52 protein-coding genes and 1 pseudogene (2 of these 53 only partly in view) are annotated in these 56,372 nt (G+C 62.5%); 29 read left to right on the top strand and 24 right to left on the bottom strand.

Annotated elements, in window-relative coordinates:
- Window positions 1-245 carry the 5' portion of a DUF6163 family protein gene (locus QTJ18_RS10420; protein WP_252751485.1) on the bottom strand. The gene continues 196 nt to the left of window position 1, outside the view, so only the first 245 of its 441 coding nucleotides appear in the window; it begins with the start codon at window positions 243-245; its stop codon lies off the left edge, out of view.
- A gap of 299 nt (window positions 246-544) precedes the next feature.
- Here QTJ18_RS10420 and hemB point away from each other — a divergent pair, with 299 nt between their 5' ends.
- The 4 genes and pseudogenes from hemB to QTJ18_RS10400 form a co-directional block, all read left to right on the top strand.
- A complete protein-coding gene (gene hemB / locus QTJ18_RS10415) occupies window positions 545-1,558 on the top strand; it encodes a porphobilinogen synthase (RefSeq protein WP_252751486.1) in 1,014 nt (337 codons plus the stop codon).
- A 118-nt stretch (window positions 1,559-1,676) separates the two neighbouring features.
- Window positions 1,677-2,135 (top strand): RDD family protein, encoded by a 459-nt coding sequence (locus QTJ18_RS10410; RefSeq protein ID WP_252751487.1) that lies wholly within the window; start codon window positions 1,677-1,679, stop codon window positions 2,133-2,135.
- A 142-nt stretch (window positions 2,136-2,277) separates the two neighbouring features.
- The gene (locus QTJ18_RS10405; RefSeq protein ID WP_252751488.1) at window positions 2,278-3,039 is read left to right on the top strand and encodes an arginyltransferase; all 762 of its coding nucleotides are present in this window, start codon (window positions 2,278-2,280) and stop codon (window positions 3,037-3,039) included.
- A 65-nt stretch (window positions 3,040-3,104) separates the two neighbouring features.
- A pseudogene (locus QTJ18_RS10400) lies at window positions 3,105-3,200 on the top strand (AbrB/MazE/SpoVT family DNA-binding domain-containing protein); the annotation flags it as partial.
- 100 nt (window positions 3,201-3,300) lie between these two features.
- Here QTJ18_RS10400 and parC read toward each other — a convergent pair.
- A complete protein-coding gene (gene parC, locus QTJ18_RS10395) occupies window positions 3,301-5,568 on the bottom strand; it encodes a DNA topoisomerase IV subunit A (protein WP_252751489.1) in 2,268 nt (755 codons plus the stop codon).
- 202 nt (window positions 5,569-5,770) lie between these two features.
- Here parC and QTJ18_RS10390 point away from each other — a divergent pair, with 202 nt between their 5' ends.
- Window positions 5,771-6,961 (top strand): hypothetical protein, encoded by a 1,191-nt coding sequence (locus QTJ18_RS10390; RefSeq protein WP_252751490.1) that lies wholly within the window; start codon window positions 5,771-5,773, stop codon window positions 6,959-6,961.
- 105 nt (window positions 6,962-7,066) lie between these two features.
- Here the strand turns inward: QTJ18_RS10390 and QTJ18_RS10385 are convergent, their stop codons facing one another.
- The 3 genes from QTJ18_RS10385 to QTJ18_RS10375 form a co-directional block, all read right to left on the bottom strand.
- Window positions 7,067-7,393: a DUF1236 domain-containing protein gene (locus QTJ18_RS10385; RefSeq protein WP_252751491.1), complete on the bottom strand. Its 327-nt coding sequence runs from the start codon at window positions 7,391-7,393 to the stop codon at window positions 7,067-7,069.
- 130 nt (window positions 7,394-7,523) lie between these two features.
- Window positions 7,524-9,314, bottom strand: coding sequence for an aspartate--tRNA ligase (gene aspS, locus QTJ18_RS10380; RefSeq protein ID WP_252751492.1), 1,791 nt, complete (start codon window positions 9,312-9,314; stop codon window positions 7,524-7,526).
- A 109-nt stretch (window positions 9,315-9,423) separates the two neighbouring features.
- A complete protein-coding gene (locus QTJ18_RS10375) occupies window positions 9,424-9,999 on the bottom strand; it encodes an isoprenylcysteine carboxyl methyltransferase family protein (RefSeq protein WP_252751493.1) in 576 nt (191 codons plus the stop codon).
- 411 nt (window positions 10,000-10,410) lie between these two features.
- Between QTJ18_RS10375 and QTJ18_RS10370 the strand changes: the two genes are divergently transcribed.
- The 5 genes from QTJ18_RS10370 (at window position 10,411) to QTJ18_RS10350 (ending at window position 17,449) form a co-directional block, all read left to right on the top strand.
- Window positions 10,411-11,658: an MFS transporter gene (locus tag QTJ18_RS10370; protein WP_252751494.1), complete on the top strand. Its 1,248-nt coding sequence runs from the start codon at window positions 10,411-10,413 to the stop codon at window positions 11,656-11,658.
- 222 nt (window positions 11,659-11,880) lie between these two features.
- Window positions 11,881-13,302: a multicopper oxidase family protein gene (locus QTJ18_RS10365; RefSeq protein WP_252751495.1), complete on the top strand. Its 1,422-nt coding sequence runs from the start codon at window positions 11,881-11,883 to the stop codon at window positions 13,300-13,302.
- A 126-nt stretch (window positions 13,303-13,428) separates the two neighbouring features.
- Entirely contained in the window at window positions 13,429-14,574 is a 1,146-nt protein-coding gene (gene rnd, locus QTJ18_RS10360) for a ribonuclease D (protein ID WP_252751896.1), read from the top strand.
- A 90-nt stretch (window positions 14,575-14,664) separates the two neighbouring features.
- Entirely contained in the window at window positions 14,665-16,020 is a 1,356-nt protein-coding gene (locus QTJ18_RS10355) for an esterase-like activity of phytase family protein (protein ID WP_252751496.1), read from the top strand.
- Window positions 16,021-16,369: 349 nt separating this feature from the next.
- On the top strand, window positions 16,370-17,449 hold the full coding sequence (locus tag QTJ18_RS10350) for an adenylate/guanylate cyclase domain-containing protein (protein ID WP_252751497.1): 1,080 nt from the start codon (window positions 16,370-16,372) through the stop codon (window positions 17,447-17,449).
- A 4-nt stretch (window positions 17,450-17,453) separates the two neighbouring features.
- On the opposite strand, the gene ppx is transcribed toward QTJ18_RS10350, so the two are convergent.
- The 4 genes from ppx to QTJ18_RS10330 all read right to left on the bottom strand — a co-directional run bounded on the left by ppx (window position 17,454) and on the right by QTJ18_RS10330 (window position 23,137).
- Entirely contained in the window at window positions 17,454-18,974 is a 1,521-nt protein-coding gene (gene ppx, locus QTJ18_RS10345; protein ID WP_252751498.1) for an exopolyphosphatase, read from the bottom strand.
- Between the two features lie 6 nt (window positions 18,975-18,980).
- Window positions 18,981-21,152, bottom strand: coding sequence for an RNA degradosome polyphosphate kinase (locus QTJ18_RS10340; RefSeq protein ID WP_354669060.1), 2,172 nt, complete (start codon window positions 21,150-21,152; stop codon window positions 18,981-18,983).
- Between the two features lie 126 nt (window positions 21,153-21,278).
- Window positions 21,279-21,989 carry a DnaA regulatory inactivator HdaA gene (gene hdaA / locus QTJ18_RS10335; protein ID WP_252751500.1) on the bottom strand — a complete coding sequence of 237 codons (711 nt, stop codon included), beginning with the start codon at window positions 21,987-21,989 and terminating at the stop codon, window positions 21,279-21,281.
- On the bottom strand, window positions 21,986-23,137 hold the full coding sequence (locus QTJ18_RS10330; RefSeq protein WP_252751501.1) for an AI-2E family transporter: 1,152 nt from the start codon (window positions 23,135-23,137) through the stop codon (window positions 21,986-21,988). Before QTJ18_RS10330 ends, hdaA begins: the two co-directional genes overlap by 4 nt.
- A gap of 205 nt (window positions 23,138-23,342) precedes the next feature.
- Here QTJ18_RS10330 and purM point away from each other — a divergent pair, with 205 nt between their 5' ends.
- Both purM and purN read left to right on the top strand, forming a co-directional pair.
- On the top strand, window positions 23,343-24,416 hold the full coding sequence (gene purM, locus QTJ18_RS10325) for a phosphoribosylformylglycinamidine cyclo-ligase (RefSeq protein ID WP_252751502.1): 1,074 nt from the start codon (window positions 23,343-23,345) through the stop codon (window positions 24,414-24,416).
- Complete coding sequence (purN, locus tag QTJ18_RS10320) at window positions 24,413-25,069, top strand: phosphoribosylglycinamide formyltransferase (protein ID WP_252751503.1); 657 nt, start codon at window positions 24,413-24,415, stop codon at window positions 25,067-25,069. The genes purM and purN overlap by 4 nt, the downstream gene beginning before the upstream one ends.
- A 37-nt stretch (window positions 25,070-25,106) precedes the next feature.
- Here the strand turns inward: purN and QTJ18_RS10315 are convergent, their stop codons facing one another.
- The 6 genes from QTJ18_RS10315 to QTJ18_RS10290 form a co-directional block, all read right to left on the bottom strand.
- A complete protein-coding gene (locus QTJ18_RS10315) occupies window positions 25,107-25,535 on the bottom strand; it encodes a YeeE/YedE family protein (protein WP_252751504.1) in 429 nt (142 codons plus the stop codon).
- Window positions 25,535-25,942, bottom strand: coding sequence for a YeeE/YedE family protein (locus QTJ18_RS10310; protein WP_252751505.1), 408 nt, complete (start codon window positions 25,940-25,942; stop codon window positions 25,535-25,537). The genes QTJ18_RS10315 and QTJ18_RS10310 overlap by 1 nt, the downstream gene beginning before the upstream one ends.
- The gene (locus QTJ18_RS10305; protein ID WP_252751506.1) at window positions 25,939-26,283 is read right to left on the bottom strand and encodes an ArsR/SmtB family transcription factor; all 345 of its coding nucleotides are present in this window, start codon (window positions 26,281-26,283) and stop codon (window positions 25,939-25,941) included. Before QTJ18_RS10305 ends, QTJ18_RS10310 begins: the two co-directional genes overlap by 4 nt.
- Before the next feature lie 185 nt (window positions 26,284-26,468).
- Window positions 26,469-27,290, bottom strand: a complete 822-nt coding sequence (locus QTJ18_RS10300; RefSeq protein WP_252751507.1) for an alpha/beta fold hydrolase — start codon at window positions 27,288-27,290, stop codon at window positions 26,469-26,471.
- Between the two features lie 60 nt (window positions 27,291-27,350).
- Complete coding sequence (locus QTJ18_RS10295; RefSeq protein WP_252751508.1) at window positions 27,351-27,944, bottom strand: NUDIX domain-containing protein; 594 nt, start codon at window positions 27,942-27,944, stop codon at window positions 27,351-27,353.
- A complete protein-coding gene (locus tag QTJ18_RS10290; protein WP_252751509.1) occupies window positions 27,941-30,088 on the bottom strand; it encodes a molybdopterin-containing oxidoreductase family protein in 2,148 nt (715 codons plus the stop codon). Before QTJ18_RS10290 ends, QTJ18_RS10295 begins: the two co-directional genes overlap by 4 nt.
- An 86-nt stretch (window positions 30,089-30,174) precedes the next feature.
- On the opposite strand from QTJ18_RS10290, the gene QTJ18_RS10285 reads away from it, so the two are divergent.
- From QTJ18_RS10285 to QTJ18_RS10275, 3 genes are all read left to right on the top strand, one after another.
- Window positions 30,175-31,038, top strand: a complete 864-nt coding sequence (locus QTJ18_RS10285) for a 23S rRNA (adenine(2030)-N(6))-methyltransferase RlmJ (RefSeq protein ID WP_252751510.1) — start codon at window positions 30,175-30,177, stop codon at window positions 31,036-31,038.
- Between the two features lie 135 nt (window positions 31,039-31,173).
- The gene (locus tag QTJ18_RS10280; RefSeq protein WP_252751511.1) at window positions 31,174-31,854 is read left to right on the top strand and encodes a ribonuclease T2 family protein; all 681 of its coding nucleotides are present in this window, start codon (window positions 31,174-31,176) and stop codon (window positions 31,852-31,854) included.
- 17 nt (window positions 31,855-31,871) lie between these two features.
- A complete protein-coding gene (locus QTJ18_RS10275; RefSeq protein ID WP_252751512.1) occupies window positions 31,872-32,468 on the top strand; it encodes a glutathione S-transferase in 597 nt (198 codons plus the stop codon).
- 195 nt (window positions 32,469-32,663) lie between these two features.
- On the opposite strand, the gene QTJ18_RS10270 is transcribed toward QTJ18_RS10275, so the two are convergent.
- Window positions 32,664-33,305, bottom strand: coding sequence for an outer membrane protein (locus QTJ18_RS10270; protein WP_252751513.1), 642 nt, complete (start codon window positions 33,303-33,305; stop codon window positions 32,664-32,666).
- 383 nt (window positions 33,306-33,688) lie between these two features.
- Between QTJ18_RS10270 and QTJ18_RS10265 the strand changes: the two genes are divergently transcribed.
- The 5 genes from QTJ18_RS10265 (at window position 33,689) to QTJ18_RS10245 (ending at window position 37,898) form a co-directional block, all read left to right on the top strand.
- Window positions 33,689-34,462 (top strand): SDR family oxidoreductase, encoded by a 774-nt coding sequence (locus QTJ18_RS10265; RefSeq protein WP_252751514.1) that lies wholly within the window; start codon window positions 33,689-33,691, stop codon window positions 34,460-34,462.
- Window positions 34,459-36,495, top strand: a complete 2,037-nt coding sequence (gene uvrC / locus QTJ18_RS10260) for an excinuclease ABC subunit UvrC (protein ID WP_252751515.1) — start codon at window positions 34,459-34,461, stop codon at window positions 36,493-36,495. The genes QTJ18_RS10265 and uvrC overlap by 4 nt, the downstream gene beginning before the upstream one ends.
- Before the next feature lie 92 nt (window positions 36,496-36,587).
- A complete protein-coding gene (gene pgsA / locus QTJ18_RS10255; RefSeq protein ID WP_252751516.1) occupies window positions 36,588-37,175 on the top strand; it encodes a CDP-diacylglycerol--glycerol-3-phosphate 3-phosphatidyltransferase in 588 nt (195 codons plus the stop codon).
- Window positions 37,172-37,429 (top strand): molybdopterin converting factor subunit 1, encoded by a 258-nt coding sequence (moaD, locus tag QTJ18_RS10250; protein ID WP_252751517.1) that lies wholly within the window; start codon window positions 37,172-37,174, stop codon window positions 37,427-37,429. Before pgsA ends, moaD begins: the two co-directional genes overlap by 4 nt.
- Window position 37,430: 1 nt before the next feature.
- Complete coding sequence (locus QTJ18_RS10245; protein ID WP_252751518.1) at window positions 37,431-37,898, top strand: molybdenum cofactor biosynthesis protein MoaE; 468 nt, start codon at window positions 37,431-37,433, stop codon at window positions 37,896-37,898.
- Window positions 37,899-37,947: 49 nt separating this feature from the next.
- On the opposite strand, the gene QTJ18_RS10240 is transcribed toward QTJ18_RS10245, so the two are convergent.
- The 3 genes from QTJ18_RS10240 to QTJ18_RS10230 form a co-directional block, all read right to left on the bottom strand.
- Window positions 37,948-38,766 carry a sulfotransferase family protein gene (locus QTJ18_RS10240; RefSeq protein ID WP_252751519.1) on the bottom strand — a complete coding sequence of 273 codons (819 nt, stop codon included), beginning with the start codon at window positions 38,764-38,766 and terminating at the stop codon, window positions 37,948-37,950.
- Between the two features lie 59 nt (window positions 38,767-38,825).
- On the bottom strand, window positions 38,826-39,671 hold the full coding sequence (locus tag QTJ18_RS10235) for a class I SAM-dependent methyltransferase (RefSeq protein ID WP_252751520.1): 846 nt from the start codon (window positions 39,669-39,671) through the stop codon (window positions 38,826-38,828).
- A 247-nt stretch (window positions 39,672-39,918) separates the two neighbouring features.
- On the bottom strand, window positions 39,919-40,815 hold the full coding sequence (locus QTJ18_RS10230; RefSeq protein WP_252751521.1) for a branched-chain amino acid ABC transporter permease: 897 nt from the start codon (window positions 40,813-40,815) through the stop codon (window positions 39,919-39,921).
- A gap of 59 nt (window positions 40,816-40,874) precedes the next feature.
- On the opposite strand from QTJ18_RS10230, the gene QTJ18_RS10225 reads away from it, so the two are divergent.
- The 3 genes from QTJ18_RS10225 (at window position 40,875) to QTJ18_RS10215 (ending at window position 42,928) form a co-directional block, all read left to right on the top strand.
- A complete protein-coding gene (locus QTJ18_RS10225) occupies window positions 40,875-41,453 on the top strand; it encodes a CGNR zinc finger domain-containing protein (RefSeq protein ID WP_252751522.1) in 579 nt (192 codons plus the stop codon).
- A 3-nt stretch (window positions 41,454-41,456) separates the two neighbouring features.
- Window positions 41,457-41,957 carry a hypothetical protein gene (locus QTJ18_RS10220; protein WP_252751523.1) on the top strand — a complete coding sequence of 167 codons (501 nt, stop codon included), beginning with the start codon at window positions 41,457-41,459 and terminating at the stop codon, window positions 41,955-41,957.
- Between the two features lie 62 nt (window positions 41,958-42,019).
- Window positions 42,020-42,928, top strand: coding sequence for a dihydrodipicolinate synthase family protein (locus QTJ18_RS10215; protein ID WP_489667174.1), 909 nt, complete (start codon window positions 42,020-42,022; stop codon window positions 42,926-42,928).
- Between the two features lie 135 nt (window positions 42,929-43,063).
- Here QTJ18_RS10215 and ndk read toward each other — a convergent pair whose 3' ends face one another.
- Both ndk and QTJ18_RS10205 read right to left on the bottom strand, forming a co-directional pair.
- Window positions 43,064-43,486 carry a nucleoside-diphosphate kinase gene (gene ndk / locus QTJ18_RS10210; protein WP_105375079.1) on the bottom strand — a complete coding sequence of 141 codons (423 nt, stop codon included), beginning with the start codon at window positions 43,484-43,486 and terminating at the stop codon, window positions 43,064-43,066.
- A gap of 117 nt (window positions 43,487-43,603) precedes the next feature.
- Window positions 43,604-44,287, bottom strand: a complete 684-nt coding sequence (locus tag QTJ18_RS10205) for a glutathione S-transferase family protein (RefSeq protein WP_252751525.1) — start codon at window positions 44,285-44,287, stop codon at window positions 43,604-43,606.
- Window positions 44,288-44,518: 231 nt separating this feature from the next.
- Here QTJ18_RS10205 and abc-f point away from each other — a divergent pair, with 231 nt between their 5' ends.
- The 3 genes from abc-f to QTJ18_RS10190 all read left to right on the top strand — a co-directional run bounded on the left by abc-f (window position 44,519) and on the right by QTJ18_RS10190 (window position 50,580).
- A complete protein-coding gene (gene abc-f / locus QTJ18_RS10200) occupies window positions 44,519-46,405 on the top strand; it encodes a ribosomal protection-like ABC-F family protein (RefSeq protein WP_252751526.1) in 1,887 nt (628 codons plus the stop codon).
- 140 nt (window positions 46,406-46,545) lie between these two features.
- Complete coding sequence (locus QTJ18_RS10195; RefSeq protein WP_252751527.1) at window positions 46,546-48,282, top strand: hypothetical protein; 1,737 nt, start codon at window positions 46,546-46,548, stop codon at window positions 48,280-48,282.
- A gap of 231 nt (window positions 48,283-48,513) precedes the next feature.
- Window positions 48,514-50,580 carry a prolyl oligopeptidase family serine peptidase gene (locus QTJ18_RS10190; RefSeq protein ID WP_252751528.1) on the top strand — a complete coding sequence of 689 codons (2,067 nt, stop codon included), beginning with the start codon at window positions 48,514-48,516 and terminating at the stop codon, window positions 50,578-50,580.
- A gap of 66 nt (window positions 50,581-50,646) precedes the next feature.
- Here QTJ18_RS10190 and QTJ18_RS10185 read toward each other — a convergent pair whose 3' ends face one another.
- From QTJ18_RS10185 to QTJ18_RS10175, 3 genes are all read right to left on the bottom strand, one after another.
- Window positions 50,647-51,252 carry a nitroreductase family protein gene (locus QTJ18_RS10185; RefSeq protein ID WP_252751529.1) on the bottom strand — a complete coding sequence of 202 codons (606 nt, stop codon included), beginning with the start codon at window positions 51,250-51,252 and terminating at the stop codon, window positions 50,647-50,649.
- A 176-nt stretch (window positions 51,253-51,428) separates the two neighbouring features.
- On the bottom strand, window positions 51,429-51,878 hold the full coding sequence (locus QTJ18_RS10180; protein WP_252751530.1) for a DNA polymerase III subunit chi: 450 nt from the start codon (window positions 51,876-51,878) through the stop codon (window positions 51,429-51,431).
- 8 nt (window positions 51,879-51,886) lie between these two features.
- Window positions 51,887-53,377 (bottom strand): leucyl aminopeptidase, encoded by a 1,491-nt coding sequence (locus QTJ18_RS10175; RefSeq protein ID WP_252751531.1) that lies wholly within the window; start codon window positions 53,375-53,377, stop codon window positions 51,887-51,889.
- Window positions 53,378-53,992: 615 nt separating this feature from the next.
- On the opposite strand from QTJ18_RS10175, the gene QTJ18_RS10170 reads away from it, so the two are divergent.
- From QTJ18_RS10170 to lptG, 3 genes are all read left to right on the top strand, one after another.
- Entirely contained in the window at window positions 53,993-54,787 is a 795-nt protein-coding gene (locus QTJ18_RS10170; RefSeq protein WP_252751532.1) for a phosphatase PAP2 family protein, read from the top strand.
- 113 nt (window positions 54,788-54,900) lie between these two features.
- Window positions 54,901-56,082: an LPS export ABC transporter permease LptF gene (gene lptF / locus QTJ18_RS10165; RefSeq protein ID WP_252751533.1), complete on the top strand. Its 1,182-nt coding sequence runs from the start codon at window positions 54,901-54,903 to the stop codon at window positions 56,080-56,082.
- On the top strand, window positions 56,079-56,372 hold the start of the coding sequence (gene lptG / locus QTJ18_RS10160) for an LPS export ABC transporter permease LptG (RefSeq protein ID WP_252751534.1). 795 nt of this gene lie beyond the right edge of the window; only the first 294 of its 1,089 coding nucleotides appear in the window; it begins with the start codon at window positions 56,079-56,081; its stop codon lies off the right edge, out of view. The genes lptF and lptG overlap by 4 nt, the downstream gene beginning before the upstream one ends.

Below are 56,372 nucleotides of genomic sequence, written 5' to 3'. Positions count from 1 at the left end.
CAGGAAGTGGCCATCCACAGGCCGAGCGACACTACCGGATAGGCGACGGCGAGCGCCGAGGCAGCCGCCCGCCATGGCAGGCTCAGAAGATCGAAGCGGGCGCGGCCGTCAAACGTGTAGCCGACCAGCATGGCCCAATATTGCAGGCCGAACCAGAAGCACAGAATGGCAATGCCGCGAAGGAAGATCACGAACAGGATCTCGATCAGGCTGCGCTTCGGCGATACGGGTGAATCAGGCTCCATGGCGGCAAGGATAACCCCGTTTGGTCAGGACTGCCAGCATGCAGCAGCGCGGCGCGTCGCATTTCGGCTCGGGCCATGCTAGGCAGGTTCCGGAAAAGTGTCTTATACCAAATGTCGATGATAGGAACCTGCGTCAAAGCAATAAACGAAGCGGGCCAAGCGTTGGCAGGCCAATGCAAGTCTGCTTAGGTTCCCCTGACATTCACCCCAAGGCACCGCCGCGGCGGGCCTGCATCTTGCAAGCAGACGCTGTGCGCACTTCAATTCGAACCCCGCGCCAATCCCATAATGAGACTGCCATGAAAGACAAGACACATCTCGTCGACGAAATCACCGGCCATCGCCGCATGCGCCGCAACCGCAAGGCCGACTGGACACGCCGTCTGGTGCAGGAAAACCGGCTGACGGTGGACGATCTGATCTGGCCGATCTTCATTGTCCCCGGTACCAATATCGTGGATCCCATCGCCGCCATGCCGGGAGTGAACCGCATGAGCGTCGACAAGGCGGTGGAGGCGGTGCGCGCCGCCGCCGATCTCGGCATTCCGGCGATCGCTCCCTTTCCGGATGTGGAAATGGACAAGCGCGATGCCAGCGGCTCGGAAATCCTGGAGCGCAACAATCTCATCAACCTCTTCACGACCGCCGCTAAGAAGGCGGTGCCGGAGATCGGCATCATTACCGATGTGGCCCTCGACCCCTTCACCAGCCACGGACATGACGGCATCCTGCGCGACGGGGTGATCGTCAATGACGAGACGGTGGACCAGGTTGCCCGCGCCGCGGTGATGCAGGCCGATGCGGGGGCGGATATCATCGCGCCCTCGGACATGATGGATGGCCGCATTGGCGCCATTCGCCGTGCGCTCGATGCCGGCGGCCACCAGGATGTGGGCATCATGTCCTATGCCACCAAATTCGCCTCCGGCTTTTACGGTCCCTATCGCGAGGCGATCAATACCGGCGGGCTGCTCAAGGGCGACAAGAACAGCTATTATATCAATCCGGCCAATGCGACCGAGGCGCTGCGCGATGCGGCGATGGACGTGGAGGAAGGCGCCGACATGCTGATGGTGAAACCCGGCATCGCCTATCTCGACATCTGCTGGCGGATGAAGGAGGCTTTCGGTCTCCCAACCTTCGCCTACCAGGTCTCCGGTGAATACACGCAGATCAAGGCGGCGGCGATGAATGGCTGGATCGATGGCGAGCGGATCATGATGGAGACGCTCACCTGTTTCAAGCGCGCCGGCTGCGACGGGATCCTCACCTATTTCGCCATGGATGTCGCGCGCAAACTGAAAGGCGCTTAAGAAGAGAGGAAGGGGCAGCGGGTGGCGGCCGGATCGATTGCCGGTGGCGCAGTCACCTTCTTGTGAAGCCCCCTTCAGCTCACCATATGAATGGACGGTTCAAAAGGAGACCTGAGAGATGTCGTTCGACACCAATCCCGCCGTTGCCGCCCCGCAGGACTGGCGCGCCTATCGCGGCGTGCTGTCCCGCCGCGTCTTTGCCTTCGTCATCGATTATTTGCTGGTCCTCATCCTGTGCATTCCGGCGGCGGTGGTGGTGTTCTTCCTCGGCGTCCTCACGCTCGGCCTCGGCTGGTTCCTCTATCCCGCCCTCTTCGTCATCGTGGCGCTGATCTATTTCGGCATGACGGTCGGCGGACGCGCCCAGGCAAGCCCCGGCATGCGCGCCGCCGGCATCATGATGATGCGGGTCGATGGCCGTCGCCTGGATTTCCTGACCGCCGTCGTGCACATGGTGCTGTTCTGGATCCTCAACTCCATTCTGACGCCGCTGATTCTGCTGGCGGGCCTGTTCCTCGATCGCTCGCGCCTCGTTCACGACATGTTGCTCGGCACGGTGATGGTGCGGGCGGATTGACCGGGGATCCGATGGATCGTCGCTTTCAGGCGCTTTGCCGGCGGAGCGCCTGTTGACCTTTCCCAAACTTGCGCCATGCTATTGAGATGGCAGGCGAGATTGCTTCGCCGCCTCGTCCAGCACCAGGGGTCGATTTGCGCGAATGAATACTCAGGCGACGCCCTCACCGCAGTTCTATCTGACGGCGCCGGCAACATGCCCGTATCTTGCCGGCGAAATGGAGCGCAAGGTCTTTACGCATCTGGTCGGGCCGCGTGCGGCTGAGATGAACGATCTCCTGACGCAAGGGGGCTTCCGACGCTCGCAAAACATCGCCTATCGTCCCGCCTGCGAGGGGTGCCGGGCCTGCGTCTCGGTGCGCATCCTCGCCAATGAGCTTGTGCTCAGCCGCAATATGCGCCGAGTTCTGGCCGAAAATGCCGATCTCGTCGGCACCGCCGGCCCGCCGCAGCCGACCACCGAACAATTCATGCTCTTCCGGCGCTATCTCGATTCCCGCCATCAGCGGGGCGGCATGTCTGACATGTCGGCGCTGGATTACGCCATCATGGTGGAAGACACGCATGTCAGCACGCGGCTGATCGAATATCGCAAACGCGTGCCCGGCGCCGGCATCGGCGACCAGCCCAAGGGCGAACTCATCGGCGTGGCTCTGACCGATCTGATGAGCGACGGCATGTCGATGGTCTATTCCTTCTACAACCCGACCATGGAGCGCCGGTCGCTCGGCACATTCATGATTATCGATCACGTGCTGCGCACACGCCAGCTCGGCTTGCCGCATGTCTATCTCGGCTACTGGGTCAAGGGATCCGCCAAGATGCATTACAAGACGCGGTTCCAGCCGCAGGAGCATCTGACCCCGCGCGGCTGGGAACTCTATGCCGAGGATGGCGCGGAATAAGCGGATGTCATAGTCACGCTCTCTACCGCATGTTATAATGCTGTTATAACATGGAGTGAGGTGCGATGAACGTTACGCTGCGCAAGATCGGCAATTCTGAAGGTATCATCATTCCGAGAGAAGTGCTTGACCGAATGGGGGTGCGTGCCGGGGATACGCTCCGTCGCAGCAGGCGACATCGACGAGGAAGGCGCGGCGCGGTTCCTGCGTGACCATACAGTGCCCTATCCTTCGGGGCGCTGAGAACGGATCAGCTGTCCCTCACCCGCCGAACTTGCCGCTTCTTGGGAAGCCCTTCGGCACGGTGCGGCCGGCAGTGGCGCGGTCACCCATCCATTCCAGAAGCTCATCCTTGGTCTTGGTGAAGATGCGCCCGGCGCTGTCTTCCCAGGTCAGGCCCTCGGCGATTGCAAAGCACTTGGCGTCGGAAATGCCGCCATCCTTGTAGCGCTGCAGCCGCACGCCCTTGCCGCGGCTCATTTCCGGCACCTGGGCCAGCGGGAAGACCAGCAGCTTGCGGTTGTCGCCGACAATGGCGAGGTGATCCCCCGAGACGGGCACGACGAGCTTGGCCTCGTCCGGCATGGACACGTTCATCACCTGCTTGCCCTTGCGGGTATTGGCGACAAGTTCGGTTTCCGCCACGACAAAACCGTTGCCGGCGGTGGAGGAGAGCAGCAGCTTGCGCGAGGCGTCATGGACGAAAGCCGTCAGCACATCCTGATCATTCTCCATGTCGACGATGATGCGGATCGGTTCGCCATGACCCCTACCGCCGGGAAGCTTTTCTGCCCCCAGCGTATAGGCCTTGCCGCCGGTCGTCAGCAGGAGGATCTTGTCGGTCGTCTGCGCCGGGAAAGCGAGCTTCGGTCCGTCGCCTTCCTTGAAGGTCAGGCTTGACGTATCGGCCATATGCCCCTTCAGCGCGCGGATCCAGCCCTTCTGCGAGATGACGACCGTGATCGGCTCCTTCTCGATCATCGCCTGCTGGATGGCTTCCACATCCGCCTGCGGGGCATCGGCGAACAAGGTCAGGCGGGCAAAGGGCTTGCCGCGTCCCTTGGCAAATTTCTTGCGGACATCCTGGATTTCGTGCTCGACCACCTTCCACTGCTTGTCGTCGGAGGCGAGCAGGCTTTCGATATCCGCCTTCTCCTTCGTCAGCTCGTCGAACTCCTTGCGGATCTCGAACTCTTCCAGCTTGCGCAGATTGCGCAGCCGCATGTTCAAGATCGCCTCCGCCTGCACGTCGGTCAGATCCCATTTGGCGATCATGACCGGCTTGGGCTCATCCTCTTCGCGGATGATGCGGATGACTTCGTCGAGATTGAGATAGGCGATCAGCAGGCCGCCAAGAATCTCCAGGCGGCGGTCGATGGCGGCCAGCCGGAAGCGCGAGCGGCGGATCAGCACCTCCTTGCGGTGCTGCAGCCATTCCAGCAGGATCTCGTTCAGCGCCATGACCTTGGGCACCCGGCCCATGGACAGCACATTCATGTTGAGCGGGAAGCGGCTTTCCAACTCGGTCAGGCGGAACAGCGATTCCATCAGGAGCGTCGCGTCGACGGTGCGGTTCTTCGGCACCAGCACGATGCGGATATCTTCGGCCGATTCGTCGCGCACATCCTCCAGAAGCGGCAGCTTTCGGGCGATCAGCAGCTCGGCGATCTTCTCGATCAGACGCGACTTCTGCACCTGGTAGGGAATTTCGGTGACGACGATCTGGTAGCCGCCGCGGCCGAGATCTTCGGTTGCCCATTGGGCGCGCACGCGAAAACCGCCGCGGCCGGTCTTGTAGGCCTCGATGATTTGGTCACGGCTGTCGATGATCACGCCGCCCGTCGGCATATCGGGACCGGGGATGAATTCCACCAGCTTTTCCACCGAAGCGTCGGGATGCTTGATCAGATAAAGCGCGGCATCGCACAATTCGTGGGCGTTGTGCGGCGGAATGGAGGTGGCCATGCCGACAGCGATGCCGGAGGCGCCATTGGCCAGGAGATTGGGGAAGGCGCCCGGCAGGACCACCGGCTCCTCGTCTTCCTCGTTATAGGTGGGCCGGAAATCGACGGCGTCCTGGTCGATCCCTTCCAGAAGAAGGGCCGCCACTTCCGTCATGCGGGCTTCGGTATATCGGTAGGCCGCGGCATTATCGCCGTCGATATTGCCGAAATTGCCCTGCCCGTCGACAATCGGATAGCGCTGGGAGAAATCCTGGGCTAGCCGCACCAGCGCGTCATAGACCGACTGGTCGCCATGCGGATGGAACTTACCGATGACATCGCCGACGATACGCGCGCATTTCTTGAAGGCCGAATTGGGCCGGATGCCCATTTCGCTCATGGCATGGATGATGCGGCGATGCACCGGCTTCAGCCCGTCGCGCACGTCCGGCAGCGCACGGTGCATGATGGTCGACAGCGCATAGGCAAGATAGCGCTCTTCAAGCGCCGCCTTCAGATCGACCGGCAGGATGTTGTCATCGCCGTCGCCGCCGTCGCCGGGTGGAGGTGTCACAGTCTTTCCCATGCGATTTGACTACCGGAAAGGCCGGGTCGCGGCAATCATCTGCTGCAAACCGCCTGTGGATGAAGGGAGAAAGCCTCTTGCCAGCCGCGCTGTTTGCAAGAAGCGCGCAGGAGCGCGTGCGAGGCATGGACGCGGACCGTAAGGCTCATGTAAAACAGCACGAACCACAACACCGGCGACAGCCGGCCTCAGGAGGATTTCGATGAACCGCACCCGTACCGCTCGCCTTCTGCTGGCCAGCGCTTCCTTCGCCCTTGCCGCATCGCAGGCATTTGCACTTGATGGGCAGGACCTGCTGTCCAAGATCACCGCAGCCTCCAATCTCCAGCCCGGCAACCTGGCTGTCGCCGGCGTGGATGTCAGCGGCAGCGATGTCACGCTGAAGGGTGTCACGCTCGGGGACGACAAGGGCGGCGAACGGCTGAAGGTGGGCGACATCAAGCTGGAAGATGTGCAGGAGGAAAGTGATGGCGGCTACTTCATCTCCCGCGTCACGCTGCCGGACGTGAATATTTCCGAAAAGGAAACCGCGATCACGGCGTCCAGCCTGTATCTGACCAATGTCAGCGTGCCGGCCGACCAGACCGCCAACAATCTCGACTCCATCCTCTTCTACGAACAGGCGCATACCGGCCCGATCAACGTCACCGTCAATGGCAAGCAGGTTCTCGGCATTCGCGAAAGCGAGGCCAACCTGACGCGTGAGGACGATGATTCCGGCGTGAGCTTCGATGCCAAGGTGGATGGCGTCTCCGCCGATCTCAGCCTTGTCGAGGATCCGAAGACGCGCGAAGCGATCGAAAGCCTGGGCCTCACCACGCTGACCGGGAAGCTCACAATGCAGGGCAATTGGGAGATGGAACCGGGCACGGTCAATCTGGAGGAATATGCGCTGGCTTTCGACAATGTCGGCCGCCTCAACATGTCGCTCAGCTTTTCCGGCTATACGCTCGCCTTCCTGAAATCGGTTCAGGAAACCGCGAAGGCCGCCGAAGCCAATCCCAACAAGGAGGCCGCACAACAGGCCGCAGGTCTTGCCATGCTGGGCCTGATGCAGCAGCTGACCTTCAACAGCGCCTCGCTCAGCTTCGAAGACAGCGGCATTACCAATCGTGGCCTTGCCTTTGCCGGCAAGACGCAGGGCGTTTCCTCAGAACAGATGGCCATGATGGTGAAGGGCATGGCGCCCCTGATGCTGGCCCAGCTGAATGTTCCGACGCTGCAGAACAGCCTCTCGACGGCCATCAACACCTTCATCGACAATCCGCGCAATATCACCATCACCGCAGAACCGGCCAACCCCGTTCCGCTGCCGATGATCATCGGCACGGCGCAGGCGGCACCGAATACCCTGCCCGATATGCTGGGCGTCACCGTTACGGCCAATGACTGATCGCAACGATCGACAAGCCAGGCTGCGCCTGACGACAGAAAGGCCGGAGCATCGCTGCTCCGGCCTTTTTGTTGTGCACTCGGTCTTGTCTTTGCGTGGCGTCGGTCAGTCGAGGACCTGGATCACCTGGCGCGTCTGCGGATCGACGACGACGCGGCGCTCGTTGACGACCGTATAGGCATAGTTGCCATAGCCGTCGATGACATGCGTCTCGACTTCCTGCGGCAGCACGCGGCCAACCAGGACGTCGCCGCTATAGGAAACGGACGGAACCTGCTGCTGCATGACATAGGTCCGCACTTCGGCAGGCATTTCCCGCACCACGACGGCACCCGGCGCCGGGGCCGGTTCCGTGACGATGACGGTCGATTGCGCGAATGCGGCACTCGATACGAATAGTGCCGCCGATGCGGCCATGAGGGTCTTCAGCATGATGCTCTCCTCGGGCGTTGATGCTGGCGTGACAATGCAAAGCCCTGGAGATGGTTCCGCCGAGATGCGGACCTGCCTTGCGGCAGGAGTGGTTCGGAGCGCCCGGAAACAACGCCGGGCGCGCCCGCATTCAGTCCTTCTTCTGCGGCGGAATGACCCGCAGCGACAATTCCATCAGCTGCTTCGGCATGGCCGGCGCCGGGGCATTCATCAGAAGGTCCTGCGCCTGCTGGTTCATCGGGAACAGCGTGATCTCGCGCAGGTTCTTGGCGCCCACCAGCAGCATGACGATACGGTCGATGCCGAAAGCGCAGCCACCATGCGGCGGCGCGCCATACTGGAAGGCGCGATACATGCCGCCGAAGCGCTCTTCCACGTCGGCCTTGGAAAGACCGACCAGTTCGAAGGCTTTGACCATCAGCTCCGGCGACTGGTTACGAATGGAGCCCGAGGCGATCTCGAAGCCGTTGCAGACGGCATCATACTGGTAGGCCTTGATCGTCAGCGGATCCTGGCTTTCCAAAGCTTCCAGGCCGCCCTGCGGCATGGAGAAGGGGTTGTGGGCGAAATCGACCTTCTTGTCTTCCTCGTTGTATTCGAAGAAGGGGAAATCGACGATCCAGCACAATTCGAACCGGTCGCGGTCGACGAGGTTCAGATCCTCACCGACGCGGGTGCGCGCCTCACCGGCAAACTTGTAGAACTTGGCGGGCTCGCCCGCGACGAAGAAGCAGGCATCGCCGGCCTCGAGGCCGAGCTGGCTGCGCACGGCCTGGGTACGCTCCTCGCCGATATTCTTGGCGAGCGGGCCGGATCCGGAAATCTTGCCGTCCTCTTCCTTCCAGAAGATATAGCCGAGGCCCGGCTGGCCCTGGCTCTGCGCCCAGGCATTCATCCGGTCGCAGAAAGCGCGGGAGCCGCCGGTCTTGGCGGGAATGGCCCAGACCTGCACCTTCGGATTGGAGGCGATCATATTGGCGAAGACCTTGAAGCCGGAGCCGGCGAAATGCTCGGTCACATCCTGCATCTCGATCGGATTTCTGAGGTCCGGCTTGTCGGAGCCGTACTTCCGGATGGCCACATCGTAGGGAATGCGCGGCCATTCTTGGGTCACCGGCTTGCCTTCGGCAAACTGCTCGAAGACCTTGGTCATCATCGGCTCCATCGTGCCCCAGACATCCTCCTGGGTGACGAAGCTCATCTCGACGTCGAGCTGGTAGAATTCGCCCGGCAAGCGGTCGGCACGCGGGTCTTCGTCGCGGAAGCACGGCGCAATCTGGAAGTAGCGGTCGAAGCCGGCCACCATCAGGAGCTGCTTGTACTGCTGCGGCGCCTGCGGCAGCGCGAAGAACTGGCCGGGATGGATCCGGCTCGGCACGAGGAAGTCGCGCGCGCCTTCCGGCGAGGAGGCCGTCAGGATGGGCGTCGAATATTCGGCGAAGCCTTCAGCCGTCATGCCCGAACGCATCGAGGCGATGATCTGCGTGCGGCGGACGATGTTCTTGTGCAGCGTCTCGCGCCGCAGGTCGAGGAAGCGGTATTTCAGGCGCACGTCTTCCGGATAATCCGGCTCGCCGAAGACAGGTAGCGGCAGTTCCTTGGCGGCCGACAGAACCTCGATCTCCCGGGCGTAGAGTTCGATCTCGCCGGTCGGCATCGTCTTGTTGACGGTTTCGTCGGTCCGCGCCTTGACCACGCCGTCGATGCGGATGACCCATTCGCCGCGAACCGTCTCCGCCATCTTGAAGGCAGGGCTATCCGGATCGGCCACCACCTGCGTCATGCCGTAATGGTCGCGCAGGTCGATGAAGAGAACGCCGCCATGGTCGCGGACGCGATGGACCCAGCCGGACAGGCGAACGGTTTGGCCCACATCGGACTTGCGGAGGGCTGCACAGGTGTGGCTGCGGTAACGGTGCATGTCGAAATCCTGGAATCACTTGTGCCGGCGCACTGCGCAAGGCCGGGCCGGCAGGGGAAAATCGGGCGGAAAAGCGCATGACGCGCCTGCTTTGTCAAGGCAGAACCGGTCAGGCGGCCTCTTTCTGCTGCCTTGCGGCCAGCGCACGCATGGCCGCCTCCTCCTGATGAATGCGGATGGCGAGAAACAGGCCGTAGACCGGCAGGCCCACCATCAAGGTCAGATAGGCGTGGAACATCAGCGCAAAGCCGAGGAGCTCCGGCAGGATGTTGAGGAAGTAATTCGGGTGGCGGATGGTGCGGAACAGGAAATGGCGATTGATCTCGTGCTGGCGCGCGATCATGATCTTGACCGTCCACAAGGGACCGAGGATCTGCACGATCCACACCAGCATTCCGATCGCCGCCGCGTATAGCAGAAGACCGAGCAGCGAGACCGGATCGAAGCGGGTTTCGCGGACAAGGCCTTCGCAAAGGCAGGCGATATAGAAGGCGATATGCGCCAGAGCCAGAAGGCGGGTATTGAGCGCGCCATATTCCATGGCCCCGGCCTTGCGCAGGGCGCTTTCATGCCGCCTGGACACCAGAACACTCGACACCCGCACCAGAGCGCCGATGACAAACAACAGGATCAGCACGAATTCCATCTCACCCCTCACCGCCCCCACGGTCATTTGCAGGATCACGTTCGAAACACCATCCGCGTCAAGACCGTCATTCCCTCACTGGCGACCGGCCGACACAAGCCCGCGGACCGCATGCAGCATCTCCTAAAAGTGTGACATCAAAGATTCAAGCCATCCCGTGCGTACCGAGCAGGACGTGAAGACAGGGCGCCGGAAGCCCCACCGCGAAGGCGGGTTCCGCCACCGAGTGGCGATCCGGTCCCCGATGGATCCGCCGCCTCGCCCGATGACTGGTTGATCGTCTGGTTTATCGACTGATCTACCGGGTGATCGGCACAACGGTGCATCGATATATTTGATCGATCAATTCACGCTCTGAATTGTCATCGCCCGTCGGGGAGGGTTACAACACGGATCAAGCCGTGCCCGCATCCTGCGTTGCGCTGCATCCTCAGTCTCATGCCGGTTCCCATGTCGACCATTCGTCCGCTAGTTCCTCTCCTCGTTACGGCGGGCATACTGATCGGCGGGAACGGCTTGCAGGGGACCTATATTGCCCTTCGCGGATCGTCGGAGGGATTTTCCCCTTCGGTCATCGGGCTGATCGGAGCCGGCTACAGCATCGGCTTTGCCATCGGCTGTCTCTATGTCACCCGCATCCTGCGTTCGATCGGCCATATCCGCACCTTCGCCGCCATGGCAGCCATTGCCGCCTGCTGTTCGATCCTGATGCCGCTGGTGATCTCGCCGATCTTCTGGACCCTGATGCGCTTTGCCATCGGCATCTGCGTCGCCAGCCTGTTTGCCGTCGTCGAGAGCTGGATCAATGCCAAGGTGACGAACCAGAACCGCGCCCGCACCTTGTCGGTCTATCGCCTGGTCGACCTCAGCTCGGTCACGCTGGCGCAATACCTCATCCCTGCCTTCGGCATTGACGGACCGGTGATCTTTTCGCTGGTGGCGATCGCCCTTGCGCTTTCGCTGGTGCCGATCTCCGTTGCCGACCGATCCAGCCCGACGCCGCCGGAGGCGATCAACTACGATATTCGCGCCGTCTGGCGCATCTCGCCGCTTTCGGTCGTCGGTGTCGTCGCCGTCGGCCTCAGCATGGCCGCCTTCCGCAATATCGGGCCGCTTTACGCCCAGGATATCGGCATGGACGTGACGCAGATCGCCACCTTCATGAGCGCCGGCATTATCGGCGGGGTCGTGCTGCAATATCCGCTCGGCCTGTTCTCCGACCGGCTCGACCGCCGCAAGGTGATCATCTGGGCCACTATCGGGACGATCCTGACGGGCGGCTACCTGTCCTTCTTCGCCGGCACGGATGAGACGTCCAATATCATCGGCGTCTTCATCTATGGCGCCTTTGCCATGCCGCTCTATTCTTTGTGTTCGGCGCACGGGAATGATCATGCCAAGCCGGGCGAACATGCGCTGGTCTCTGCGGGCCTGCTGTTCTTCTGGTCGATCGGCGCGACGATCGGCCCGCTTCTGGCCTCGCTTTTGCTGCAATTCATCGGGCCGGAGGCCTTCTTCGTCTACACCTCCTTCATCTTTGCCGGCTTCCTCTGGTACACGGTGGTGCGCATGCGGGTGCGGCCGCCGGTGCCACCCTCGCAGCGGCCCGGACGCTTCCGGGCCCTGTTGCGCACCTCGCCCTATTTCAACCGGCTGGCCGGAGCGCCTTCGGACCAGGGCAAGGGCGACAAGCCGTAAGCCGGTCCCGGCCTGCGGCAATTTCGCCGGGCGCCTCCTATTGATGATCGTGCCGCTCAGCTTTAAGCAGGCAAAGGAAGCGGGAAGCATGCTTTCGGACGGCAAGCGTGTCGCGATCCTCATGGTCGGCTCGTCACGCTTTCAGGGTCTGTCTTGCGCATGTTGTTCTCGCAAAACCGCCGCGCAGTGTCGCGCGGTCAGGTTTGAAGTCGGAGCGCCCTCATGCCTGTGCTGTCCCGCCGCAACCTTCTCAAAGCCGGTGCCGGCCTTGCCGCCTATGGCGCGGGACTCGGAGCCGCAGGACTGTATCGCAGCGCCTCGGCTGCAACGGCGGTGACACTCGAGGCAAAGCGCACCGAAGCGGTCCTGGATGGCCGGAACCTGACCCGCGAGGTGATGACCTACGGCCTTCAGGATGCCGCCTTGGGGCCCGTGGGGCCCATGGGACCCATGCCGCCCACGCTTCGCGTCAAGCAGGGCCAGAGCTTTGCCGCGCGCCTGACCAACCGTCTTGACGAGCCGACGACCATTCACTGGCATGGCCTGCGCATCGCCAACAGCATGGACGGCGTGCCCTTCCTCACCCAGCCTTACGTCTACACCGGCGACAGTTTCGATTACCGGTTCACGCCGCCCGATGCGGGCACCTTCTGGTATCATCCGCATTGCAACACGCTGACGCAGATGGGGCGCGGCATGACCGGCCTCTTCATCGTCGAAAACCCCGCCGATCCGGTTTTCGACGGTGATATCGCCGTCAACCTGCGCGATTGGCGGCTGGGCGGCGACGGGCAGTTCATCGCCCAGTTCAAGCCGCGCGATGCCGCCAAGAACGGCACATTCGGCACGGTCAGAGGCGCCAACTGGCAGGTTCAGCCGAATTTCGATGCGCCGGCGGGCGGATTGATCCGCCTTCGCCTGGCGGTCACGGATGTCACGCGGATCTATTCGCTGAGGCTGGAGGGGGCCGAGGCGGCCATCATCGCGCTTGACGGCCAGCCGCTTCCGCAGCCGGTGCCGCTGGACCAGCTGACCCTTTCGCCCGGCCAGAGGGCGGATCTCGTGATCCGCATGCCCGAGGGCGAAGGTCAGACGGCATCGCTTGTCGATATCCGGCCTTCCAGCGCCAGGACCGTCGCCACGCTGCGGGCGATCGGCGGCTCGCTGAAGCGCGACCTGCGATCGGTTAGCGCGCTGGCCCCCAATCCCTGGACCGTTCCCGACCTCAAATCGGCCGAGACGATCCCGCTCGTCCTGAGTGCGACGGCGGAGAATGCCGGTCGCGATTCCTTTTGCGGCTTTCTCGGCTATTCCTTCTGGGCCATCAACAAGGTTCCCTGGCCGGGAGACACCGCCGACCCGACGGCACCGCTGGCGGAGCTTAAACTCGGGAAAACCTATCTGATAAACCTGGAAAACCTCACGCCGCATTTGCATCCGATCCACCTGCACGGCATGAACTTCCAGGTGATCGCCTCCAGCACCCGCACCGTTTCACCCCTGATTTCCGACACTTACCTCGTCTTGCCGGATGAAAAGGTTCAACTCGCGCTGGTGGCGGACAATCCGGGCGACTGGGTTCTGCACTGCCATATCATCGAGCACCAGAAGACCGGCATGACCTCCTATCTGCGCGTTGCGTGATGGCGGGAGGGCGCAAGCCGCAGGCCTTGAGCGTCTTTTTCGCCGCTTCTGTTGACATCCGGGGCCGAAAGGGAAAAGGAAGGTGGAACAACGCCATCTAGGGTCTGTTGACGAACGACTATGTTGATCATTGAAACGACTGCCGCTCTTGCCGACGCCTGCAGCAAGCTTGCCCAATCCGACTTCGTGACCGTGGACACGGAATTCCTTCGGGAAACGACGTTCTGGCCGGAACTCTGCCTCATCCAGATGGCCAGTCCGGATCTCGAAGTGATTGTCGATCCTTTGGCCAAGGGCCTGGATCTTGCGCCCTTCTTTGCCCTGATGGGCAATAGCGCGGTGCTGAAGGTCTTCCATGCCGCCCGGCAGGATCTGGAAATCGTCTATCACCTGGGCAAGCTGATCCCGCATCCGATCTTCGACACGCAGGTCGCCGCCATGGTGTGCGGCTTCGGCGATTCGATTTCCTATGACCAGCTCGTCCAGCGCACGAAGAACGTGCAGATCGACAAGTCCTCGCGCTTTACCGACTGGAGCCGCAGGCCGCTTTCGGAAAAGCAGCTGGATTACGCGCTGGCCGATGTGACCCATCTGCGCGACGTCTATCTTTTCCTCAAGGACCAGCTGGAGCGTGAAGGCCGCGCAACCTGGGTTTCCGAAGAGATGGCGGTGCTCGAAAATCCGGAAACCTACGACATGCATCCGGATGATGCCTGGCTGCGGCTGAAATCGCGCCTGCGCAAGCCGCAGGAGCTTGCCATCCTGAAATATGTCGCCGCATGGCGCGAGCGGGAGGCCCGCAGCCGGAATGTTCCGCGCTCGCGAGTCCTCAAGGACGATGCGATCTACGAGATTGCCCAGCAGCAGCCGAAGGACAGCGAGGCGCTGGGCCGCTTGCGCACCATTCCCAAGGGCTGGGAGCGCTCCTCCTCCGCCGGCGCCATTCTCGACGCGGTCAACACCGCTTTGGCACTGCCCAAGGCCGAGATGCCGCATGCGCCCAAGCATGTCCACACGCCCGAAGGCGCACAATCGGCCGTTGAACTCCTCAAGGTTCTGCTGCGGCTGATTTCGGAAAAGCACGGGGTGGCCGCCAAGGTGATCGCCAATACCGACGACCTCGACAAAATCGCGGTGGATGGCGAGAATGCCGAAGTGGCGGCCCTGGCCGGCTGGCGGCGCGATCTCTTCGGAGAGCCGGCCTTGAAACTGATCGCAGGATCGGTCGCGCTTCGCTTCGTCGACAAGAAGGTCGAGACTGTCGAGCTTTAAGCCGTCATCAAAGCTTCAGCAAGCCATAGTGAGACTGTCACAGACGGTATCTAGACAGAGGGCATTCATTCCCAGTGGTCAGGTGCCCCTATGTCTCGTCCTCTTCTTGCCGCGCTTGGCCTTTCGATCCTGCTGTGCAATCCAGCCTTTGCCGATGACAGGCTTTTCCCGGCCACTCTGGTCGGCCAGGCGGTCGTGCCTGCCAATAGCATTATCAAGGCACCGGCAGATGCCCCCGCCTTCCTGCAAACCTCCGGCAAATTCACCGAAAGCGGCAAGCGGACGGAAGCGCTGGGCTCCATCCCCGGCAAGGATGCGAACCGCACCACCGGGATCGCCTTGCCCTTTGCCGGCCAGCCGTTGCAGGGCTTTTCCGGTATCAAGGCCATGGCGGACGGCACCTTCTGGACGCTTTCCGACAATGGTTATGGCGCAAAGGCCAATTCCAGCGACGCCATGCTGATGCTGCACCACATCCGCTTCGATTGGGACAAAGGCAATGTGGAGCGGCTGGAAACCGTGTTCCTGTCGGACCCCGACCGCAAGGCAACTGGTCCGATCGTCCTGGAAGGCGCCGAAAAGCGCTATCTCACGGGGGCCGATTTCGATGTTGAATCGATTCAGCCGGTCGAAGACGGTTTCTGGCTGGGCGAGGAATTCCAGCCCGCCGTTCTGAAGGTCAACCGTCAGGGCGAATTGCAGAGGGTCATTCCGACAGAGGTCGACGGCAAGCCGGTCCTCTCGCCCGACAATCCCGCTTTGTCGCTGCCTGCCAATCCAACGGCGAAACTGCCGGCCTTCAACCTGAAGCGGTCCGGCGGTTTCGAGGGCCTGGCTCTATCCAAGGACGGCGCGAAGCTCTACGCGCTTCTGGAGGGGCCGCTCTATACCGAGACCGGCGCGGTCGAGCAGGTCGATGGCCAGACGGTGCTGCACATCATCGAACTCGACGCGGCAAGCGCCGGCTGGACTGGCCGCAGCTGGCTCTATCCGCTTTCCGCCGGCGGGGTCGCCATCGGCGATTTCAACATGATCGATCAGACGACGGCGCTGATAATCGAGCGGGATGGCGGCGAAGGCGGCATGCAGCAGGCCTGCGCGGATCCGAAGACACCCACACCGACCTGCTTTGCCCAACCGGCGAAGCACAAGCGGATCTATAAGATCGAGATGACCGATGACACACTCGGCAAACCCGTGCGCAAGATCGGCTATATCGACCTGATGGCCATTGCCGATCCGGACCACAAGGCAAGACAGGGCGGCAAAGACGGGCTCTACAGCATGCCCTTCGTCACCATCGAGAATGTCGACATCGTGGATGGCACACATATCCTCGTCGGCAATGACAACAATCTGCCCTTCTCGGCCGGCCGCGCCCTCGACAAGGCGGATGACAGCGAATTCGTGCTGCTGGACGTCGCGGATTTCTTGAAAGCGCGCTGAGCACGGCCCGCGGCAAGGCTGACAGAGAGCGCGCCGGGGCAAAGTCCGGCGTGCTCGGGCCAGCCGAAGCCGGCATTGCAATCCTCCCGATGGATCTCATGCCGCAAGCCGGTGCCGGCCATCCCCCGACCCCTTGCCAGCCAGCCGCCACGCCCCCGGCCCCTTGCCAGCCTCCCTCCCGGTCACTTGAGCCCCTCCTCTTGGCCCTCCACTCGCCCTCCTTTTGGCCCTCCTCTCGCCCCTCCTCTCGCCGCCCTCTCACCCCTTGCACCATCCGTCAAAGCTTCTATTCTGCTGCGGACGATGGGGCCAGCTTCACCCACATCACCCGCCACGGGGCACGGACAGGATGGCAAGATCACCGCGACTGGCGCTTCGGGGCCGACCGTTCCAATCCGGGCTGCGCTGGTCCATGCTGCTCGTCTTCATTGCCTTTACCGGCATGCTCTACATGATGGTTTTCGAGGTCGAGGGCGCCTTCTATATCGGCTCCATCTATGCGCTTGCCTGCAGCCTGCCACTGATCATCTTCGAAACCGGCGGGCTGATGCCGGGCCTTCTGGAGCGCATCCGTCGGCTCGCGACGCCTGCTTATTTCCTGTCCAGCCTCGGCATCTATTTTGTCTTGTCGGGAATAGGCTTTGCCATTAGCGGGGTGACGCTGAAGCTCACCGGGATTTCGCAAGCGAGCTGGACGCAATTGCTCATTCTGCGTCCGCCGGCCTTTCTCTATACGCTCGCCTTCCTGCTGCTCGGCCTGACAATCCTGCGGGTCCGGCAATTGCTGGGCCGGCGGGTCTTCCTCAGCCTGCTGACCGGGCGCTATCGCCATCCGGTCCAGGAGGACCGCCTCTTCCTCTTCATCGATATCGTGGGATCGACCACCTTTGCCCGCCAGCACGGCGATCTCAAGGCGCAGGAATTCATCGGCGAGGTCTTTGCAAGCTTTGCCGAACCGGTGCGCAGCCACCAGGGCGAGATCGACGACTATGTGGGAGATTGCGCCATCATCACCTGGCCGCTCAAGGAGGGGGTGGAACAGGCGCGCTGCATTCGCTGCCTCTATGCCATTCTCGACGAGATCGACCGTGAGGCCTGGTGGTGGCAGCAGCATTTCGGCCTGGTGCCGCGGCTATCGGCCGCCCTGCATGGCGGATCGATCGTCACGGGCGAGATCGGTGTGCTGCACCATAAGATCACCTATTTCGGCGATGTCGTGAATACCACGGCGCGCATCGAGGGCCTGTGCAAGACATTGCAGCAACCGGTGCTGATCTCGCAGGATCTGTTGCGCCATCTCAGCCTGCCGGCCGGCGTCGAGGCGCAGCCGCAGGGCGATCATCTGGTCAAGGGACGCAACGAGCCCCTCTCCGTCTTCGCGCTGGATCGCAGCGGCGCAAGCGCGCCCAGGCTCTCGCAAGCCTCCTGACCGCTTACTCGAATACGAAAGCGAGGCGCTTGCCTGTCAGTTTCGACAATTGCTGCAGGCGGCCATCCAGCCTTTCGCCGGAGAAATTGGCATATTCGTGCGGCACCACGAGGTCGAGATCCAGATCGGGATCGCTGGACCGGCGGAAATAGAGATTGTGCACGACGCCCGGCATCGATGCCGAGAAAAGGTAGACGACACGCAGCAGCCCGCCGAGAAGCTTGGCGAGCGACAGGAGCCGCGGGGTGGCGATCTGCGACAGCGGGCCCGTCGCGCCATCGTCATGCAGGCCCTCGAAACGATAATAATTGGCGAGTGCCAGATAGGCGCGGCCGGGATGGGTAATGCCCACCAGCGACGAATGCGCAATCAGGTTCAGCGCCTGCAATCCCCGGTAATCGGGATGCGCGCGCCAGCTGATATCGGCGAGAAGGCAGGCGGCTCGGCGGTAGCGGCCCTCCTCCTCGGATTCATCGATGCCGAACATCGGCACCATGCGGCCGGTCCATTCCGCCAGTTCGCGCGCATGTTCGGGCGAACGCGCCCGCAAGATGGCGAGCTGGTCGGCGGCCAGAAGCAGCGGATCCTTTTCCCGCTCCTCCTCCGGCAATTGCGAGTAGAGATAGCCTTCGCGCACGCCCTGCGCTGAAAACACGACCCGTGCGGGCTTCATGGCCGCCAGCACTTCCTGCATGGCGACTGCGCCGAAGGGCAAGAGCGCCCGGCGGTTCTTCGAGACCGACTGCCAGGCAGGATCCTTGGAATCCTTCGACAGAACCACCTGCTCGAGGAAGTTCTGCATCTCGTTCAGCTGCAATTCGTAGCCTTGCATCATGTGCAGCGGATATTGCGTGATCTCCATGTGCAGCTTGGCGATGTTGCGCCAGGTGCCGCCCACGGCGTAGAAGGTGCGCCCCTCGCCCTTGTCGAGGAATTTGACGTTCTTGACCTGCGTCTTGGCGAAAGCGCGTGCCTTCTGCAGCGAATTGCTGGAATATTCGGCCAGGCGGAGACCGCCGAGCGGCAAGGTGATGCCCTTGCCGAAATCCATGCCCTTGATATCGATCAGTTCCAGCGATCCGCCGCCGAGATCGCCGGCAATGCCGTCCACGCCGTTGAAGCCGCTGATGACGCCGAGCGCGGAATAGAGCGCCTCCTCCTCGCCGGACAGGACCTGCACGGGATGCCCCAGAATGGCCTCTGCATCGGCAATGAATGCGGGTCCGTTCGAGGCTTCGCGGGCCGCCGCCGTCGCCAGCACGAAGATCCGCACCGCCCGGGCCTGGTCGGATAGCGCCTTGAAGCGCCGCAAGGCCTTCAGCGCCCGGCTGACCGCTTCCTCTTCCATCCGGCCGGTGGAACCGAGCCCGCGGCCGAGGCCGCACAGCACCTTTTCATTGAAAAGAATGGTCGGGGATCGGGACAGATCCTCGTAGATCACCACGCGAACGGAGTTCGAACCGATGTCCACTACGGAAACAGGTGCGCTTCCGGGGAGACGCCCCTGTGCTTCAGATCGTACCATACGTCACTATTTCTTGCGCGCGGAGATGAGGCCCGCGATGAGTTTCGGTGCGCTTGACTTCAATGCTTCCCCCCGGCCGGACAGGCTGGGATTGGTCATGAAATACTGCTGGGCGTTGAAAGGTTCCTCTCCCTGGCGAACTTCCAAGCGCCGCGACGTTCCATCGGGCAATATCTCGTAGCTTTGCTGGTTGTCAATCAAGTTGCCCAGCATGATCTGCGACAGGACCTGTTCATGCACCGTCGGATTGAGGAGCGGCACCAGCGTCTCGACGCGCCGGTCGAGATTGCGCGGCATCATGTCGGCGGAGCCGATATAGACCAGCGCCCGCTCCGATGGCAGGCCGTAGCCATTGCCGAAGCAGAAGATGCGGCTGTGCTCGAGAAAACGTCCGACGATGGATTTGACGCGGATATTCTCCGAAAGGCCCGGGACCTGCGGCCGCAGGCAGCAGATGCCGCGCACCACCAGATCCACTTCGACGCCGGCCTGGCTGGCACGGTAGAGCGCATCGATGATATCGGGATCCACCAGCGAGTTCATCTTCATCCAGATGGCCGCCTGACGCCCTTCCTTCGCGTGGACGATCTCTTCCTCCACATGCCGCAGAATGCGGGACCGTAGCGTATAGGGAGAGACGGCAAGCTTCATGCTTTCTTCCGGCTCGCCATAGCCGGTGATGAAGTTGAAGACATTGGCCATGTCGTGGGCGATCTTCGGATTGCAGGTGAAGAAGGACAGATCGGTATAGATCTTGGCCGTGACGGGATGGTAATTGCCGGTCCCCAGATGGCAGTAGGTGCGCAGCTTGCCATCCTCGCGGCGGACCACCATCGACATCTTGGCATGCGTCTTGAGCTCGATGAAGCCGAAGACGACCTGCACGCCGGCACGCTCCAGATCGCGCGCCCAGCGGATATTGGCCTCCTCGTCGAAGCGCGCCTTCAGCTCCACCAGCGCCGTCACGGATTTGCCCATCTCGGCCGCATCGATCAACGCCCGCACGATCGGGCTGTCGTTGGAGGTGCGGTACAGCGTCTGCTTGATCGCCAGCACATCCGGATCGCGCGCCGCCTGGAGCAGGAACTGCACCACCACGTCGAAGCTTTCGTAAGGGTGATGGACCACCATGTCCTTCTCGCGGATGGCGGCCAGGCAATCGCCGGCATGCTCGCGCACCCGCTCGGGGAAGCGCGCATTATAGGGCTCGAAGCGCAGATCGTCGCGCGGCGCCTTGGTGATTTCCGACAGCGTGTTGAGCGCCAGGAGCCCCGGCAGGACGGCCACGCGATTGTCCGGCACGCCCAGTTCCTGCACGACGAACTGCCGCAAGGATGCCGGCATTTCCGAATCCGTCTCGATGCGGATCACCTTGCCGCGGCGGCGCCGCTTCAGCGCCGTCTCGAAGAAGCGCACCAGATCCTCCGCCTCTTCCTCGACCTCGATATCGCTGTCGCGGATGATGCGGAACGTCCCCGCGCCCTTGACCTCGTAACCGGGAAAGAGCCGGTCGATGAACATGCTCACCACATCTTCCAGGGTGATGTAGCGGATCGTCGGGCCCTCGTCCGGCAGGCGGATGAAGCGGTCGAGCGTCGGCGGCAGACGCAGGAGCCCGGTCATCGGCTCGCGCCCGCTCTTGCTGTCGAGCTGCAGGCCCATGGAGAAGCCGAGATTGGGAATGAAGGGGAAAGGATGGGCCGGATCGATGGACAGCGGCGTCAGGATGGGAAACAGGTCATCCTCGAAATCGGTCGCGAGCCACAGGCGGTCTTCATCCGACAGCGCGGCCGGACGAACGATCAGGATGTCTTCCTTGGCCAGATATTGCTGCAAAACGGCAAGCGAGGCCTGCTGCTCCATCTGCAGATTGTCGATTTCCTTGAGGATTTCCTCCAGCTGTTCGGCCGGCGTCTTGCCGTCCGGGCTGCGTACGACGATTCCCTGCCGGACCTGGCCTTCCAGTCCCGCCACGCGCACCATGAAGAATTCGTCGAGATTGGCGGCGGAAATGGACAGGAAGCGGACGCGCTCGAGAAGCGGATGCTCGGTGTTGAGCGTCTCCTCCAGCACCCGCCGATTGAACTGCAGCCAGGAAAATTCGCGGTTGATGAACCGCTCGGGACTGGACAGGAGATCCGCACCGTCCTGGCCGCGTGCAGCGCCAATGGCCGCCAGCGCCGCATCCTGTGCTTCAGACAATTGATCCATCCTCGTTCCCTTCCCGAAATAAAGCCACCGCCCAAAGCAGGTATCGACTATTCCATGGGCCCGTACATGTTTTCAACGACGGAACCGTGACAGTCAATCGCCGCCATCCTGCGCGGAGAGACTGTGCAGAACTTCGGCCGCCAAAGCGCGCGTGATGCGTGTGCCCCGCGACAGGGCCAACCGATCCAGCCGCTCGACGATTCCGGTCGCCGCCTGCATGGATCTTTCCATGCGCGAGACGATGAAAGCGACGAGGCGGTCGTCGATGGAGAGCTGCCGGTCGGCAAAAAGCTTGATGATCACCTGGCCGAGCAGGTCCTCATCCGGTTCGCCGATCTCGATGACCGTCGCCGCCTTCAGGCGCGACCGCAGGTCCGGCAGGCTGACCGGCCAGGACATCGGCCAGAGCCGCGCGGTCATCAGAAGCGTATGGCCGTTCTCGCGCACGCTGTTGATGACATGGAAGAGTTCATTGTCGTCGAAGCCGGCACGGTCGGCATCCTCGAAGAGAACCGGGCCTTCGGCAGCCATGGAGGCCGCCTCGCCGCCCGCCTTCGGATCGATGGTTACGGCCTTCGCCTTGTCCCGCCAGATCTGCGCCAGATGCGATTTGCCGCAGCCGGCCGGCCCGGTCAGGATCACGACCGGCGCCGGCCAGGCCGGCCAGGCATCGATCATGGCAAGCGCCGCGCTCACCTGCGGTGCGACGAGAAGATCGTCGCGCCCGGTTGCTGCGTCATGATTGAGGGCCAGCGGCAATTGCTCCGCCGCCGGCCGCCTGCGTGTATCCTTCGTCTCGTTCATGCGTCTGTCGGAGGTTCTTTGAGGGCCTTCGCCTCGACATCCGCCGTTTCGTCCCAGGGGAGCGCGGCGGAATGACCGTAATAGATGTCACTTTGAAGATAGCGCGACAGGGCAAAGCGGACAAGCACGCCGACCACAGCCGCCGCCGGCACCGCAATCAGCAGGCCGACAAAGCCGAACATGGCGCCGAAGGCCAGGAGCGCGAACATCAGCCAGACCGGATGCAGGCCGACGCTGGAACCGACCAGCTTGGGCTGCAGGATATTGCCTTCGATGAACTGGCCGGAAAAGAAGACAGCCACGACCGCGATGATCCAGGGATATTCGGGCCAGAACTGCATCAGCGCGATGCCGACCGACAGAACGAGGCCGACCAACGATCCGATATAGGGGATGAAGCTGATCATTCCGGCGACGAAGCCGATCAAGAGGCCGAAATTCAGACCCACGATCGACAGGCCCACGGCGTAATAGACGCCGAGAATGAGGCAGAGCGAACCCTGGCCGCGAATGAAGCCGGAAACGGCATCATCCATTTCCCGGGCGAGCTGGCGGATGGTGACCACCTGGTCGCGCGGGATCCAGCTGTCGACCTTGCCGACCATGCGGTCCCAATCGAGCAGGATGTAGAAAGCGACGACCGGGGTAATGATCATGAGCGAGATCACGTCGATGATCGTCTTGCCGGAATTCCACAGCTGGCTGAGCAGCCCGCCGAGGAAGCCGGCGCCTTCGGACATGACGCTCGAGAAATTCTCCTTGGCGGTCTCGATCTGGCTGACCAGCCATTTCGGCAGGAAGGAATTTTCCGGGCTCGCGATCAGTTGCTGCAGCTTTGTCACATATTCCGGCAGGATCTGCGCGAACTGGTTGAACTGGCTGATGATCAGCGGAATGACGATCATCAGCGCGAGCGCAAACATCAGGACGAAGCCGATGAGGATGACGATCGTGGCCATGAGCCGCGAGAGCCCGCGGCGTTCCAGCCAATCGGCCACCGGATCGAGGAAATAGGCCAGCGCCATGCCGGCGACGAAGGGCAGGAGAATTGTGCGGAACGCCAGCAGAAAGGCGATGAACAGCACAAGGGCGCCGAGCCAGAACAGGACGTAGCGACGAAGTCGCGCACCGCTGATATGATAGGCCATTGGGGATCCTTGCGCTTCAGGTGATGGCGACAGGCATGGCGTGTCTTCACGACAAGGTCAAGGCAGGCTCGGATTTTGCGCAACGCGGACCGGGAGAGCTTGGAAAACCGGGCCGATTTGGTGCGCGAGCCTTGCATCTGGCGACACTCCGTGCAATGGCGACGCTTCTTCCAGGACGTGGCTCTCGGACATGCGGAGACGGGCAATGAGCGATACGGGCAAGAACGGTCTGACCTACAGCGACGCGGGTGTCGATATCGATGCCGGCAACCTGATGGTGGAAAAGATCAAGCCGGCCGTCCGCTCGACCCGCCGCCCCGGCGCCGATGGCGAGATCGGCGGCTTTGGCGGCCTGTTCGACCTCAGGGCCGCCGGCTTCACCGATCCGGTTCTGGTGGCTGCCAATGACGGCGTCGGCACAAAGCTCAAGATCGCCATCGATGCCGGCCGCCACGATAGCGTCGGTATCGATCTGGTTGCCATGTGCGTCAACGATCTCGTGGTGCAGGGCGCCGAACCCTTGTTCTTCCTCGACTATTTCGCCACCGGCAAGCTCGATCCCGAACAGGGTGCCGCCATCGTGCTCGGCATCGCCGATGGCTGCCGGCAGGCCGGCTGCGCCCTGATCGGCGGCGAAACGGCCGAAATGCCCGGAATGTATTCCGATGGCGATTACGATCTTGCCGGCTTTGCCGTCGGCGCCGCCGAGCGTGGCCAGTTGCTGCCGACCGGCGACCTGATGGAGGGCGATGTCATTCTCGGCCTCACCTCGTCCGGCGTGCATTCCAACGGCTTCTCGCTGGTGCGCAAGATCGTCACGCTCTCCGGGCTCGGCTTCGACGCCCCTGCCCCGTTTGCCGAGGGCAAGACGCTTGGCGAAGCCTTGCTTACGCCGACCCGCATCTATGTGAAGCCGCTGTTGAAGGCGATCCGCGCCACCGGCGGCATCAAGGCGCTCGCCCATATCACCGGCGGCGGCTTTCCCGACAATATTCCGCGGGTTCTGCCCGACAATCTGGCTGCCGAGATCGATCTCGACAGCATTCCGGTGCCGCCTGTCTTCTCCTGGCTTGCCAAAACCGGCGGGGTCGCCGCGCAGGAAATGCTGCGCACCTTCAATTGCGGTATCGGCATGATTGCGGTCGTCTCCGCCGCCAATGTCGCGGCGGTGACCGAGAGCCTCTCGGCGGACGGCGAAATCGTCGTGCCGCTCGGCCAGATCGTAGGCCGCGCCGAGGGCGCCGCCGGCACGCTCTACAAGGGCACGCTTGCTCTATGAGCCCGGCCAGAAAACGCGTCGTCGTCCTGATTTCCGGCAGCGGCTCCAATATGGAAGCGCTGGCCGAGGCCTGTTCGGCTTCGGATTTCCCGGCCGAAATCGTCGGCGTGATTTCCGACAAGGCCGCGGCCGGCGGTCTTGCCAAGGCAGAAGCCCGCAACATTGCAAGCCTTGCGCTGGAGCGGAAGGACTATGCCAGCAAGCCGGAGCACGAGGCCGCCGTTCTTCAGGCGCTGGCCGAGCTGAAGCCGGATATTATCTGCCTTGCGGGCTATATGCGGCTGCTTTCGGCCGAATTCATCCGGCCCTATGAGGGTCGCATCCTCAATATCCATCCTTCGCTCCTGCCGCTGTTTGCCGGTCTCCACACCCATCGGCGGGCGCTGGATGCCGGCGTCCGGGTAACCGGCTGCACGGTTCATTTCGTCACCGAGGGCATGGATGAAGGGCCCTGCATCGCCCAGGCGGTCGTGCCGGTTCTGCCGCAGGACACCGAAGACAGTCTTGCCGCCCGCGTCCTGACAGTCGAGCACAGGACCTATCCGCTGGCCCTGCGCCTGGTGGCGGAAGGCCGGGTGCGTATGGCTGCGAATGGCCGGGTCGAGCGCGACGGAGCCAATGTCGGCGCCGAGGAAATGCTGATCAGCGCCTGAGGCTTTTTCAACGTCTCTCCGTGATCCTATCGCGCGATCAGAGGCGGCCGGCAAGAAACCGGTCATGCACGACCATGCCGCAGATCATCGCCACAACGAAGATGACGGGTGCGAGATAGCCCATGGACAGGGCCGCGAGCGCCGGTCCCGGGCAGAAACCGCCGAGCCCCCAGCCAATGCCGAACAGGGCCGAGCCCAGCAGGAGCTTCGCGTCGATCGAGCGATTTTCCGGGATCTGGAAGCTGTCGGCCAGCACCGGTCGCTGCATCCGCCGAACCACAAGCATGCCGGCCATGGCCACCAGAACGGCGCCGCCCAGAACGAAGATCAGGCTTGGATCCCAGGCGCCGAAGAGATCAAGGAAGCCTTGGACGCGGGCCGGGTTCAGCATGCCGGACAGCGCCAGGCCAAAACCGAACAGAGTGCCGCAGAGGAGCGCGGCAAGCGGTTGCGCATAGCGTTGCATCAGAGGCTCCCCCGCATCAGCGTCACGGTGACGATGCCGGCCGCCAGAAAGGTGACGACGGCGGCGATCGAACGCGGCGACAGGCGCGCCAGCCCCAGAATGCCGTGGCCGCTGGTGCAGCCGGACCCCATGCGCGTTCCGATGCCGACCAGCATACCGGCCAGGATGGCAAGCGGCAGACCGGCCGTGATCGTGACCTGCGGCCAGCTTCCGCTGGCCGATCGAAAGACCACCGGACCAAGCACGAGGCCGAGCACGAAAGCACCGTTCAGAAGCGGCGATCCGCCCTGGACGAACCGCCCGAGAATGCCGCTGATGCCGGCAATGCGGCCGGTTAAAACGAGGTAGAGGATGGCCGAGAGGCCGATCAGCAGCCCGCCGGCCAAGGACGGAAGATAAGGGGTCATCTTGCTTGGTCCTCGCTGCAGAAGATGGCAAACAAGGCGGCCATCAGGTCTCTCGTCTTCGTCTGGCTCAATGCGTAGAAGATTTGCTTACCCTCCCGGCGCGTCTCGACAATGCCCGCCGTCCGGAGGACGGTCAGCTGCTGGGAGAGCGTCGGCTGACGGACCTGAAGTTTCTCCTCCAGTGCGCCGACGGAAAATTCCCCCTCGACCAGCGCGCAGGCGAGGATCAGGCGGACAGGATGGGCCAGCACTTTGAGATGGCCGGCCACTTCCGCAGCGCGCTCCTGGAGCGCGTCCGTATTTCCCATGAGCAGGGAGGGCGAATGCACGTGATTCATCATGGTCTGAAGCGCCTGCTGCAATACAATATACGCTTTAATATAATGTATATCGTCTAATCGTTCAAGCGGCACGACAGCCCGTCCGGCGAAGGGTCCGGCGCCGGAGCGCGAAAAAAACCGCCGGCGCGATGTGCGACGGCGGGTCTTTCTTCATGGAGGCCGTGATCCGGCGATGCGGACTGCGCTCAGCTGCGCAAGAAGGTCATGAGGTCCTCGGTGAGTTTCTGCTTGTGAGAGGCGAAGAGACCATGCGGTGCGCCATCATATTCGACCAGCCGTGCTCCAGGAATGCCGGCCGCCGCAGCGCGTCCAGCCGCATCGATCGGAACGGTCTCGTCGCCCGTGCCGTGGATGATCAGCGTCGGAACCTTGAAATGCGCAAGATCGGGCCGGAAATCGGTCGTCGCAAAAGCCTCGGCGCAGGCCAAAGTCGGCTTCAGGCCCGCCATCATTGCCTGGTTGAAGGACCAGTCGATCACCGCGTCGCTGACCGAGCCGGTGAACATGCCAACACCGTAGAAGGTCTTGAAGAAGGACTGGAAGAAGGCTGCGCGGTCCTCCATCATGCCCTTCGTCATCTCGTCGAAGGTCGATTGCGGCGTGCCGTCCGGATTGTCCGGCGTCTTCAGCATGAAAGGAACGACGGAGGCGATGAGCGCCGCCTTCGAGACATTGCGGCCACCATGGCGCGACATGTAGCGCGCGACCTCGCCGCCGCCCATCGAAAAGCCGAAGAGAGCCGCATCCTCGGCGCCTGTGGCCGCGAGGACATCGGCCAGGTCATCCGACAGCGTATCATAATCATACCCGTCAAAGGGCTGATCGGACCGGCCGAACCCGCGACGGTCATAGGAGATCGCGCGGAATCCGGATTGCGCGGCCTGCATGGCGAAATCGTCCCAGGTATCGCAGGTCAGCGGCCATCCGTGCAGGAGCACGACGGGTCGGCCACGCCCCCAATCCTTCACATAGAGTTCGGTGCCGGAGCGTGTCTTGATCTTGGTCATGCGAGGTCCTCGGTTTGGGGGACCGGGGAAACGCCCTAACCCTTGCAACTGTTCCGGCCGTCAGCCGAGGCGGTCGCGGTTCAGGGCCGCCCAGTGCAGCAGCATGATGGTCTTGCCGTCGCAGATCTCGCCGCTCTCGATCATGGCAAGCGCCTTTGCGAGGGGGATTTCCAACACTTCGATATCCTCATGCTCCTCATCCAGCCCGCCGCCTTCGGAGACGCGGTCGGTGGTATCGATCGTGGCGGCGAAGAAGTGGATGATTTCGGTCACCGCGCCGGGCGACATGAAGCATTTGAACAGGAAACGCACATCCCTGACCTGGTAGCCGGTCTCCTCGACCGCCTCCCGACGAATTGCTTCTTCGGGATGATCGCCATCGAGAAGCCCGGCCGGCGTCTCGATCAGGAAGCCGTCATGGCCATTCTTGTAGGCCGGCATGCGGAACTGGCGCACCAGAACCACGAGATCGCGCTTGGGATCATAGAGCAGGATTGTCGCCCCATTGCCGCGGTCATAGACCTCGCGGTTCATCCGCTCGGTCCGGCCCTTGCTGTCGGTATAATCGAAGGTCACGCGGTGCAGGTGGTACCAGTTGTCGGACAGCAGCTTTTCGTCGACAATGGCGATTGTTCTGCGCTTAGCCGTATTCATGCTTCTGCTCTCTTCAGCCAGACCCGGTTGTCATGCACGGCGGCTCCGCCGTAAGGCGCGACCGGATCGGCACCGGTCAGCACATTGATGCCCTCGCCGTCCAGATGCGATGCGTTGGGCCAGAGCCCTTCGGCGATCAGCACGCCGCGCCTTGCGGTTGCCGCGATCCTCACATGGATGCGGAGATCGCCGCGGCGGTTGCCGATGCGAACAATGGCGCCGTCCTCGAGGCCGTATGCGGCGGCATCCTCCGGATGAACCATGACCTCCGGGCGTCCTTCCTTGTCGCGGGAGGTCTTGGTTTCCGCAAAGGTCGAGTTCAGGAAGTTGCGCGCCGGCGAGGTGGCAAGACGGAAGGGATGCTCGGCATCCGCCAGTTCGATCACATCGACCTGGTCCGGGAAGGCCGGCAGCGCCGTATGCGGACCGAGCGGCCCGATGCTGGCCGGCGTCTTGTTCGGCGAAGGGCCGTTCTGCCAATCAGGGCGGAAGCGGAACCGGCCATCGGGATAACCGAAACCGTTGAGGTAATGCGACTCGTCAAAGCCCGGCTGGCAGTCGATCCATTTGTCGACCAGCAATTGCTCATAGCCGGGATAGCCATTGGGCAGCAGCATGCGGTCGATATGCTCGCGCTCGCTCAAGCCAAAGCCCGGATAGTGATCGACACCCAGCCGCTTGGCCAATTCCTCGACGACGAAGAGATTGGTGCGCACCGTTTGCGGCGGCTCCACCAGCTTCGGCCCGAGCAGGATGTGGTTCTGACCGCCCGCCCGGTAGAGATCGTCATGCTCCACGAACATGGTGGCCGGCAGCACGATATCCGCCACTTTGGCGGTATCCGTCATGAATTGCTCATGCACGGCGACGAAGAGATCATCGCGCAGGAAACCCTGCCGCACCAGCCGCTGTTCGGGCGCGATATTCATCGGATTGGTGTTCTGGATCAGAAGTGCTGTGACCGGACCGCGTTGGCGCAGCGCAACCGGATCGCCGGTGAGCACGCGGCCGATCTGCGACTGGTCGAGCATGCGGATCTCCGGATCCATATAGGCCGTGCCCATCAGCTCCCGCTTGTCGAGCCTGAAGAGCTCGCCATTATTGTGAAAGGCGCCGCCTCCTTCATATTGCCAGGATCCCAGGACGGTTGCGACCGACAGCGCGGCATGCATGGCCACCGTGCCGTTGCGCTGCCGGGTGAAGCCGTAACCCAGCCGGAAAAAGGTCTTCCTTGTGGTGCCGACAAGCCGGGCGAAGGCCTCGATCTCCTTCACCGGCACGCCCGTGATGGCGGCGGCCCATTCCGGCGTCCGCGACCGAAGATGCGCTTCGAGCCCGGCCGGATCATCGGCATATCGGGCCATATAGGCGCGGTCGGCATGGCCGTCGCGGAAGGCCACATGCATGACGGCGCAGGCCAGCGCGGCATCGGTGCCGGGCTTTAGTACGATCTTCACATCCGCCTGCTTCATCGTCGGACTGTCATAGATGTCGACGACAACGATCGTCGCGCCGCGCTCCTTGCGGGCCTTGATCGCGTGGGTCATCACATTGACCTGGGTCGAGACCGGATTGGTGCCCCAGATGACGATGCAATCGGATTTGGCCATTTCGCGCGGGTCGGGGCCTCTGAGCGCACCTGTTCCCATCACATAGCCGGTCCAGGCCATATTGGTGCAGATCGAGCCGAAAAAGCCGGAATAGCGTTTGGCATGGCGCAGGCGCTCGATCGAATCGCGCTGCACCTGCCCCATCGTGCCGGCGTAGAAATAGGGCCAGACCGCCTCGCTGCCATGCCGGGCCTCGGCCTTGACAAAGGCCTCGGCGATCTCGTCGAGCGCGGCATCCCACGAGATCTCCTGCCAGCTCCCCTCGCCCTTGGCGCCGCTGCGGCGCTTCGGCGTCAGCAAGCGGTCGGGATGATAGAGGCGCTCGGCATAGCGGGCGACCTTGGCGCAGACGACGCCTGCCGTATAGCTGTTGGCGCTGGAGCCGCGGACGCGGCCTATCCTGCCGTCGGCGGTCAGATCCACGTCGAGCGCGCAGGCGGAGGGACAGTCATGCGGACAGACGGTGTGGCCAGTGGTGGGGCCAGTGGTCGGGCTGTCGAGGTTTTTCAGGGAGATCGGGGTCGCAAGGTTCATGTCTTTCCTATAGGACAAGCGAGCCCGCGCAGAAAGACGATTTCGCGATGCATCACATCAATTGAAGAGAGCCAGAAGGCCCGTTCATGAACTATCGGCACATCTACCATGCCGGCAATTTTGCCGATGTCCTGAAACACGCCGTCCTGTGCCTGTTGATCCGCTACATGCAGAACAAGGACAAGGCGTTTCGCGTTCTGGATACGCATGCCGGCATCGGTCTCTACGATCTTTCCTCGGAGGAGGCGCAGAAGACCGGCGAATGGCGCGATGGCATCGGACGCCTGCTGGCCGCAGAACTCGACGCGCAATCGGCCGGCATTCTGGCCCCCTATCTGGATGCGGTGCGGTCGCTGAACCCCAATGGCGAGGTGACCCGCTATCCGGGCTCGCCCAAGCTCGCGCGCCTTTTGTTTCGGCCGCAGGACCGGCTGGCGGCGATGGAGCTGCATCCGGAGGATGTTCTCCGGCTTGCCCGCTTGTTCGAAGGCGATTTCCAGGTCCGCGTCACCGCCCTCGACGGCTGGCTTTCGCTCGGCGCCCATCTGCCGCCCAAGGAGAAGCGCGGCATCGTGCTGGTCGATCCTCCCTTCGAGGTGGAGGGCGAATATGAGCGCATGGTGAGGGGCCTTGCCACCGCCTATCGCCGCTTTCCCGGCGGCACATACTGCCTCTGGTATCCCCTGAAGCGCGGCGCGCCGATCCGCGAGTTCCACGAGGCGCTGCAGGCCCTGGACATCCCTAAAATGCTCTGCAGCGAATTGTCGGTGAAAAGCGATCGCGATGCGACCGGCCTGTCCGGCTCCGGCCTTGTCATCGTCAATCCCCCGTTCACGCTGAAGGACGAGCTGCACCGGCTGCTGCCGGTCCTGAAGGATATTCTGGCACAGGACCGCTATGCCTCGACGCGCACCTTCTGGCTGCGCGGCGAGGAGAAGGAACGGCAATGAAGAAGCCATCGGGCGGCGTTCGGGCAGCTCTCGGGCAGTGTACGGACCGCATCCGATCGAGCCGCGCCGAAAGGGTGGCTTGACCGCCAAGGGGGAGCTGCGCCATGGTCTGCGCGACCCGTTCAGGAGGCATAGATGAACTTCCGTCAGCTTGGCTCGCGTCTGATCCTGGCAGCGGCGACCGCCGCAAGCCTTGCCCTCTTCTTGCCGGCCGCGCCGGCGGCCCTTGCCCGGGACGAGACGCCCGGCAAGTTCGACTTCTACGTGCTGTCGCTCTCCTGGTCTCCGACCTTCTGCAGCGGCAGCCGCGGCAAGAAGAGCCCGGAGCAATGCGGCCTGGACAAGAGGTTCGGCTTCATCGTCCATGGTCTGTGGCCACAGAACGAGACGGGCTATCCGGAATTTTGCGCGGCCGCCGGCCCCCGCCGCATTCCCGAAGCGCTAGGCCGGCGCTATCTCGACATCATGCCCTCCATAGGCCTGATCGCCCATCAGTGGCGCAAACATGGCAGCTGCTCCGGGCTCGATCTCGAAGCCTATCTCAACAAGACCCGGCAGGCCTTTGACAGGATCAACCTGCCCGAACAGCTGACCGGCATCGCCAATCCGTCGGATTATTCCGCCAGAGAGATCGAACAGAGCTTTATCGGCGCCAATCCCGGCTTGACCGCCTCGGCAATCGCCGTCAGCTGCGAACGCAAGCGGCTGGAGGAAGTGCGCATCTGCCTGACGAAGGACCTGACCTTCCGCGATTGCCGCGATGTCGACCGCAAGGGCTGCACGCTCAACCAGATCACCGTGCCGCCGGCACGCTGAAGCATAGGACAGACCAGATGAAATTGCTGTATTCCCCCGCCTCCCCCTATTCCGCCAAGTGCCGCATGGCGGCGCGCCATATCGGCATCGACGTAGAATCGGTCAAGACCGACACCAATGCCGAGCCGCAGGAACTGCTGGCCAACAACCCGCTGGGCAAGATCCCGGTCCTGATCCGCGAGGGCGAACCTCCGGTCTATGACAGTGTCGCCATCATGCATTTCTTCGACCGCCTCTCCGAGGGCAAGCTCTATCCGAAGAAAGACGACAAGCGCACCGAGGTGGAGGTAATGGAATCGCTTTGCGACGGAATTACCGACTGCCTCCTGGCCATCATGTATGAGCGTCGCTTCCGGCCGGCCGAGATCGTCCATCAGCCCTGGATCGACAAGCAATGGGGCAAGGTCGTCCGCGGGCTCGATTATCTGGAAGAGAACCTGCCGAAGACGGACAAGAAGCTGAATGCCGGCCATTTCGCTCTGGCTGCGCTGATCGCCTATCTGGACCTGCGCTTTGCCGGGCAATGGGCCGAGGGTCGGCCGAAGCTGGCCGCCTGGCCGCAGGAATTCTCGCGGCTTTTTCCGGAATACGAGACGGTGAAGCCAAGCGCGTGAGACCGGAAACCCGGCGCGCGACGTGACGTGGAAGATGTCGCGCAGAAGGGCTGCGGTCTAGAGCAGGTCCAGCAAAGTGCGTCAGCGGTTTTGCGTCCGGACTGCGTAAAAACATGCGTGCCGTGGCTGGATAGCTCGGAAACGAAAGAGGCCGGAGGTCTCCCTCCGGCCTCTTCGCGATCCAGAATACGCGGATCAGAACTTCACGCCGATACCGACCTTGACGGACTGGTCGTCGAAGCCGCGGGACACGGTCGTGCCGCCGAGGTTGTAGTCCTTGTCCTGGAAATCGGTGTAGCGGTATTCGACACGAGCCGAGATATTGTCGGTGACCATGGTTTCGACACCGGCGCCAACCGTGTAGCCGAGAGCCGTCTTGCTGTCGGAACCGACGGCATTCGACATTTCATGATTACCGACGGCCAGACCTGCCGTGCCGTAGATCATGAAGGGGCTGATGTCGTAACCGACGCGACCACGGATCGAGCCGTTGACCTTCTGCTCTGCCGTTACGCCGGCGCCAGCCGAACCCTTCTGGTCGTTGTAACCGATATCGGCTTCACCACCATAAACGATCTGGCCGCTCTGGAAGTTGTAACCGCCGTAGAGGCCACCGCCCCAACCGTCAGCATTGGTGTCGCTCGGGCCGCCGGAAGCACTACCGAAATCATACGAGCCGTAGCCACCGAGATAGAAGCCGGACCAGTTGGAAACGGCCACCGGCGTGTCAACGGCAATCGGTGCTTCCGGAACCTGGGTTACGGCGTCGGCAGCCTGTGCCGAAACAGCCACGAGAGACGCCGTCGAAATCAGCAAGCCCGCGATGAGAGTACGCATATAAAAACTCCTTTCAAAGCCAAGCAGGAGATGGGGGAGGACGAACACCAACGTTCGGCTCATCTGCCTGCGCTTGAGAGGAAATTGGTCTGCAATTGAGGAATTCGCAGTACCGAAATGTGAATTCATTGTGGCACAGCGACGGCTAAATTTGGATGTTGCTTTAAAGCCACATGGATATCATTAACCCTACTGCCAGGTTAACGCTCAATGCCGACAGTAATATTAATCAACAAAGTGTGAATACGCAATAGTTCCTGTGAGCGTTGAAAGAGTTTTGCGCAGACGATCCAGCCGCTTGATCCGGTCGTAAAGGCTTGTCATCTAAGGCCCCCAAAATCCCCTGCGCCACTCATTCGCCAGACCGCCAACAGCTTCACAGGATGACAGACGTCGTGACTACCCTTCCCACTGTATTGGTCACCGGAGGCGCACGTCGCATGGGACGCGCCATCAGCGAGGACCTTGCCCGCCATGGTTTCGCGGTTGCCATTCATGCCGACAGGTCGATCGATGCGGCCAGGGCACTGGCGGACGACCTGCAGCGGCAGGGACTGGTCGCGGCGGCGGTGCGGGCCGATCTTCTCGATGAAGGTGAGGCCGAAGGGCTGCTGGATCAGGCCGCGGCGGCGCTCGGGCCGGTCGTCGCTCTCGTCAACAATGCCTCGATCTTCGAACAGGATTCGGCCGATCGCTTCGAGCCCAAGATCTTCGACCGGCATTTCGGCATCCATGTCCGGGCGCCGTCCATCCTCGCCGCCGCTTTCCTGCGGCAATTGCCGCCTGACCGGGACGGCCTGATCGTCAACATCATCGATCAGCGCGTGTGGAAACTGACGCCCCAATTTTATTCCTACACGCTCTCCAAGGCGGCTCTGTGGACTGCCACGCAGACCCTGGCCCAGGCGCTGGCGCCGCGCATCCGCGTCAACGCGATCGGCCCCGGCCCTTCGTTCCGGAGCGAGCGGCAGGCACAGGCGGATTTCGACCGGCAGGTGGCGGGCGTGCCGTTAAAACGCGGACCTGCCCCTTGCGAATTTGGTCAGACGATCCGATTTCTTTTTGACACACCATCCATCACCGGCCAAATGATAGCCTTGGATGGAGGCCAGCACCTGGCCTGGGAAACGCCAGATGTGGCGGAGATTATTGAATGAATGGAACGAAACTGCCTGACGGCGGCGTTCTTTATGACGAATCGGACGAGGATGAAGACGACGTCGCGCTGCCGGAAGCCGAGGCCGCACGGTCGACGTCGGGCATCGAATGGACCCACGCCCTGCGCAATGAAAACGGGCTGAAGGGCGCCGAACTGATCGCCGAATTCGTCAAGCACCTGCCGAATGCGCCCGGCGTTTATCGCATGTTCAACGAAGCAGGCGATGTTCTGTATGTCGGCAAGGCGCGCAGCCTGAAGAAACGCGTCTCCAATTACGCGCAGGGTCGCGTGCATTCCAACCGCCTGTCGCGCATGGTGCGCGAGACGGCACAGATGGAATTCGTCACGACCCGCACGGAAACCGAGGCGCTCCTGCTCGAAGCCAATCTGATCAAGCGGCTCCGTCCGCGCTTCAACGTGCTTCTGCGGGACGACAAGTCCTTTCCCTATATCATGGTGACGGGCGACCACCGGGCACCGGCCATCTACAAGCATCGCGGGGCCAGGGCCCGGAAGGGCGATTATTTCGGCCCCTTCGCCTCGGCAAGTGCTGTCGGCCGGACCATCAACTCGCTGCAGCGCGCCTTCCTCTTGCGCACCTGCACCGACAGCGTGTTCGAGACGCGCACACGGCCCTGTCTGCTCTACCAGATCAAGCGCTGTTCTGGGCCTTGCACGCACGAGATCTCGGATGCCGACTACGGCGAGCTGGTGCAGGAGGCGAAGGATTTCCTCTCCGGCCGCAGCCAGAACGTCAAGGCGGCGATCGGCCGGCAGATGGCGGAAGCCTCCGAGGATCTGGATTTCGAGCGCGCCGCGGTCTATCGCGATCGCCTGGCGGCCCTGTCGCATGTCCAGAGCCATCAGGGCATCAATCCGGCCGGGGTCGAAGAGGCCGATGTCTTTGCCATTCATCATGAAGGCGGCCTGACCTGTATCCAGGTCTTCTTCTTCCGTGCCGGCCAGAACTGGGGCAACCAGGCCTATTTTCCGAAGGCCGATCCGCAGCTGTCGGGTTCGGAAGTGCTGAACGCCTTCCTGGCGCAGTTCTATGACGACAAGCCGGTGCCCCGCCAGATCCTGCTGTCGGAGACGGTCGAGGAGCAGGACCTGCTCGCCCAGGCGCTGTCGGAAAAAGCTTCGCACAGGATTACCATCCAGGTGCCGCAGCGGGGAGAAAAACGGGATCTGGTGGATCACGTTCTCTCCAATGCCAGGGAGGCGCATGGCCGCAAGCTGGCGGAAACCGCCTCGCAGGCGCGCCTGTTGAAAGGTTTTGCCGAAACATTCGGCCTCTCCTACGTGCCCCGCCGGATCGAAATCTACGACAATTCCCACATCATGGGCACCAATGCCGTCGGCGGCATGGTCGTGGCCGGCCCGGAAGGCTTCGTGAAGGGCCAGTATCGCAAGTTCAACATCAAATCGACCGAGATCACCCCCGGCGACGATTTCGGCATGATGCGGGAGGTGATGACGCGCCGCTTCAGCCGCCTGCTGAAGGAACAGGGCCTGCCGGATCGCAAGCTCGAGACGACGGGCGAAGACAGTGCCGATTCCCCCTTCCCCGCCTGGCCGGACGTGATCCTGATCGATGGCGGGCAAGGCCAGATGTCGGCCGTGCGGGGGATACTGGACGAGTTGGGCATACGCGACGTGGTGACCGCCATCGGCGTTGCCAAGGGGGTCGATCGCGATGCCGGGCGCGAGCGCTTCTTTGCCGATGGGCGCAGCGATTTCTCCCTGCCGCCGCGCGACCCTGTGCTCTACTTCGTCCAGCGCCTGCGCGACGAGGCGCATCGCTTCGCCATCGGCTCGCATCGCGCGCGGCGCAAGAAGGAGATGGTCCGCAACCCGCTGGACGAGATTTCGGGCATCGGACCGAACCGCAAGCGGGCGCTGCTGCAGCATTTCGGCACGGCAAAGGCGGTCTCGCGCGCGGGAATCAGCGATCTGATGGCCGTGGACGGCATATCGGAGGCCGTGGCCCGGCAGATCTACCAGCATTTCCACGAGAGCCGCAGCGGATGATGCGGCAGGCGGACCAATTCGGTCACAATTACGGTTGACGCTCCCGCCTCAAGGCTTCAACTAGACTTGCAGTTTAAGACAACAGGTTTCTCATGGCGTCGCGCGCATACAATATTCCCAACCTTCTGACCTATGCGCGCATTCTGGCCGTGCCCATCGTGGTCGCCTGCTTTTTCGTCGAAGGACGGCTGCAGAGTTCGGATTTCGCGCGCTGGACCGCGCTCGCCATTTTCGTGGTCGCCTCCATCACCGATTACCTGGACGGCTATCTGGCGCGGATCTGGAACCAGACTTCCAATATCGGCCGGATGCTGGATCCGATCGCCGACAAGCTTCTGGTCGCGTCGGTGCTCCTGCTGATGGCCGCCGACGGGACAATTGCCGGCTGGTCGCTCTGGGCGGCGATCACCATCCTGTGCCGGGAAATCCTGGTGTCCGGCCTGCGCGAATATCTCGCCGCCCTCAAGGTGGCGGTGCCGGTGACGCGGATCGCAAAATGGAAGACGACCATCCAGATGGTGTCGATCGCCTTCCTGCTCGCAGGGCCGGCCGGCGACAAATTCGGCCTGCATACCACGGCGCTCGGCATTACCCTGCTCTGGCTGGCGGCCATCCTGACCATCTATACCGGCTACGACTATTTCAAAGCCGGCCTGAAACATGTGGTGGAACAAGAATGAAGGTCAAACTCGTCTATTTCGCCTGGGTGCGCGAAAGGATCGACAAGCCGGAGGAAGAGATCGAGCTTCCGGCGCATGTCGTGACCGCCCGCGACCTTCTGGAGCACCTGAAGACGCTTGGCGAGGGTTATGAGTCGGCGCTGCAATATCCGGAAGTGATCCGCGTTGCCGTCAATCAGGAACATGTCGACCAGGACGAGCCGATCGCCGGCGCCCGCGAAATCGGCATTTTCCCCCCGATGACGGGTGGATAGGGTGACGACCGTCCCGACCATCCGCGTGCAGCGCGAGGATTTCGACCTTCAGGCAGAGATCGACCGGCTGACCGAGGGGCGCACGGATATCGGCGCCGTCGTCACCTTCAGCGGCCTCTGCCGCGACGAGGGCGGCAGCCTGACCGCGCTCGAACTCGAACATTACCCCGGCATGGCGGAGGCGGAAATGCGCCGCATCGCGGACCTCGCCATCGAGCGCTTTTCCCTTCAGGGGCTGACGACCATTCACCGCTACGGCACGATCGCACCCGGCCAGAACATCGTTCTGGTGATCGCCGCCTCGCCGCACCGGCAGGCGGCCTTCGACGGCGCCAATTTCGTGATGGATTTCCTGAAGACGGCGGCGCCCTTCTGGAAGAAGGAGCATCCGAAAGACGGATCCTCCGGCGGCTGGGTGCCGGCAAAGGATGTCGACGACAGCGCCAGGGAGCGTTGGACCAAAATGTGACGCCGGCGGCGCCAGCCCGTCACGGGTGCCGGCCGTTTCCGAGATCGCCTCAGAGAAGCTCCACCCGCCCGTCGCGCGCGGCATAGCCGTAAAGGTCGAGCACCGGCCGTGTGACCGAAGCGATGATATCGAATTCGCGCTGCGGCATGCCCGTCTCGGCCTTGTGCGGTGTCAGGCGGATGGCTTCCCAGAGCTTGATCTTGCCATGGCCGAGCTTGCCCTGCGGATAGTCCTCATGGGCTTTGAGAACCCGTTCATCCCAAGGCAGGCCCATCATCTGCAGCACCCGCGGCATTTCGCGCTCGGGCGCTGCGACGAAATCCTCGTAGCGGACGACGCCGAGCCGCTTGCTGCTGTTTGCCATCATTTTCGACCGGTAGAGATAGGCGATCGCCTCGGTCTCATCACCCTTCAGGCAGAGCGGTACCAGGGAGGCGTCGATCTTGCCGGCCCAGCGGGCCAGGCGGTTGCGGCGATGCTGCTCGTCCTCATGATTGTCGATGGCATACTGGCGAAGGCTCTTGACGATGGCAAAAGGGTTGCGCGCCAGAACGAAATCGATATGCGGCCAGCGATGGGTCCAGATGCCGTGCTTGACGATGACAATGCTGTCGGGAGCGATCCGGCGATGGGCGAGCAGCGGGTTGGCGCGGCGCAGCACGAAATCCGGGTAATCCTGCAGCGCCTCGAACAGGCGGACATCCTGCGGCGGTTCATCGGCATCGAGGATCTGGCTGACGACCTCGATGCGCGGATGGGCGTTGAGCGCCCTCAGCATCATGGTTTCGCCCGAGCGGGCAAAGCTCGTCATCATGATCAGCGGCACGTAGAGCGCGTCGCGGACGGGGGAAAGCATATCGGCTGGCATTTCAATCTACCTTCTTGCCTCTTTGCACTGAGGGTGAACCGCTTGAGGCGCGAGCGCGCCTACCAGTTCAGGCGGTGGATATCGCCGTTGAACGGATCGTCGTTCTGGTTCGGCTGGAAGGCGAGTTCCGTCGGCAGGAAGGGCCGGATCGTCCGGATATCGCCCATGTCATAGACGATGCCGGGGAAATCAATCGAGCGTTTGCGCACGATGATGCTGATATTGTAGCCATATTGCAGAAGGCTCGCCTGGCTGCAGTCAAAGCCCGCCAGCACCATGTGATAGAGCAGCATGCCGCCATTCCAGAGCGACAGATGGCCGCCGACGATCTGGTGCTTCAGCGGCGGAACCGTGATCGCCACGACGCCGCCTTCCCGCACAGCCGCATGCACGCGCTTCAGGAAAAGGTTGGGATTGGGCTGGTGTTCCAGCACATGCGAGGCCCAGACGCAGTCGAAAGGCTGATCGAAATCCATGCAATTGAAGTCGCCGATCACCGTCTTGATGGCAGGATCGCGCCACTGATAGTAAGGCGATTTGCCATAATCCAGCGCCGTTACCTGCTTGCCATGGCGAAGAAGCACCTTGGCCTGCATGCCCTGGCCGGAACCGATATCCAGGACGGTATTGAAATCGAAATCGCGGACCAGCTTGTGGAGGGCTCGGTTGGCAAAGAAGCCCTGGAAATCCGGCGGCAGAATGTCGGGAAGCGTGTCCTCGGGGAAAATCCCATCCAGCAGTGCAAGCCGCGCCCGCAGCGCCTGGTTCTCGGCGTGGAGCTTCAGAACCGTGTTCTGCATCATCTCCTTCAGCGCCGTCAGCTCGTTCTCCGTCGATGCGGCTGCGGGGGCCTGTGCGGGATAGGGCGTGAATTTGACGCCCTGCAGGATCGAGCTGCTGTCCATCAAGCGACCTCCAAGAATCGGCTTCGTTCAGTGTTTTCTTCTTTTGTACGAATATTCGTAGTTTCTTGTCTGAAGCTGACCGACCAACCCTGACGGCGTCAGGTCTCCGGCAGAGCGGCTGCGGGAGGTTTCAAGGGAGAGGGACAGGCCGGGAGGGACAGGCCGGGAGGGACAGGCCGGGAGGGACAGGCCGGGAGGGGAAAGGAAAGGCTGAAAGGAAACGCGCGCGCGTCTGCGGGCATCGCGATCAGAGATCGTCCGGCACCCGCCGGCGCAGCACCAAAAGCACGATCAACGCCCCGAACACGGCTGCATCGCGCCAGGCGAGAGGCAGATAGGCGCTCCAGAGCGCTTCCGCGAAACCCACAAGTGCCGCTCCGCCCGCGGCCCGCAGCGGATGATGATGGCCGCCGACCGCAGCGATCAGCACGGTTTTCAGGCCGAAGACAAGCCCGGCACCGAAATCCATGGTGCCGTAATGGGCGGTGGCAAGCAGGCCGCACAGGGCGGCGAAGACGGCGGCAAGGCCGTAGGCGCCCGCATGGATCGCAGCCGGATCGATACCGCAGAGGCGAGCGGCCAGCGGATCCTGGGACACGGCCTGCCAGTTCCGGCCAAAGGCGCTGCGCCGCAGGAACAGGGCGACGACCGCAATCAAGAGAAGAAGCACCAGCGTGTTGATCACCTGAAGCATGGTCAGCGACATCCGGACGCTGCCGTCGGATACGATGAAAGCAGGACTGTTGAGGAAAGGCGGCAGCCACAATTCGCGCGTGCCGGACAGAAGCCGGGCCGCCTCCATGAGAACCAGCATGATGCCGAGCGCGGCGACCATGACCGCATTGGGCGAGCGCAGCGCCAGGGGGGCGATCACCCGGCCTCCCAGCGCGATTCCGGCGGCAGGCACCGCCAGCAGCGCGACCAGCGCGCCGAAACCGAGAGCCGCCGGAAAGGTCAGGACCAGCCGGTTCCAGCCAATATGCGCGACCAGCAGGAAGAGATGGCCGGCACAGGCGACCAGCGCGCCGAACGTGATGTCGGCGCGTTTGGTCAGGCTGAAGGCCAGCGAATAGCCAAAGGCCAGGGCAGCGTAAAACGCTGCCACCGGCGCTCCATTCAGGACCTGCTGAAGACCATAGATCATGGTTCCTCCCGCCGATGATTATAACTGGCAAAATAGCTTTTACCAGTTATAGTCGGAGCATGACCTTTTCCTGGACCCCTCACCGTTTTGCCGGCGGCGCGCTGGCGCTGGATGTCGCCAATAGCGTCATTCTGCGGGCTGACGAGGCGAGGCGCCTCGACCGTTTCGCCGATGCCGCCCAGCTTGCCGCGTTTCCGACCGCCGCCCGTCTGCATTGCGCCGAACGCAGCTCCTTCGGCGCGCTCGTGCCCGTTCGCCCGGATGCCGTGCCCGCGTTTCTGGAGTTTCGCGAGATCGTCGACCGTTACTTTCGCGGCCGGGCTCTTGGCGAGCCATCGGCACCGGGGCCGGCTAGAGCGCCGACAGAGCTTGCAGCCCTGCCTCTGGCCGACCTGCTTGACGGTGCGGCCCGCGTGCTGCGCCTGGCAAGGGATGCGCAGGGCCTCGACTACCACACCGTGCAATCGGCCCTGCGGCTCCAGGCATCGCCTCAGCCGGAGCGGCTGAAGATCTGCAGCCATTGCGGCTGGCTGTTCATCGACCGCAGCAAGAACAGGAGCCGGTTCTGGTGCGACATGGCGGTGTGCGGCAACCGCGCCAAGGCCGCCCGCCACTATCGGCGCAAAAAGGAGATGTGAGCCATGCGATCATCGGGGGCGATGCTGCTTGCCGGCCTGCTGCTTCTCTTCGGCTGCCAGCGTGAGGCGGAGAAACTGGCCGAATTTTCCGGCCATATCTTCGTCTTCAACTACCGCCTCTCCAAGGCCAATTACGTCGTCACGCTACGGCCGATGGCGCCCCTGCCGGAGGGCGGCAGCGCGATCGCCCGTTTCGAGGATCCCCTCGGCGGCGAGCGGCTCGTGACGCAGGCGAGGCTTTACCCGAACATGCAGAAGATCGTGCTGGAAAGCCCCGACCTCCGCTGCGTTCGTGAAGGGCGATCCTACAGCGTGTCCATCGATCTCGCCGACGCGTCGGGCAAGGTCCTGCAAAGCCTCAGCACCGAGGTTCTTGCCACGCTCGACCAGAGCATCCTGCCGAAAAACGCCCTGGTCGTCGGGCCTGCCTATGACCGAAACCCGAAGGTCTTCCAACCGGCCGGCCGGCTCGATCTTTCGCCAGATCGGGATTGCCCGCCCTGATGCTTTCCCGCAGGCGCTAGTCCTGATAGATCTCACAAGCCTCGCCTCGCCGCGCCTCCTGCTTGAAAGCCATTGCCATGTTTCAGGGTCTCTCCGCCTTCCCGCCCACGCCGACAGACGAGCATGGCATCGTGCAGCCGGAGGCCCTTGGTCTGCTTGTCGAACGGCTGGCGCAGGCGAAGGTGGATTCCATCGGCCTTCTGGGCAGCACGGGGGCCTATGCTTTCCTGACGCGGGAGGAAAGGCGAAGGGCCATCGAGATTGCGCGGGAGGCGGCCGGACAGGACCAATCCCTCATCGTCGGCATCGGGGCGCTGCGCACCGATGCGGCCACGGCTCTGGCCCGCGATGCCGCAGAGGCCGGCGCCGACGGCCTGCTGCTGGCACCGGTTTCCTATACGCCGCTGACCGAGGAGGAGGTCTTCCAGCATTTCGTCGCCGTGGCCGAGGTCACCGACCTGCCCCTGGTGATCTACAACAATCCGGCCACGACCAAATTCTCCTTCAGTCCGGCGCTGATCGGCAGGCTCTCGCACCTGCAAGGGATCGCCGCCGTCAAGATGCCGCCGCCGGCACAGGACGGGCTGTCCGACGAACTGGCGCGGCTGCGGGCAGCGACGCCGCCCGGCTTTCCCATAGGCTATAGCGGGGACTGGATGGCAGCCGAGGCGCTGCTGTGTGGCGCCAGCGCCTGGTACAGCGTCGTGGCGGGCCTTTTGCCTGGCCCGGCATTGGCCCTGACGCGCGCAGCGCAGGCCGGCGATGCGGAGCGGGCACAGCGGCTCGATGCCATGTTTGCGCCGCTCTGGGCACTGTTCAAGGCCCATGGCAGTTTCCGGGTCATGTATGCCATTGCCGCGGAGCTGGACCTCTTTCACGCCGAGCCGCCGCGTCCGGTCCTGCCGATTGCCGCGCAGGCCAGGGACGAATTGGCCAGGGCTTTGCAGGGCCTTGCGGAGACAGGGCTTTAGTTCTTGGTCGGCTCGAACGAAAAACCGCCCGAAGCACAGGGCTTGCGGGCGGTTCCGGATCTCGTTCGACCCTGATCGACGGGTCCGGTCACCCTTACCAGGCGAACGGGCGTCCGTCGGTATCAGGCATAGTCATCAGCCGACAATTTCGGTTTCGGAGAACCAATAGGCGATTTCCTGAGCAGCGGTTTCCGGGGCATCCGAACCATGAACCGAGTTTTCGCCGATGGACAGCGCGAAGGTCTTGCGGATGGTGCCTTCATCGGCATTGGCCGGATTGGTGGCGCCCATGATTTCGCGGTTCTTCAGGATGGCGTTCTCGCCTTCCAGAACCTGCACGACCGTCGGGCCGGAGGTCATGCCTTCCACGAGCTCGCCGAAGAAGGGACGTTCCTTGTGAACGGCGTAGAAGCCCTCGGCTTCGCGCTTGCTCATCCAGACGCGCTTGGAGGCAATGACGCGCAGGCCATTGTCTTCGAACACCTTGGTGATGGCGCCGGTCAGGTTGCGCTTCGTTGCATCGGGCTTGATCATGGAGAAAGTGCGTTCGATCGCCATTGTGAGAAAGTCCTTGTTCTTCAGGGATAAGTGGGCGGTGTTTAGCCGCACCGAATCACGAAGACAAGAGGGTGACGGGAATTTCACGCACCCGTCACAGAGACCGGTCGATCCGCCTCAGGCGACCTTGCGGCCAAACCCGTCATACAGGTCCAGGCAGCGGTCGAACCAGAGCGAGACCGGATGATCGGCCGGCAGAAGCGCCTGACCCGTCGTCACCCTTGCCCATTGCAGCGCGCCGAACAAAATGTAATCGGCAAAGAGCGGCGTTTCGCCACCCAGGAAGGGATTGAACTTCAAGGCGAACCGCATCGGCTCCAGCTGTGTCGAGAGCATTGCCAGCGCCTCGCTGCGTTCGCCGGCGACATCTTCAAGCCGGCGGCCGAGACGCGCCTCGCGGCTCTCGCGAAAATAGTCCTGATCGGGCTTGGCCAGCATGTCGTGGATGTCCTTGACCGCAAGCCGGGTCAGCAGCGGATGGACCACCATCTGCGAAAACCCTTCGACGAAACGCGCCAGCGCCTTGCCGCCCTCCCCGCCAAACAGCGTCGGGCGATCCGGATAGGCCTCTTCCAGATAAACAGCGATATCGAAGCTGTCGCGCACGAGATGCTCGCCATCCCTCAGGATCGGCACCGTTTTGGAAAAGCCGTTTTCCAGCTTGGGAATTTCGGTGAAGGCCACCGGCTTTTCCGAAAAGTCCAGCCCCTTATGGGCCAGGGCCATGGAGACCTTCCAGCAATGCGGGGAAAAGGGGCGATTCGCATCGCGGCCGCAAAGGGAATACAGAATGCGGGTCATCGGCTCTCCTCACGAATTCGGTTTTCTTATCCATACAACGGCTTTGTGCGCCGGCAATCAAATCAGGAAATTTCATCGGTTGCATCACACTCTCTGCTGCAGCCTTCGGCTATAGTCGGCGATGACCGCAGGGCTATTTCCTGCCAAGGGGTCGCAGGCGCTGGCAATAGCGGCCATTGGCAGCGGTCCACTCTCTTGCATCGCTGAGAAACTTCAGCCAAAACCCGGCGCATGATCACCATTACCGACCTTTCCGCGCGCATCGCGGGCCGCCTTCTTCTCGACCATGCCAGCGTCAGCCTGCCTGGCGGCACCAAGGCTGGCCTCGTGGGGCGCAACGGCGCGGGCAAATCCACGTTGTTTCGCATCATTACCGGCGATCTCGCCGCCGAGAGCGGATCGGTCTCGCTGCCGAAGAATGCGCGGATCGGACAGGTGGCGCAGGAAGCCCCGGGCACGGAAGATCCACTGATCGAGATCGTCCTGGCCGCCGACAAGGAACGCAGCGCGCTCCTGAAAGAGGCCGAGACGGCAAGCGATCCCAACCGCATTGCCGAGATCCAGATGCGGCTCGTCGATATCGACGCGCATTCGGCGGAGGCACGCGCTGCCAGCATTCTCGCGGGCCTCGGTTTCGATGCCGAGGCGCAGGCGCGCCCCGCCTCCTCCTTTTCCGGCGGCTGGCGCATGCGCGTGGCGCTTGCGGCCGTGCTGTTTGCCGAGCCCGACCTGCTTCTGCTGGACGAGCCGACCAATTATCTCGATCTCGAAGGCACGCTGTGGCTGGAGGATTATGTCCGGCGCTACCCGCACACGGTCGTCATCATCAGCCATGACCGCGACCTGCTGAACAATGCCGTCAACGCGATCGTTCATCTCGACCAGAAGAAGCTCACCTTCTATCGCGGCGGCTATGACAGTTTCGAGCGGCAAAAGGCCGAAGCCGACGAATTGCAGATGAAGGCGAAGGCCAAAAGCGACGCCGCCCGCAAGCATATCCAGAGCTATATCGACCGTTTCCGCTACAAGGCCTCCAAAGCGCGCCAGGCGCAGAGCCGGATCAAGGCGCTGGAGCGCATGGGCACGGTTTCCGCCGTGATCGAGGAGCACGTCCAGCCGATCCGCTTTCCGGAGCCGGAAAGGCAGCCCTCTTCGCCGATCGTCGCGATCGACAAGGCCGCGGTCGGCTACGAGCCGGGCAAGCCGATCCTCAAGAACATCACGCTGCGCATCGACAATGACGATCGCATCGCGCTGCTCGGCTCCAACGGCAATGGCAAATCCACCTTCGCCAAGCTCATCTCCGGGCGGCTGGAGGCACAGGCCGGCACGCTGAAGATGGCGCCCAACCTGAAGATCGGCTTCTTTGCCCAGCACCAGCTCGACGACCTGATCCCGACGCAATCCGCAGTCGATCATGTGCGCCGCCTGATGCCGGAACAGCCGGAGGCCAAGGTGCGCGCCCGCGTGGCGCAAATGGGGCTCGCAACGGAGAAGATGGACACCGCGGCCAAGGACCTCTCGGGCGGCGAAAAGGCGCGCCTGCTGATGGGGCTTGCCGCCTTCCACGCGCCGAACCTCCTGATCCTCGACGAGCCGACCAACCACCTGGATATCGACAGCCGCCGGGCGCTGATCGAGGCGCTGAACGATTACGAGGGCGCCGTGATCCTGATCTCCCATGACCGGCATCTCATCGAGGCTACGGTGGATCGCCTCTGGCTCGTCAACAAGGGCACGGTCTCAGCCTTCGAGGGCGACCTGGAGGATTATCGCTCGATCATCGTTTCATCCTCCCGCAAGGGCGGCGAGCGGGCGGAGGCAGCAGCGGAAGAACCGGTGTCGAAATCGGATCAGCGCAAGGCCAGCGCCGAGCGGCGCGCCCAGCTTGCACCCTTGAAGAAGAAGATCACCGAAACCGAGGCGATGACGGCCAGACTGGAGAAACTCATCAAGGCTCTGGATGCAGACCTCGCGGATCCGAAGCTTTACGAGACATCGCCCGCCAAGGCCGCCGAAAAGGCAAAGCAGCGCAGCGACGCGGTGGAGAAACTCGCCGCCTGCGAGGAGCAATGGCTGGAGCTTTCCACCGAATATGAAGAAGCGATGAACGGCTAAACCTTGGGCGGGCCACCACAGCAAGCTCCGCGGCAGAGATTGCGCGTTTAAATTTATAAAGATTCTCGAACACAACTTGACGAAAGCTTAACGCTAACGGAAACTCCGCTTGCCTAACGTTGGGGCGATTGGGGGACAAAATGGCTATTTGCAAAGTGCTTTCCGGCGCTATCGCTGGTCTATTGCTTGTCGTTACACAAGCTCATTCCTATGATGCCAGTACTGCTCAGAAATACTGGGATGGGTCGATATCACCGGCTTTGGCATGGGGCGGGACGTGCCACCGCGACGCGGATTTATTTGCACGCGACAATCCTTCCTACGCCTCTCCGCCACTCATGGCGCTCGGCGATAGCCTCTACAACGGCGTGCAGTCATTGCGGATCAATTGGTGGCTGTCGGAATGGTCGCCGCCGTCTCTGATTGCTATCCGTCTCGGCCTAATCCAGGAAAGGGCCGCGGATCGCACGGGCCGTCGCCAATTTTATGCTCCGCAATATCCGGGGCATGGCGGCAAACCATCATCTGTCAAGAATTACGGCTTCAATCTTGAGACCCGTGGGCTGCATACATTTATCCACCGCACGGTCAATCTCCTGAATGTTCCCGCCGCTCAGCGAACGCTTTTGACGGAATTGCTGACCTACTACCGTCCCCCCAACCAGAGAGCCATGGTCGACAACATCGCCTTCTCCGGGGCAAACTCGATCGATCTCGTCGCCTGGACGCCCAAGGATTACCGAAGGCTGGCAAAATCTGCCTTATCGAGAATGTCAGGCGGAATCGGAACGAGCTTCGCGGCACTCTCCGATGCCTTTACCTATTCCAACGCCACCTTCGTCCTCAATCCCATGCACGACCGTTGCCTGGAGACCATGACGCCGCTCGAGCAAGTCGAATTGCGACGTCCCAAACGCTTGCTGATCAATATCGGCTCGAACAACGGGCTCTACAAGATCGGTTTTTTTGGCACGGCACCGAAAGCGCAAGGCAGTTGCGCGGGCGAGGACAAAGTGATCGCCATGAGCGGCCAGCCGCATTGCGTGTCTCCCATCCATAAGTTCATCGAGGTGCGACTCGACAAGGACATGGACGAACTCCTGGCGCGGCTCTCGAAGGTGAAGGGGCTGGAATACGTCTATATCAACGGTCTTGCGCTGCCCAGCCAGGTGGCCAATGTCGTCTATTCGCCGGAGGCTGAGGCGCGCGGAATGGCCCAACTCGACATTCTGGCGGGGCGCGATGTTGCTCTTAATCTCATCACATCAGGCGATGATCTGGTACGCAACGCGAACCGCAACATGGCGGCCAAAATCGCCAATGCCAATCGATTGATCGGACCGAAATTCGTCTTCGTCGATGTGGCTGCGGTGCTCAGCCGCTATGATTACAAGTTCTGCATGCGGAAAGGACAGAGAGCCTGCGAAGACAAGCGCCTTATCGTGCCGGGCAGCATGAGCGGGACGCGGAGCGACCACCTCTTCGACAATCGTCCGCTGCAAGCCTCAGGCTCCAGCCAAGCCATGACCGGCGAAGCCTTCCTCGCCAATCATAAAGCCGGCGGACTCTTCAGCTTCGACAATATGCATCTGTCCTCGCTCGGTTACGAGGTTATGGCAGCAAGCGTCACATCCGCCATGAAGGCCGCCAACGACAGCGCCCTGATCCCACTTGCGACCGGGGTGCGGAATCGCTGCAGAGCCAAGGACAATCCCGCAGATCCGATGATGCCGGGCGACTGCATCGGCCAGCTTACTCAGCCCGGATGGTCTATTGCCGACAAAACCCGCCGTGACTTCGTTTTCCAGCGCATTGCCGGAAGCAGGGAAATGCGCAACAAGAGGTTCGTCACAGCACTCATGGCTTTCATGCAGTAGCACATGGATCTTCAAAGGGTCCGGCCACGGTGTGCAGCGCCGTGGCCGTGGCTCGCTGGACATTCACCCGCGCAGTGCCCTAAACGAGAATAGGTCAACAGGTGGCTCGCTCACCAGGCGCGAAACTTTCGCCACATCGATTCGGTATGGAACCGTTTCTACCCATCTCGACCGGCTCTCACGGGAAGCCACCCACCATCTCAGGCCTATCACACACAAAGGAGTTGCGGCATGGATCTCTTTCTCGAAAAGGACGACGATCCGCAAACCCTGGCCTTTGTGGCGGCCCGCAATGCCGAAGCGCAGAAGGCGCTCGCTTCCGCGGCGATGGATGCCGATGCCGCAGCGATCCAGGCGATGATGGAGCGGCAGGACAGGCTGATCATTCCCGCCAGGCGCGGCAAATGGCTTTTCGATTTCAACCGTTCCGTCGAACATCCGCTGGGCGTCCTGCGAAGGCTTCCGGCAGACCAGCAGCCCCGCGCTGATGGCGCCTGGGAGACGGTCTTCGATGTCGATCAATTCTGCAAGGAAGACGGCCGGCGCTGGATCTTCAGCGGCTGCGTCACCTGCCCTTTCGAGCCGACGCGGGTGCTTTTGCGCCTGTCCGACGGCGGGTCGGACCTGACGCGCTTCCTGGAATTCGATCTGGAGGCGAAGGCGCGTGTCGAGCAGGGGTTCGACACGCCGGCCGTGCGGGCCCATGCCGCCTGGCTCAACCCCGACGAGATCGCCTATTTCGGCTCGATCGACTCCGCCTCCGCCACCCAGTCCGGCTGGCCGCGGGTCGGCCGGCGGCTGCGACGCGGTGAGGATCCGGCCAATGCGGAGATCCTGTTCGAGGCGGCACCGACCGACGTCACCGGCTATGGTTTCATCATCGATCCGAAGCTGGGGGGCTATCAGCATGCCGATCCACGCCAGCTGCGGGTCTTCGTTGCCGTCCACGCCATCGGCCAGATGAGCGTTTACGTGGAGACTGGAGTGGGCAAAGCGCGGCGCCTGCCGCTGCCGACGACGATCGGTTTCGACCTCAATCACAGCCATTGCCTGTGGCTCGCCAAGGATGACGAGGAGGTGCCGGGCGGCAGCCTCGTCCTGCAGGCCTTGACGCCGATGGCGGAGGAGGCGCTCGCGCCCGCCCGTCGGATCCTCGTTGCTCAAGAGCCCGGGCGGGCCGTCAATCACTTCGCGCTGATGCGCAACTGGGCGGTCTATACGGTCAATGATCGCCTCGCACCGTCCCTCTATGTGCTCGACCTGACACGCGAGGATGCCCAGCCGCAGCGCATCGATCTGCCGGCGGGGGTGGAGGCGATTTCCTTCAGCCCGCTGCATGCCGATCTGCATCTCGGCGACGACACGCTGACCGTGATCGGCTACGGCTTCCTGGTGCCGCCCACCCGCTACAGGCTTGCACTCTCGAACGACGAGGGCCTCCCGGTGCGCACAGTGCCGAAACTCGTGCCGGAGGAGACCTCGCCAGCCTATTTCGACGCCGAGGGCATGACCTCCGAACTGCTGGAAGCGACGTCGGAGGACGGAACCAAGGTCCCCTATCACCTGGTTGTGCCGAAGCATTGGACGAAGGGCGAACTGCCCGTGCTGATCTATGGCTATGGCGGCTTTTCCGCCTCTCTCGGACCGCAATATTCGGGCACGACCGGCCGCCTGCTCGAACAGGGCTGCGCCTATGTGCAGGCCTATATCCGCGGCGGCTCCGAGCTTGGGCCGCAATGGCATACGCCCGTCAAGCGCCATGGCCGTCACAAGGCCTATGAGGATTTCGTGGCGATCGCACGCGATCTGGTAAAGCGCGGCTATTCCAGGCCCTCCCGGATTGCCTGCACCGGCGCCAGCAATGGCGGCCTGCTGACCGGGGTCATGCTGACGCGCTATCCGGAGGATTTCGGGGCCGTCTGGTGCCGCGTTCCGGTCGCAGACATGCTGCGCTTCCACCTCTTTCCGGCCGGCAAGGCCTGGATGGACGAATATGGCGATCCGGAACATGCGGCCGATCGCGACTACCTGCTGACCTATTCGCCGCTCCACAATGTGGCACCGGCCGCGGACAGAGCCTATCCGCCGCATTATATCGAAAGCTCGAGCAATGACGATCGCGTGCATCCCTCCCATGCGCGGCGTCTGGCCAAGGCGCTGGAGGATGCCGGCCACCGGCCGCTTTTCCACGAGCACGGATCGGGCGGCCATGGCGGCGCCGGCAGTTCGGCGGAAATGGCACGCCGCACGGCCATGGGCTACAGCTTCCTGCGCAAGACGATCCTGAAGCCGGATTGATGGAGCCCGGCCTGGGCGCGGGGCTCCGTCGGATCAGGGCCTCATTCGAGGGTATTTGAGCCTGGTTCAGGCCTTGAACGCGCCATGGACGGCAAGTTCGTCCAGCGGGCGGCGGGAATTGGGGATTTCCCGCGCCTGCAGCCCTTCCGGCAGCTCGGCGGTTTCGCCGTGCCTGCCGATCGCCACGACGGCATGCAGGTCGTGATCGTCGGGAAGCGCCACCGCTTCAGCCATGGCCGCCTTGTCGAAACCACCCATGGCGTGGGAAATATAGCCCGCCAGATGCGCCTGCAGCGCCATATAGCCCCAGGCGGTGCCGGCATCGAAGGCGTGGGTGGGATTAGGCTTGGCCTCGCTCTGGCCCGGCGGCGTCGTGGTTCTGGCGGAGGCGACGACGACGAGCGCCGAGGCTTTCGATGCCCAGCTTTGATTAAAGGGAACGAGGGCCGCCACCAGCCTGTCGAAGGCCTCGTCCCCGCGCAGCGCATAGACGAAACGCCAGGGCTGCGCATTCGAGGCCGAGGGCGCCCAGCGCGCCGCTTCCAGTATCCGGTTCAGCTCCTCCTGCGTCATGCTGGCACCACTGAAGGCGCGGGGCGACCAGCGCTCCAGAAACATCTCCGAAATGGAGTGATCGGCCTTGCGGGTCGAGACGGGGCTGTTGACAGTCATGGATTGAAAACTCCTGTTCAGAAAATCTTTCGGTGAAAATCATAGGGCCGATGGTGCGCCGCACACAAGCAGCATGAGAGCAATGATCCGACGCGCCGGCGTGCCGAGCAACGCGCCTTCAAACCAAACGATTTTCTCTCATACCACGCGCCAAAGCCTGATTGTTTTGACCCTGGTCAGGCCTTCTTCTCCCAGCGCCTGTCCGGCGTCTGTTGCCAATAGGTCAATTGGTGCCCCTCCCCCTTCAGCCGCCTCCACTGGCTGCGCGCCGCCTCCACCTGGATTGTATCGAAACCATCGAACATGAACACCACCCGCTCGTAAGGCGACAGATCCGGCGGCTCCGCCCCATCGACGATGAAGCGAACGGTAGCGCCGTTCACGTTATCGCCGGACACGGTCACCAGAACCGGCTGCTGCTCGGGAAAATCCGACAGGTCGGTGCCATGCGGCAGAAAGCTGTCTTCGCGAAAGGTCCAGAGATGCTGGTCGAGCACCTGGCGACGCTCGTCGTCCACCGTCTGCAGCGCAACGCGCCAACCGCGATCGACGCTCTTCTCGAGGAGGGCGGGCAGCGCCTCCTCGAGCTTCGATTCGGTCAGGTGGTAGAACAGCACCTCTGTCATGGCTCGGCTCAGGCCTCGTAGCGGTTGCGGACGAGCTGATCGAGAAGCCGGACGCCGTACCCCGAGGCCCAGCTCTGGCTGATTTCCGTGGCCGGCGAATTCATCGCGGTGCCGGCAACATCGAGATGGGCCCAGGGCGTTTCCCCGACGAAGCGCTTGAGGAATTGCGCGGCGGTGATGGCGCCGGCATTGCGGCCGCCGCTGTTCTTCATGTCGGCGAAGCGCGAGTCGATGATCTTGTCGTAATCCTTGCTGAGCGGCATGCGCCAGAGCCGCTCGCCGGTCTCCTTGCCCGCCTTCAGGAGATCGTCGGCGAGATCGTCGTCATTGCTGAACAGGCCGGCATGCTGCGTGCCGAGCGCGACCATGATCGCCCCGGTCAGGGTGGCGAGGTTGATCATGATCTGCGGCTTGAACCGCTCCTTGCAGTACCAGAGCGCATCCGCCAGGACCAGGCGCCCTTCGGCATCGGTATTGATGATCTCGATCGTCTGGCCCGACATAGAGGTGACGATATCGCCGGGGCGCTGGGCATTGCCATCCGGCATGTTTTCCACCAGCCCGAGAATGCCGACGGCATTCACCCTCGCCTTGCGGGCCGAAAGCGTGTGCATGAGGCCGATCACCGCGGCGGCGCCGCCCATGTCGCCCTTCATGTCTTCCATGCTGGCGGCCGGCTTGATCGAAATGCCGCCGGTATCGAAGACCACGCCCTTGCCGATGAACGCCACCGGCGTCTCGCCGGATTTGCCGCCATTCCACTCTATGACGGCAAGGCGCGGCGGACGGGCCGAGCCCTGCGCCACGCCGAGCAGCGCATTCATGCCAAGCTCGCCCATCTCCGTTTCCGTCAGGATCTCGACGGTTGCACCCAAAGCTTCGAGATCCTTGGCATGGGCGGCAAATTCCACCGGACCCAGGACATTAGGCGGCAGATTGACGAGCTCGCGCGCCAGGTTGACGCCGCCGGCCACGGCCTGCGCCGTGGAAAAGGCGGCCGCGGCCTTCTTGTGCGCCTCGGTGACGATGGTGACCGAGACCTCTTCGGCCGGCTTGTCCTCGTCATCCTTCTTCTTGGTCTTGAAACTGTCGAAGACATAGGCCTGCAGGATCATGCCGAGCGCGAGATCCGCCGCCTTTTCGCCATCAATGTCCAGGCCCTCTGCATCGAGAAAGACCGTCACGGCGCGGGCGCGCTTGACCATCGAAGCCGCCTTGCCGCCCAGGCGCAGCCAGTCATACGCGCTCAGCTTGCCGGGCTTTCCGACGCCGAGAACCACAAGGCGGTCGAAGGAGGACTGTTGTGGCGCAAGAATATCGAGCACCGTCATCTGTTTGCCAGAAAAACCTGCGATCTCCGCTGCGCGGCTGACGACGGAGCCGGGATCGGCGATCTGTGCTGCGGCCGGAACGGCGGCTCCCTTCGGCTGCAGGAGAATGGCCAGACCGGCTTTCTCGGCTACGGAAGAGGCAAAGGTGATATTGAATTTCGTGGACATTTCGTCTCCGGATGAAAAATTTGCAGGACGATCGGACAGATCTGGGACATTTCGCCGTCAAAGACAATATGGCCGCGGACAAAGACCAGCGTGCATCCGCCGGGGAACCCGGCCAGTCGGCGGCTTCGGTCAGCCGCCTCGCTGGCCGAGACAAAGGGATCGTTTCAGGAGCACGACCGCCGCAAGGCCTAGACCTCTTCCATGGTCCAAGACAAGGCCTTGCGATGCGAAAGCGAGGATTAAACCTGGCCGTCTGCCGATCCCTTTTCCAGGCTTTTGCTTGACAGGACGGGGCGATTTTCAGGAGAAGCTTGCCAGTGACGGGAAATTGTCATTTCATGCTCTTTGCAGCATTTCGGCAGCTTCGGCTGGCGAAACGGCCATTCCACCTGAGGATAGAGGACAATCAGTGGATCCGAGAGGAGGACATCATCAGGCGCCTGCCGTCTTTGCCGCTTCAGGCAGGCCCGGCGCTCGTGCGGCCTGTGACGATTTGCAAGGGCCCGGTGCCGCGGATGGCGGCTCAGGCGCGCCCTGCCCTATCGTCGTCCCCGCCGTCGTCTCCGTTGTCGTCCCCATTGTCTTTTCGCCGATGATGAAAGAGGCATAGCTGCTTTGGCCTACATCTTCCAGACAACCCGTTCCTTCTCCCAGAGACGCCTGCGCGCGCTGTTCAGAAAGCCGCAGGCCTGGCTTGTGACGCTGACGGCCGCCTGGTTCATCATTCTGGCCTTCTTCTTCTTCAATCCGCAATTCGACATCCTGGTGGCGCGCGCCTTCTTCCAGCAGGCAGCCTGTGCCGCCGATTCCCCGACCGCGAAGATCTGCGGATTGTTTCCCTATGCCGGCGACAGCGAACTGATCCTCTTGCGCAAGATCCTCTTCTATTCCCCGGGATTCATTGCCATCCTGATCCTCATCGGGCTCGTGAAAAATCTCCAGCATCACGGCGCGACCTATGATGCGGAGAAGACGAGGCGCTATTCGATCGCGCTGATCTCCTTCGCGCTTGGCCCCTATGTCCTGGTGAACCTTATCCTTAAGACCATTTCGGGCCGGCCGCGGCCTTACGAGACGGACCTCTTCGGCGGCGTCTCGCCATTCACGGCTGCCGGCACGCTGGACGGAAGCTGCCTGAAGAACTGTTCCTTCATTTCCGGAGAGGCGGCCGGCGCCGGCTGGATCGCCTGCCTGATCGTGCTTTTGCCGATGCGCTGGCGCCTCATCGTCGCTCCGCCGATCATCGGCTTCTGCCTTTTGTCGCCGACCCTCAGAGTGGCCTTTGGCGGGCACTATATCTCCGATGTGCTGCTCGGCTTTCTGTCGTCCTGCGTCGTCTATGCCGCCGTCGCCTGTTATTTTCAAATGACACAGTCGGTGAAAAAACGTGTGTCGAAAACGGCTTTGTGACAGCCTCGATATCGCCATTGCCTCACAAAATGCGTAAGAGCCGAATACGGCCGTGGTCCTGACGGGGCGACGCTCCCGACGCCATATTGAGACGGTTGGCCGAACGGACCAGGATGAAGATACTCGAAGCTTACATATTTCGGCGCGCCTTCCAGATGTTCCTGGTCACACTGCTTCCGGTGTTGACGATCATCTGGACGATCCAGGTGCTCGGCCGCATCAACCTGGTGACCGATACGGGCCAGTCGATCGGCTCGTTCGCCACGCTCGCCACCTTCATCCTGCCGACCATTATCCCGGTCGTCCTGCCTTTTGCCGTGGTCATCGGCGTCACCCAGACGCTGAACGCCATGAACAATGATTCCGAGCTTGCGGTCATCGATGCGGCCGGGGCCTCGCGCCTGACCATCTACCGGCCGATGCTGCTCCTGGCGGTCCTGATGGCCGCCTTCTCCTTCCTCGTGACCAATTTCGTCGAGCCCGCGTCGCGCGTGAAGGCCAGGGAGATGGTGGCCGAGGCCTATGCCGACCTGCTCTCCTCGGTCATCGAGGAAAAGACCTTCCGCAGTGTCGAAGACGGTCTCTATGTGCAGATTTCCGAGCGCCATTCCGGTCGCATTCTCACCGGCATCTTCCTCGTCGATTATCGCGATCCCAACTGGGACCTGATCTATTACGCCCGGGAGGGCTCGATTGCCGAAGACGGCAAGACCCTGACGATGCGCGATGGCGAGGTGCACCGCAAATCTCCGGACGGGCGCATCTCGATCGTCAAGTTCCTCTCCTATGCCTTCGATCTCTCGTCGATGACGGAATCGACCGGCGAGGCACCGGTCTATTCGAGCGATCGCAGCCTGGCCTTCCTGCTCAATCCGGACCCGACTGACAAGACCTTCCTCTTCTCGCCCGGCAGTTTCCGCTCGGAACTGCATCGCCGCCTGTCGGACTGGATGCTGCCCATCGTCTTCACGCTGATTTCGCTGGTGATCATCGGCGGCGCGCGATCGAGCCGGCGGGCGCGGCTGCATCCCATGGTCGCGGCGCTCGCCCTGTCCTTCGCCCTGAAGTGGCTGACCTTCTACATTACCAATATGAGCAAGAACAGCGTCAGCGCCGTGCCGCTGATCTATGCCGTGCCGGTGGGCGTGGCGCTGCTGGCGATCGTGATGCTGGCGACGAACAGGCAGCTTACCCTGCCGCGCGTCGTCTCGGGCGTCACCGCAACCTGGCTAGAACGTGCCAAGGCCCGGCTTCTGCGCGCCCCCGGCGCCGCAGGAAAGGGAGGCGGCGCATGATTCCCCAGACCCTCAGCCGCTATTTCTTCAAGCGCTACATGCTGACCGCCCTGTGGTTCTTCATCGGCGTCTGCGGCATCATCTTTCTCGCCGATTTCAGCGAGACGAGCCGCCGCATGTCCAATTTCGTCGGCTATACGGTGACCGGCGGCCTGCTGATGAGCCTGCTGCGCCTGCCTCTGATCTTCCAGCAGACGGTGCCGACGCTGACGCTGTTCATCGGCATGACGACGCTGATCGCGCTGAACCGCCGGTCGGAACTGGTCGTCACGCGGGCGGCGGGCCTGTCG

Source organism: Rhizobium sp. SSA_523 (assembly GCF_030435705.1).
Taxonomy (GTDB): Bacteria; Pseudomonadota; Alphaproteobacteria; order Rhizobiales; family Rhizobiaceae; genus Neorhizobium.
The sequence above is the reverse complement of the archived record's forward strand: the minus strand, read 5'-3'. Positions and strand labels throughout refer to the sequence as shown.

Bases quoted from the DNA above. Each gene is read 5' to 3' on its own strand.
- hemB (WP_252751486.1), top strand. From the start codon at position 545: ATGAAAGACAAGACACATCTCGTCGACGAAATCACCGGCCATCGCCGC.
- QTJ18_RS10410 (WP_252751487.1), top strand. From the start codon at position 1,677: ATGTCGTTCGACACCAATCCCGCCGTTGCCGCCCCGCAGGACTGGCGC.
- QTJ18_RS10405 (WP_252751488.1), top strand. From the start codon at position 2,278: ATGAATACTCAGGCGACGCCCTCACCGCAGTTCTATCTGACGGCGCCG.
- parC (WP_252751489.1), bottom strand. From the start codon at position 5,568: ATGGGAAAGACTGTGACACCTCCACCCGGCGACGGCGGCGACGGCGAT.
- QTJ18_RS10390 (WP_252751490.1), top strand. From the start codon at position 5,771: ATGAACCGCACCCGTACCGCTCGCCTTCTGCTGGCCAGCGCTTCCTTC.
- QTJ18_RS10385 (WP_252751491.1), bottom strand. From the start codon at position 7,393: ATGCTGAAGACCCTCATGGCCGCATCGGCGGCACTATTCGTATCGAGT.
- aspS (WP_252751492.1), bottom strand. From the start codon at position 9,314: ATGCACCGTTACCGCAGCCACACCTGTGCAGCCCTCCGCAAGTCCGAT.
- QTJ18_RS10370 (WP_252751494.1), top strand. From the start codon at position 10,411: ATGTCGACCATTCGTCCGCTAGTTCCTCTCCTCGTTACGGCGGGCATA.
- QTJ18_RS10365 (WP_252751495.1), top strand. From the start codon at position 11,881: ATGCCTGTGCTGTCCCGCCGCAACCTTCTCAAAGCCGGTGCCGGCCTT.
- QTJ18_RS10355 (WP_252751496.1), top strand. From the start codon at position 14,665: ATGTCTCGTCCTCTTCTTGCCGCGCTTGGCCTTTCGATCCTGCTGTGC.
- QTJ18_RS10350 (WP_252751497.1), top strand. From the start codon at position 16,370: ATGGCAAGATCACCGCGACTGGCGCTTCGGGGCCGACCGTTCCAATCC.
- ppx (WP_252751498.1), bottom strand. From the start codon at position 18,974: ATGGTACGATCTGAAGCACAGGGGCGTCTCCCCGGAAGCGCACCTGTT.
- hdaA (WP_252751500.1), bottom strand. From the start codon at position 21,989: ATGAACGAGACGAAGGATACACGCAGGCGGCCGGCGGCGGAGCAATTG.
- QTJ18_RS10330 (WP_252751501.1), bottom strand. From the start codon at position 23,137: ATGGCCTATCATATCAGCGGTGCGCGACTTCGTCGCTACGTCCTGTTC.
- purM (WP_252751502.1), top strand. From the start codon at position 23,343: ATGAGCGATACGGGCAAGAACGGTCTGACCTACAGCGACGCGGGTGTC.
- purN (WP_252751503.1), top strand. From the start codon at position 24,413: ATGAGCCCGGCCAGAAAACGCGTCGTCGTCCTGATTTCCGGCAGCGGC.
- QTJ18_RS10315 (WP_252751504.1), bottom strand. From the start codon at position 25,535: ATGCAACGCTATGCGCAACCGCTTGCCGCGCTCCTCTGCGGCACTCTG.
- QTJ18_RS10310 (WP_252751505.1), bottom strand. From the start codon at position 25,942: ATGACCCCTTATCTTCCGTCCTTGGCCGGCGGGCTGCTGATCGGCCTC.
- QTJ18_RS10305 (WP_252751506.1), bottom strand. From the start codon at position 26,283: ATGATGAATCACGTGCATTCGCCCTCCCTGCTCATGGGAAATACGGAC.
- QTJ18_RS10300 (WP_252751507.1), bottom strand. From the start codon at position 27,290: ATGACCAAGATCAAGACACGCTCCGGCACCGAACTCTATGTGAAGGAT.
- QTJ18_RS10295 (WP_252751508.1), bottom strand. From the start codon at position 27,944: ATGAATACGGCTAAGCGCAGAACAATCGCCATTGTCGACGAAAAGCTG.
- QTJ18_RS10290 (WP_252751509.1), bottom strand. From the start codon at position 30,088: ATGAACCTTGCGACCCCGATCTCCCTGAAAAACCTCGACAGCCCGACC.
- QTJ18_RS10285 (WP_252751510.1), top strand. From the start codon at position 30,175: ATGAACTATCGGCACATCTACCATGCCGGCAATTTTGCCGATGTCCTG.
- QTJ18_RS10280 (WP_252751511.1), top strand. From the start codon at position 31,174: ATGAACTTCCGTCAGCTTGGCTCGCGTCTGATCCTGGCAGCGGCGACC.
- QTJ18_RS10275 (WP_252751512.1), top strand. From the start codon at position 31,872: ATGAAATTGCTGTATTCCCCCGCCTCCCCCTATTCCGCCAAGTGCCGC.
- QTJ18_RS10270 (WP_252751513.1), bottom strand. From the start codon at position 33,305: ATGCGTACTCTCATCGCGGGCTTGCTGATTTCGACGGCGTCTCTCGTG.
- QTJ18_RS10265 (WP_252751514.1), top strand. From the start codon at position 33,689: ATGACAGACGTCGTGACTACCCTTCCCACTGTATTGGTCACCGGAGGC.
- uvrC (WP_252751515.1), top strand. From the start codon at position 34,459: ATGAATGGAACGAAACTGCCTGACGGCGGCGTTCTTTATGACGAATCG.
- pgsA (WP_252751516.1), top strand. From the start codon at position 36,588: ATGGCGTCGCGCGCATACAATATTCCCAACCTTCTGACCTATGCGCGC.
- moaD (WP_252751517.1), top strand. From the start codon at position 37,172: ATGAAGGTCAAACTCGTCTATTTCGCCTGGGTGCGCGAAAGGATCGAC.
- QTJ18_RS10240 (WP_252751519.1), bottom strand. From the start codon at position 38,766: ATGCCAGCCGATATGCTTTCCCCCGTCCGCGACGCGCTCTACGTGCCG.
- QTJ18_RS10235 (WP_252751520.1), bottom strand. From the start codon at position 39,671: ATGGACAGCAGCTCGATCCTGCAGGGCGTCAAATTCACGCCCTATCCC.
- QTJ18_RS10230 (WP_252751521.1), bottom strand. From the start codon at position 40,815: ATGATCTATGGTCTTCAGCAGGTCCTGAATGGAGCGCCGGTGGCAGCG.
- QTJ18_RS10225 (WP_252751522.1), top strand. From the start codon at position 40,875: ATGACCTTTTCCTGGACCCCTCACCGTTTTGCCGGCGGCGCGCTGGCG.
- QTJ18_RS10220 (WP_252751523.1), top strand. From the start codon at position 41,457: ATGCGATCATCGGGGGCGATGCTGCTTGCCGGCCTGCTGCTTCTCTTC.
- ndk (WP_105375079.1), bottom strand. From the start codon at position 43,486: ATGGCGATCGAACGCACTTTCTCCATGATCAAGCCCGATGCAACGAAG.
- QTJ18_RS10205 (WP_252751525.1), bottom strand. From the start codon at position 44,287: ATGACCCGCATTCTGTATTCCCTTTGCGGCCGCGATGCGAATCGCCCC.
- abc-f (WP_252751526.1), top strand. From the start codon at position 44,519: ATGATCACCATTACCGACCTTTCCGCGCGCATCGCGGGCCGCCTTCTT.
- QTJ18_RS10195 (WP_252751527.1), top strand. From the start codon at position 46,546: ATGGCTATTTGCAAAGTGCTTTCCGGCGCTATCGCTGGTCTATTGCTT.
- QTJ18_RS10190 (WP_252751528.1), top strand. From the start codon at position 48,514: ATGGATCTCTTTCTCGAAAAGGACGACGATCCGCAAACCCTGGCCTTT.
- QTJ18_RS10185 (WP_252751529.1), bottom strand. From the start codon at position 51,252: ATGACTGTCAACAGCCCCGTCTCGACCCGCAAGGCCGATCACTCCATT.
- QTJ18_RS10180 (WP_252751530.1), bottom strand. From the start codon at position 51,878: ATGACAGAGGTGCTGTTCTACCACCTGACCGAATCGAAGCTCGAGGAG.
- QTJ18_RS10175 (WP_252751531.1), bottom strand. From the start codon at position 53,377: ATGTCCACGAAATTCAATATCACCTTTGCCTCTTCCGTAGCCGAGAAA.
- lptF (WP_252751533.1), top strand. From the start codon at position 54,901: ATGAAGATACTCGAAGCTTACATATTTCGGCGCGCCTTCCAGATGTTC.